We start from the raw sequence: 57671 nt of genomic DNA on the forward strand, positions 1-57671 counted from the left end.
AGACTCAGTGAAATTGAAATCGCAGTGAAGATGCTGTGTACCCGCGGCTAGACGGAAAGACCCCGTGAACCTTTACTACAGCTTGGCACTGAACATTGACCCTACATGTGTAGGATAGGTGGGAGGCTTTGAAGCACAGACGCTAGTTTGTGTGGAGCCGACCTTGAAATACCACCCTTGTAGTGTTGATGTTCTAACTTAGGTCCCTTATCGGGATTGAGGACAGTGCCTGGTGGGTAGTTTGACTGGGGCGGTCTCCTCCCAAAGAGTAACGGAGGAGCACGAAGGTTGGCTAAGTACGGTCGGACATCGTACGGTTAGTGTAATGGTAGAAGCCAGCTTAACTGCGAGACAGACACGTCGAGCAGGTACGAAAGTAGGTCATAGTGATCCGGTGGTTCTGAATGGAAGGGCCATCGCTCAACGGATAAAAGGTACTCCGGGGATAACAGGCTGATACCGCCCAAGAGTTCATATCGACGGCGGTGTTTGGCACCTCGATGTCGGCTCATCACATCCTGGGGCTGAAGTCGGTCCCAAGGGTATGGCTGTTCGCCATTTAAAGTGGTACGCGAGCTGGGTTTAGAACGTCGTGAGACAGTTCGGTCCCTATCTGCCGTGGGCGTTTGAGAATTGAGAGGGGCTGCTCCTAGTACGAGAGGACCGGAGTGGACGAACCGCTGGTGTTCGGGTTGTGATGCCAATTGCATTGCCCGGTAGCTACGTTCGGAATCGATAACCGCTGAAAGCATCTAAGCGGGAAGCGAGCCTCGAGATGAGTTCTCACTTTAACTTTAAGTTAACTGAAGGGCCGTTGAAGACTACAACGTTGATAGGCTGGGTGTGGAAGCATGGTGACATGTTAAGCTAACCAGTACTAATTACCCGTGAGGCTTAACCATACAACGCCAAAGTGGTTTTGCACGTTAGAAGTTAGTGTTGCTAAAGTAGCGTTTTACGAATTATCAGAATTTTCCGAATTTAAGAATTAAACAAGGTGAGCGACGACGCGGTATCGCGAAATTGATTCACCTTGCGCAAATGGAATGCTCGTGCGATGCACGATGTCATTAAACATTTGCACTAAGAATTTGCTTGGTGAACATAGCGTTTTGGAACCACCTGACCCCATGCCGAACTCAGAAGTGAAACGAAACAGCGTCGATGATAGTGTGGCAGCTGCCATGTGAAAGTAGAACATCGCCAAGCACCTAATAAAAGAAAGCCCGATTCGAAAGAGTCGGGCTTTTTTGCGTTTTGGGTTTATAGGTTTTGATAAGCGCAGCGCCATCCGATGTTTTTATACCAATTGGTATTAATTGCCCGCGGGAGGTTTGCCTTGCCAATAGCTTAAAATCTTCTGCTGTATGCATATCTGAATTAAAATGAATATAGATACCGCTATTAGATCAAACTTTTAAAGCAATTGGTATAATCTTTATGCGGAATGATATAAGACGTTTGCATAGCGTCATGTGAGCAAGTGATTTAATGATACATGTGCAATACCCTCTGATTATCGTTATGATTAAATACAGACTAATCAAATAAGGGTTATTGTGTCACTTTACTTAATATACTTGCTTGTCATATTTGCTTTGTTTGGTACTTCCGCTAGCTACTTCTTGCGCTTTTTGTATTATTACTGGGTTAAGCGGCAAATTGAAGTAAAGTTTATATGGTATGCAGGTGGCTGCGCCCTATTGGTTGTTATTATTTCAGGTATAGGGCGCTGGTTTCTCAGTGAGTAGATTAAGGCTTATAAGTTTGGCATTGTTGCTTGATACACAGAGGCGTTATTGGTAGTACAGCTTTACATGTATCAGATGATGAAGTGCTCTCGTTATTCATTCTTTCTTGCTCTGTTATCTTTGTCACTATATCGTCAAGTTTTTGCTTATTTACTCGTTTTGTCGAGTAAATAATGTATTGGCTTGGCCCCTCACACGAAGGGCGTTCACCAACAGCAAGTACTTTGCATTGATAACTGGCATCACAGGCTTTATCAGCGATTAGTGCATCTAGAATCTCATCATTGGACTTTTTAGTAGAGTCTTGGGTGGTCCACGTTATCTGGCAGCCTCCAAGTAATACTCCAACTAGTGCGATTAAGATGAAAGACAATTGCTGTTTCATAATTGCTCTTAAAATGTTTCTTGAGATGTATTGGTTAGTTTAACACATTTATTTTCAACACATTGCGCACTAGGTCGAGTTAGGTGCTGGCAAATACTCACTAAGCGATTTTGAGCATTATAACTACTTTCATAGTGTGTTATTTTACTGGCGAGCTTTTTCACTGCTTCTGAGTCGGCCGATTTATTTGAATACACAATATAGCTACTCGGTCCGCCACATGCACGACTACCCACCGCTTCAACTTGGCATTGCATTGTTGTGTCACAAGTTACATCTTGCGTCAGCGCTTTCAATTGACTGTGTAATTGTTTGATATCTTCTGCTGATACTTTGTCTAGTATGGGTTGAGGTAGTTTTTCAGCCTTTACCCCAGGGCTATGCAACTCTTTATTCGCCGGCGCTGCTGCTAAGGGCTGAGCTTTATTTTCCTCTTTACTAGGCTGTGTTTGGCTACTATTTTGTGAACTGACTTGATTACATCCCGCCAAACAAATACTCAGTATGAGTGCTTGAGATAGTTTAAACATGGCTACTCCTTTTTTTAAGTTAGTTTGCCCGTTAAGTTACAATGTTACAAGTGTTAACCGTTTGCGTATCTTAATTGCACACAAATACTTTGGACTCATGAGAGGCCGCCTTTGGTTAGTTTTTCAGGGTTTAATAGCTTAGTTAACTCGTCTTCGCTCAGTGTTGTATGTTCTTTGGCGACTTCAATAATGGGCTTGTTTTGTTGATAAGCGAGTTTTGCTATTTTTGCTGCTGCTTCATACCCTATGATAGGGTTGAGTGCTGTGACGAGAATAGGGTTTTTGGATAATGTAGCCTGTAGGTTATCGTTGTTTACTTTGAAGGTCGATATGGCTTTATCGGCAAGGAGATGGCTTGTATTTGCTAGTATTTTGATGCTTTCTAAAATGTTGTAAGCGATAACAGGCAGCATGACGTTAAGTTCAAAGTTTCCAGATTGGCCTGCCACAGTAATGGTTGTATCGTTACCAATAACTTGAGCGCATGCCATCGCTGCAGCTTCAGGTATAACAGGGTTAACTTTCTCAGGCATAATGGAGGAACCAGGTTGTAACGCTTCTAACTCAATTTCACAAAGCCCTGCTAATGGGCCAGAGTTCATCCATCGTAAGTCATTTGATATTTTCATTATGGCAACTGCGAGCGTTTTCAACGACCCAGATAAGTTCACCACGCTGTCTTGACTGCCAATACTAAAAAAGAAGTTGTCCGACGGTGTAAATTGAATACCAATACGCTTACTGAGGTTTTTGTTAAACGATTCAGCAAACGCAGGATCTGCGTTGATACCGGTTCCAACGGCTGTACCACCTTGAGCGAGTGCGCATAAGCTTGCAAGTTGCGTTTGAATATGCCCCGCGGCATGATCTACTTGTGCTTGCCAGCCACTGAGTGTTTGAGAAAGCCTAACAGGCATCGCGTCCATTAGGTGCGTCCTGCCTGTTTTTATGCAGTCTTCGACAGTAGCACTTTTATTACTTATTGCTTGTGATAAGTGTTTTAAAGCTGGCAGCAATTGAGTGGTAAGCTCGATGACACAGCTTACATGAATTGCTGTGGGGATCACATCATTAGAGCTTTGCCCCATATTCACGTCATCATTGGGGTGTATTGCTTGTGCACTATTTTGACTTGCTAAGGTAGCAATTACCTCATTTACATTCATATTGGTACTGGTGCCTGAACCCGTTTGGAATACATCTATGGGAAACTGATCAGGGAATGCGCCATCAATAATCTGTTGTGCAGCATTAATAATGGCGTCAGCTTTGTCTGAAGGTAGGTGCTTTAAATTGGCATTCGTGTGTGCGGCACTTTGTTTGATGTATGCAAGCGCACGAATGAATGGAGCTGGCAAGGTTAAATCACTGATCGGAAAGTTATTTATGGCACGTTGAGTTTGCGCTTTATAGAGGGCATTTGCAGGTACTTTTAACGCCCCCATACTGTCTTTTTCGATTCGAGTTTTTGACATGAATTGCTCCTTAGCTAGATTGCCTGTTATGCACTTGAAGATAACACGTTAAAAGGTAGACTGGTGCTTTGTATAGTTAAACTTTATGAATATATCTAATGTGTTAGGGGCTTTTTAGGTAGCTTGGTAGATATGGTGTGTGTATTGAAGGGTTTGCTAACTATGTAAAGTAAGTTACATAGTTAGCCACTAAGATGGATAAGACTTAGTGAAAAGAATAGGCATCATTAGTTGTACCCAAGTATAAATACTTGTGCAGTGTTTGGCGCATCTTCTTGCTCACTGGGCGTTAAAATATCTTGTACTTCTTTTCGGTAGTCATCACTTTGCACGAATAAGTTATCGTCATGCTCTGCAATAAGGCCTGACTCGCAAATTGGCATGTGTGTGATGGTAGAAATAAACATTATTAGGTCCTCGTGTGGTTGTATGACAATATAAATATAGCAGATGTTGTGCCATCGTGAAGAAATCTAATAAATACAAAGTATTAATCTTTTTTCATAAGTATTGTTGCGTGAATTATGTGTTTGATTGCTTCAACTTAGCGCAGCCATGAACAAAATAAGTGCAAGGAGTCAATGTGGATAAACCTTTCTCTCAAGCCTGTGAAAACAACAAAGCACCAATCTTATCGGTTATCGAGCCATATTTACGACATTATGACTACGTGCTTGAAGTGGGTTCAGGAACGGGACAGCATGCGGTATATTTTTCTGAGCAGCTGCCCCATTTGCGTTGGCAAACAAGTGATAGGGAGCAAAATCATGGAGGGATCTGCAGTTGGATTGAACAGAGCTGTGCGCAAAATGTGCTTGAACCTATACGATTAGATCTGAATCATCCATGGCCTGTGGAGCAAGTGCCTGTTATTTATACGGCCAACACGTTGCATATTGTAAGTAAGGTGCTGGTGGATAAGTTTTTTCAAAGTGTCAAAGCACATTTGGCAAACGGTGGCTTGCTGTGTATTTATGGTCCATTTAATTACCAAGGGCACTTTACAAGTGATAGCAATGCGCAGTTTGATGCATTTCTAAAAGCTAATGACTCAGACAGTGGTATTCGCGATTTTGAATGGATAAATTCGCTCGCACAACAGGCGGGTCTGAGTTTATTAAAAGATCAGGCTATGCCTGCAAATAACCGGTTATTGTTGTTTAAAAGGTAAAACCTGCGCACATTGGTCTTTATATTGCTCAATATGTACTTTTTCTCGTTGGATAAAGTCAGCAATGGCGGGGCCAAATACTGGGTGTGCAATATGATGCATAGAATAAGTCGTAACAGGCTGAAACCCCCGAGTCAGTTTATGTTCGCCTTGGGCGCCTGCATCAAACTTGTTGAGGTTGTACTTGATAGCGTATTCAATTCCTTGATAATAGCAAAGTTCAAAATGCAGAGATTGATACGCCTCAAGGGCGCCCCAATAGCGGCCGTACAAGGTATGATCATCGCATAAGTAAAAGCTAGCAGCGACTAATTTCTGATCATCAAACGCGGCACATAAGCGTACGATGTGTGGCATTGTATTAAGTACCTCTTTAAAGAATGTTAAATTCAAATACCCTTGATGGCCAGAGCGTTTGATATAGGTACTTTGATAGCACTGGAAAAAGCGCGCTAATACGAGGTTGTCAATCTGATCCGCCGTGAGCCAACGAATGGTCAGTTTATAGCGTTGTGCTTGTTGGCGCTCTTTTTTAATCATTTTACGCCGCCGAGATGTTAGCGCGTTTAGAAAGTCAGTAAAGTCTTTATATTTGTTGTTAAACCAATGAAACTGTACACCATGGCGAGTTATAAAGTCGCGGCTTGGTGATATGTTATCCGTGAAAAAATTAATATGTGCCCCTGACCATGAGTAAGCTGCACAAGTCTCCTTTAAAGTGACGCAGATATATTCAGTAAGCTCAGCCGTTAAGTTTTTGCACAAAATACGCTGACCGGTAACAGGCGTAAACGGTACACCGCACAGCCATTTAGGATAATAATTTAGGCCATAGCGTTGATATGCCTCTGCCCATGACCAGTCAAAGACATATTCACCATATGAGTGGCCTTTTAGATACCCTGGCAAAATAGCGATTAACTGTTGAGTGTGATAAATCAGTAAGTGGTGGGGTTGCCAACCACAACTGCTATGTACACATTGGCTTTGCTCGAAAGCTTTTAACCATGGATAACTGCAGAATAAATTGTCTGTGCAGAGTTGCGCCCAATCATGAGGCGATACGTCCTCAATAGAATTAACAAACTTATGGTTGAACATGGTTTGGCATTGCATCATTTATAAAGCTACTTAGGTGGTTGGCAAAATCACCGTATGCAGGATTGAAGGTTAGGCGCTGTAATGGTACAGCATGGCTCATGTTACTTTGTGTGCGCTCGCCAAGCAGTGGTGCTGAGTGTTGTTTGCACTCTAGGTATTTTGCGGGATTTTCAAGATATCCTCCACAGCTGCGATATATGCCTTTCCAGCCGTAATATGGATGTGATGGAGGCTGTAAGATACCAATATGCGACATATCGATGACCTTGTTACAGCTTGCATGCTCACAGTAAGGAGTCAGCACTTTGTAACCATCAGGTAATTGGGCCGTGGCTGAATTTGGGTTGCCATAATAGTACAGCACTTGCTTTTTAGGGGAGGGATTGGTGCTCGCAAAGCGCTTTAACATCGCAATGCTTGCATTGCTGTCAATGGTGCTGTCAACCTCACTAAAGGCTGTAAATAGAGGTAGGTCGTCAGGCAGAGACGCTGTTTTTAACCCCTGCATCGCTGCATCTGCTAAAGCGGCTGCTTGCCAAGGAAACGACTCATATTTTGCAAAATCATAGTCAGCATCTTCATCTAGCCAGTTGAGAAAGGGAATTCTTGCGATCCATTTAGCTAACCAAGCATGTTTGTTATGGGGTTCGGTAGCTGGGGAAATGAGCGCCATAGCGCGTAAGTTTTCTGGATCAGACTGTGCAACATGAGAAACAGCTAAGGCCGCACCTGTTGAGTAGCCTACAACTGCGAACTGCTCAAAATCTTCGGCTGTGCGTGTTATTGCGTAGTTGATCAACGCCTGCCAATGGCTCAGTTTAACAAGTTGCAAATCGCTGGGAGCAGTCGCATGGCCTGGTAACAGTACCGCACGTACGTTGTAGCCTTGTTGATAAAACGTATCGGCCAGAAAGTGAAAAGTGAAGGGCGAGTCTGTTAAGCCATGAATAAGCAAAATAGCACGCTCTCGGTTTGCTTGTCTGAGTTCAAACGGCGCAATGAGGTCTAACACTGTAAGCTGTTCTTTGCTATAGCCAAGAGTTTTGGCTGTTGGTGTTAACACCGGACAAGATTGTTTGGCGCGTTTGTTGCGGCTGTTGATGATCGCTTTTGTCTTGGCTACATACTCACTAAATGGCGCACTGTGTTTTACAGGCCATGTCACTGGGCCTTGATTTATCGCAAAGCGATACAGGCCATTTTGCTGCGCTTTAATGAGGTTTTGCCAATCTTGTGCTATCTGCAAACAGTTTAGCGCCGACTTGGCTGTAGCGGCGAGGGTTTGGTTTGCAAGCATATTGGCACCCAGCAAGAGTACAAGAAAAAGCAGTTTCATAGTATTAACAGTAATGTGCTAAACATAGGGCTAGCTTATCCCGCTCTAGCGGTTTTGCAAGGTGTCTGTTAAAGCCAATTGCAATGGCGTGCGCTTTGTCTTCTGGCATCACGTCTGCCGTTAGGGCGATAATGGGGAGCTCATCAATACCTTTGAACTGACGTATGACGGCTGTCGCTTGATAGCCATCCATAATCGGCATTTGACAATCCATTAGCACAAGGTCGAACTGTCTATTTTTTACAGCTTCAACGGCCTCTTGACCATTGGCGACAATGGTATGCTGAATATCAAAAGAATTGAGCATGGCTTTGATCACAACTTGGTTAACAGGGTTATCTTCTGCTACGAGCACATGTAAGCAATGTATTTGTGATATATCTATCTGCTCTAGCTGTTTATTTTGAGCGCTAGAGTTCAATAGTTTCATCTCGAGGGTAAATGTGCTGCCTTGACCTACGTCACTTTTAAGGCGTAGTTTTGCGCCCATAAGTTCAGCCAGCTCTTTGGCGATGGCCAAGCCTAGGCCTGTACCGCCATATTTACGGGAAGTGGAATTATCTGCTTGGCTAAATGCATTGAAAATAGTGTGTTGTTTATTCGCTTCAATGCCAATACCAGTGTCTATCACATTAAACAGTAAGTGTACTTGTTTGGTGCCATACTCTGCGGTGATGTCCAAAGTGACCCCGCCACGCTGGGTGAACTTGATTGCGTTGCTGCATAAATTTATCAAAACTTGCTCAATACGCATTTCATCCCCTAGTACCCAGGTGGGGCCTGGTAAGTTATGAGTGATTTGCCATGAGATACCTTTTTGCTGGGCGCTAGATGAGAACATGGTGTCAATTCTGTTAAGCAGCTCCTGCAAGTCAAAAGGGTGTTTGTCTATTTGAAGGCGGTTTGATTCTATCTTTGCAATATCAAGAATATCGTTAATTAGGTTTAGCAAGGTTTTAGATGCCGAACCTATCTTTTTTATATAGTCTTTTAATTCAAGGTTATTGTGGGTGGCACTGGCGAGTGAAGCAAATCCGATCACCGCGTTGAGTGGCGTGCGAATTTCATGGCTCATGTTTGCTAAAAATCTACTTTTTGCTTGATTGGCTCGGTCTGACTGCGCTTTGGCTTTGGCTAAAGAGCGCGTGCGTTGTTCAACTAAAGCATTTAGTGCGTGATGTTGATAATTGAATAGCAAGAGTATGTATATGATGAGTGCTGTGATACTTAATTGCAGGATCAGTAACATCAGAGTGAGCTTTTGATTAAGTCGAGAAGCATACTCATCTTTTACTGATAGCTCCATGCGCCACTTTTGGCCTGCAACAAATAACGTAATAATCTTTTTTTCTTGCTCATTGATTAATTGCTCCGGGCCAAAATTCTGATAAAAAACATCATTGTTACTGACATCGTAAAAAGCAATATTAAATAGTTTCGCCTGTGCTTGCTTTAGTGCTTCAGTCAGTAAGGTTTCAACTTGTATCACAGCTGTAGCATACCCTTTTATGGCGTATTCAGTGTTGGTAGCGCTTGGATCAAAAACAGGTGAAAATAATAAGTAAGCAGGCGCGGGGCGGCTGTCCTGTATTAAATATATGATATCACTGGCTTGAGGTTCTGTTGTTTGACTCGCATTAATCATTGCTTGTTTTCTATTGTTTTTCGAGTACACATTAAACCCAAGCGCCCCTTTGTTACCATTGAGTGGGGTGATATATTTCACAACGACGAGTGGGTCCAAAGGAGTAATTGGCTCGCCCTTTACCTTGATGCCATCTCCATACAGCTGGGTTAGCTGAGTATTTAGTTGATCGCGTTGCTTTGCACTAATACGTACATTCCAAGACAGAGCACGTAAAAAGGAGTACTGGTTTCTCAGTTTACTAGCGATAGCGTCGAACTCTTGTCTTGAAAAGTGCTCACGAGCTTGCAGCTGGTTTGCTAGAGCTTGTATTGCCAACATGCTTTGATTCACATAGCGATACACGATATTTTCAAGAATTTGCATTTCACGCTGCGCATTCATGCTGGCGCTTTTTACATTACTTTGATTGTACAAGAAAGTAGTCAGTGCAACCGACATACATAGTACAATACAGGCTGAAAATGTGCTGGCTACATTATTTAATGGTTTGGAATCTGCCAGCCATGGTTGCAATGCGATTAGCAGGGCAGGCGTAGCAATTAATACGCCTAAAGAATCACCTAGCCACCAAGCGAGCATATTGTGCCAATGATTAGCAAAGCTGTACTCAGGGTGATAGAAGCTCAGTGCAAACACCCCGATGTTGGCAGAGACTAAATTAATGATTACACCGACGAGACTAATGAAGTAGGCGATTTGGAGGCGGCTTTTTAAGTGCAGTGGGTGACCGAGCCAAGCTCTTAGAAGATAACCTCCAAGCAGTGCTTGTAATATTACGCCGAAGGCTATCATGCTGACTGCAATTGTGTTCGGTACAGAGAGTTCGGTGAAGCTCCAACCATGAGCGGTTGTCCAATTAAACGCGATAGATGCAACGGCTAACCCTGGTACAAATCGCCACCCCCAAAAAAATACCCCGACCAAGGCCACGCCAGCAGGAAGCCATATCGGTAACACCTGATCTTGAAAAGCGAACACAGTCAATAACTTGCCAAATACAAAATAGCTCAACATGAGGATGATGTAACTGAGCTGTGATTGCCATTGATGCTTAAAGTTCATAAGTCATAGTTGTATTGAATTTTGATTGTAGCCACTAAGTATAGCTGGCGGAGATGAGAGGGTAGCTATTCGCACATGCTACTTTGTATTCTGCCAGTTACGTGTGTTCGAATAATGTAACTCTATGAGATAATGTGGATTATTTATTAAAAGAAGTAAAGTGTCGATTGTTATTTGCAAGATAAGAAGCGCATAGGATAGAAAGTGCAGATATAAAAAAACCGCTTTAAAAAGCGGTTTTTTTATAAGTAATGGCGGAGAAGGAGGGATTCGAACCCTCGATAGGGCTACAAACCCTATACTCCCTTAGCAGGGGAGCGCCTTCAGCCACTCGGCCACCTCTCCGGCGCAAAACTGTAAAATATGGCGGAGAGATAGGGATTTGAACCCTAGATACGCTATTAACGTATGCCGGTTTTCAAGACCGGTGCTTTCAACCACTCAGCCATCTCTCCATGGGCAAAGATAATACTCAGCGAATTTGTTGCTGTAAACCGTTTTTAAACTGTTTGGCCAAAAATTAAACTAAATTTGTGAAATTAATTAATCATTGCCTAAAAATGAAGTAAATTGAGGTATTTGAAATGCACATGAGTAAAAATTAAAGTGCTGCGGTTGGGAGTTACAGCACTTTAAACATAAACTTATTTATAAAGCGTTACATGACTTAACGCCAGCAATTTACCTAGTCGGCTTAACAATGACATCCAGTCAAAAGTAACTTTTGCTGGTTCGATAGTGACGGTGTTTGCTTGCGTGTTGCTGCACGCAGCAGCTGAATTAAGCATGTTGACTCCTGCTTTATAGGTTGAATGAAAAACAAGGCTATTTTGCGCGCAAGCTGAGCAAAAATAAAACGATAAAAATTGTTTTTTCGGATAAAAAAAACTAATCCAATAGTTGTTTTTGCATGTGTTCTCTTGTAATTTTATTCAAGTTACAAAATGAAATGTATAACAAAAATTTTATTGCCATCATTGTCTTAGTGTGTTTTTGGGTTTTTGCTTGAAAGTGGGTTTGAATAATTATTCAAGTTAATTAATTTTGTTTCTAGTGAGGTTTTATGCTGGTGGTTGTTAAACCCGGCGATAGTCAATGTAAACAAGCGCATATTCACTGGTTGCAAAGGCAAAATGAAGTAAAAAAACTGCATTGTTATTGGTTTTACACAACGCCAAACTTCAACGATGACCTGAATAAATTGCGCCGGCTTGTTGCTAGGCATTGTTTATTGGTGGTTATAGGGGGGGATGGTACTATTCATTTAGCAGCTAACGCTTTGGTAGGATCGAGTTGTGAGCTTGCTATTTTACCTGCGGGCACAGGTAATGATTTCGCTCGTCAATTTAATCGCACAACCATGCAGTGGCGAGAAAGCGTTTTTTCTCATCGCAAAAGTCAGATTGATGTTGGGTTTATTAATCAGCGTTATTTTATCAATGTAATGGGGCTTGGTTACAGTGCGCATGTAGTTAACGCCGTAAATAAAAGCAGTAAACGACACCCGTTAAGTTATATTTGGGCAGCACTCAAAGCGCTTTTTTCCTACCAAGGTGTATTTGTGCGTGTTGCGGGCTCCAAGGTTAATAAAAAAGTGATGATGTTGTTATTTGCAAATGGTCAATACTTTGCAGCTGGCATAAAGTGCGCGCCTAACGCGACGCTGCACGATGGGTGTCTACAAGTTGTCAGTGTATCGCCCGACTCGCATTGGGCACGAGTAAAGACCTTTTTAATGATGCTATGTGCTAAACATGAGAAAATTAGTTGTGTCTCTGTCAGTTGTGGCCGCCACTTTGACATAGTGACGCCCGATCTCGACATCGAAGCGGATGGAGAGTTGGTTGGCAAAACTCCAGCGGTTATTGGCATTCGCCAAAAAGCGCTTACGTTACGGGGTTGAGATTGCAAGCTAATTAAAAAAGCCGATATAAATCGGCTGTTAGGTAGGGAGATAGATATTTGTTAATGCTTTAGGTTAAAGAGCTGATAACCTGAAAATGCTGGTATTTGCTGTTGTAGTTGAGACTCTGTTTTGGCAATAACGGAAAACTGTCCACATAGTGCATTAGCTTGTTGCTCTATATTCTGAGCTTGCATATGTACCTTGTCTTCAATTTGCTGGCCCATGTCTTTCATTCGTTGCTCGAACGCCGCCATATCACCACCGGAATTGCTCATTTGCGAGCCAATGGCCATTAGAATACTACCAATTGATTCCATCATGGCACCTTCTACTGCTGTTTCGATCCTCTCTTCAAACTGTTGTTCAAAATTACTGCCAAACTCATTGAAAGTTTTTTCTCCCATAACAAAAGCGCCTTGCTGATAAAAAGTTTCGCTGACCTCACTCTCTACGTCTTTAAGTAAAGAGCTCAAAGAGCCAAACTCTTTTAGTTCGAATGCATTAGCAACCTCTTCAAGTGCCACACCCGCTATTTTAATGCCATCAAGCGCTATATTGGCCACTTGTGGAAGTTTTGCTCTGAGTTCATCTGCGTAGTTTGCAACAGCGGTTTGCTGCTCTGTATTTAAGGCTATTACAGCACCATCAATGAATACTTGTCCGTTGTCAGTAATGCGCAGCTTACTATTATTGTTGCTGTTAGTGATGAAGAGTTCATCAGGTGTGATACGAACATCATTTTGAAAGTCTACTTCACACTGCTCTGAACTAAATTGTACATGTGTGTTGTCCGCCTGTGAGTGTGCAAAAGATGCTGAGCTCAATGTCATTGCTGCTAATAATGCGATTTTTTTCATTTGATAAACCCTTAACGAGAATAGATATACCTATGACTATTCAAGTCTGATGCCAATAATTAAAATATATAAATATCAATTGGTTAATGTTTTTCTCTCACATTGGTTTGAAATTAACGTTTAGTTTTTTGACCATAATTTAGCTAGTTTGACTAAAACAAGAACAGTGATAAAAATTTTTTATTAAAACGATAAAAAACTCTCACTTTTCAGATTTGTTTTTTCCAGCTAAATACTCATTTAGGTGAACAGATCACATTAAGGTGCTTATGTATTCACCGAGTAACTATTATTAACACTTATTGGAGTGGGTTGTGGGTAAGACATTTTCTTATGATGCGCTTGACGATGATTTTGTAGATGACGAATACGAGAACCTCGGTCGTAATCAGCATGATAAGCAAAAGCGAAAGGTAAAGAAAAAGCTCGATGACTATCTTGAACAAAAGCGCTTGCGCAAAAATTTAGGTGAAGATGATTTCGATTATCTTGATTAGTTAAAAAGGAGGCCTCGGCCTCCTTTTTAATGCCTACTTATTTGAGTGCTAATTCAATATGTTTAACGAGCTTTACGGGCTTTGTGGTTGGCGAAAAGCGCTTTTGTGGTACACCATCGCGACCAATAAGAAACTTAGTAAAGTTCCATTTTATTCGTTTGCCGAAAACCCCCGGTAAAGTGTTTTGCAGATAAGTGAATAGCGGATGTGCATGTGGTCCATTGACCTCTACTTTTTCCATCATCGTAAAGTCAACGCCGAAATTAATCAGGCATCCTTGTTGGATCTGTACAGCATCACCTGGCTCTTGCCCGCCAAATTGATTGCATGGAAACCCCAGAATGACTAAGCCTTGCGCTTGGTACTGTTGGTGCAGTGCCTGAAGCCCTTCATACTGTGGTGTGAAGCCACACTCGCTGGCTGTATTAACGATCAGCACAACTTTATTTCTGAGTTGCTCTAAGTCGAATGGCTGTCCCTGCAATGTGGTTGCGGTGAACTGATAAAGGTTGGACATGTTCGATTTCCTTTGTGTCTATTCAATATTTGATTTGTTAGGGAGTAGCAAAGCTGTCGATTAAAAACTCAATGAGTAAGCGCACTCGATAAGGCATCAGATCTCTACGCGGATAAACAAGCCAAGTGGCCCCATCATTTACCTGAAATGACTCTAATACGTACTCTAGCTTACCCTGATCAACATAAGGTTGAGCAATGTCCTTGGCTAAATGGGCGACTCCCAATCCTGCCAAACATGCGTTGATAAGTGCAAAAGAGTTGTTGCTGCGCCAGTTTCCTGCGACTTTAATTTCTTCTATTTGATCACAGATGTTAAAGCGCCAGCGCCCTTGCGATGCTGATAAGCAGTTATGTTGACATAATTCGTATGGGTGACGAATGTTACCGTGGATGTTTTGATAGCCTTTACTGACCACCCATGTCATGGGGCGTGGGCACAATTTGCGAGCGATTAAATTAGAGTCTTGAAGTAAGCCAAAGCGTATTGCGAGGTCAAATCCCTCTTCGACTAAATCAACATTGCGATTATTGAAGTCAATATCCACACTGACCTCAGGGTAAACTTTGATAAACTCAGCGATTCGAGGAGTCACATGATTGGCGACAAACTCGCCAGCGGCTGCAATCTTGATCTGCCCTTTAGGGGTGTTTTGTACACCTTGGACATGGTTGGTTGCATCAATCAACTCTTGTTGTATCACCTTTAACTTAGTGGCATATTGCCGCCCGGCATCGGTTAAGTTTTGTGAGCGTGTTGTTCGCTGGATGAGTGTTGTACCTAAGCGCTTTTCTAGTTGTTGGATCTGGCGACTTACATACGATGTTGATGTTTCGAGTTTTTCGGCCGCTTTACTAAAGCTACCTTGCTCTACGACAGCAAGAAACACCTCAAGACCTTGCCAAATAACCATAGGTTCACCAATTTTTAGACAATAATCTAATTATAATGGATTTATTATTGCTATGAGGCAAAAGTTATTTGTGTGTCTAGTGTGTTTGTTATGGCTGCGTTTGACTACACTAGTATTCTTAAACGACAGGCGGGTATTAACCTGCCCTATGACTGCGATGAGCAATTTATGGAGCGAAACATGCTAAATTTCAGCTTTGTTAACCCAACGCAAATACACTTTGGCGAAGGGCAAATATCTAGTTTAACTTCCAGCATCCCTCAAGATGCTAAAGTACTGGTTGTGTATGGTGGTGGTAGCATTAAAAAAAATGGTGTGTATGAGCAAGTAAGTAACGCGCTTAATGCTCACACTTGGGGTGAGTTTGCTGGCATTGAGCCTAACCCGAGTTATCAAACTTGTATGCAAGCGGTTGCTATGGTACGAGAACAAGGGTACGACTATATCCTCGCAGTGGGAGGCGGCTCGGTTATTGATGGTTGCAAATTTATTGCCGCAGCGGCGTTGTTTGATGGAGAACCGTGGGACATTCTGGGCAAAGGCGCAGAGGTCAAATCTGCTTTACCATTAGGTGTGGTTTTAACCTTGCCAGCCACAGGTTCTGAGTCAAATAGTTTTAGTGTTATCTCGAATAAAGACACAAACGATAAGTTGCCATTTGCGACTACCTTAGTTCAGCCACAGTTTGCGGTACTCGATCCAGATGTTATGAAGACTCTGCCTGAGCGCCAGCTTGCCAATGGGGTGGTTGATGCGTTCGTGCATACGATGGAACAATATTTGACTTACCCCGTTAATGCAAAAGTGCAAGACCGCTTTGCTGAAGGGTTATTGCTCACTCTAATGGAAGAAGGGCCGAGCGTGTTTGGTCAGGATGTCTCTTATGAGGTACGAGCTAACGTCATGTGGTCGGCCACGATGGCCCTCAATGGTTTAATTGGTGCAGGTGTCCCACAGGATTGGGGAACACATATGATTGGACACGAACTCACTGCGGTTTATGGGCTAGATCATGCTCAAACGCTTGCGATTGTTTTGCCTCGTATGATGGAAGAGCAAAAAGAGCCCAAGCGAGACAAACTACTACAATATGCGCAACGCGTACTGGGGCTGGATACTTCGGATCCTGACGCGGCTATCGAGCAAGCGATTGCAAAAACCGAAGCCTTTTTTCACAGTGTTAATATGCCAACGCGTCTAAGAGATTATGGTCTTGGTGAAGAAGTGGCAGATAAAATTGTTGCTCAACTTGAGCGTCACGGCATGACAGCATTAGGGGAACACCAATCCGTAACACTTGATAAAAGTCGTAATATCCTGTTGCGAAGCGTGTGATAAAAATAGCTTGACGTGTTCAGTGTCACGTCAAGCAACTTGCTTATCAACAGCATCGCCCTTACTCGTCAATTCAAGTTGTTAAATTTGTCATTATTTTATACTCAGCCGGCTGTTTTTCCTGTCTTTCAAGAAGATATTTGTTAAGGTTGACAGCATAGAAAGCAAATTTAATCGTATAGGTTGGAGAACATAATGACAAAGGTGTGGGATGGATTCATTCGAGGCTTTCATTGGCTTTTGGTGATTGCGATTGCTGTGCTTTACGTAAGTGGTGAAGAAGGTTGGCTTGATGTTCATTTTGTTGCAGGCTACTTGCTGTTAGCGTTGATGTTCACACGTTTAATTTGGGGTGTGATTGGTAGTGATACCGCAAAGTTATCTGCGCTTATACATTCGCCAAAAGCTGCAATTTTATCGCTACGCAGTAATGAGCCGAGTGCGGGCCATAATCCCGCAGGGAGTTACATGGTGCTGCTCTTTTTTGTGCTAATTTTAGTGCAGCTATTCAGTGGCCTTATGAGTACTGATGATATTTTAGTAGAGGGGCCTTTAGTTGCATATGTTCCATCATCTTGGAGTGAAGTAGCCTCTAGCTTACATCATGACAATATCGATATTTTGTTGTTTGCAATAGCATTGCATGTTGTTGCAATAGTCGTTTATCGCTTACGCGGCAAAAACTTAGCTAAAACACTTTTGACCGGAAAAGAAAGCAATGTGTTACAACAGCCTAGAATGGTCTCTGGCAAGTGGGCTTATTTGATTTTTATAGTTTTATCTGTGGGCATACTGAGTGTCTGGGGGGGCGAGCCACTCAGTTCACTGTTTAGTTAAAAGTAAAGGCCTAAACTCTAACCGAGTTAGGCCTTTTAACTTTTAGTCTTTGAAAGATTTATGACAATCTTTACAACCTTTCGCCCAGTTTTTGAATGCTGGCCCAATTACAGCTTTATCACCAGAGCGAGCAGCCACAGCAAGCTCTTGTGCGTATTGCGCGAACATTTTTGCTTTTTTATCGAATGTCTCTTTGTCTGACCATATTGCAGGCAATGCGTCGGTGTCACCCTTATCTGAGCCCGCAATGAACGCTTCCCAAGGCATCGTAGATAATTGCGCAGCGCTATTTGCTCTTTTCTCAAAGCGCTTTGCATCGAAAGGAATTTTCCCTTTGAGCATATCCCCCATGTCACCAATCTGATATCGAATTAGCTGAAATGCGGCTTTACGGTATTCAATGGCATCTTCACTCGACTCAAACAAAGTATTCGCGTTTGCATTGAAGGTCATCAAGGCCACTGCTGCAATTATTATCTTTTTCATTTACTTACTCCATTAAATATCATATTAGGAACATTAGTGTTGCGGAAAACACTCTAGGAAGCAAGAGTAATGAGGTGAGCTCGTATGTGTCGCTTTTTGAAGGCGGTTTAACACACAGCTTTATGACAAAATTTATATGCGTTTACTTTTTTTTACATTAAATTTTTCTTACTAAACATGCGCTTATGTATTTTTGGTGTCACTTTGTGAATTTACTCCTACTTTTATGTCTCTTCTGTGTTGCTTGTGTCTACATGTTTACATTATATTAATTGTCCACTCGAATTTAAAAATAATAGCAACACATAGTAAACAATAAGTCCTAGGGGAAAACATGTCTAATATGATTAAGAAGACTGCAATAGCAGCGGCGGTAGGTGGTGTTATCCTATCAGCTAGTGTATCTGCACAAACAGCGCAGTTAGTGAACAAATATTCTAGCTTTCAAGCAGATAGAATTAACGTTAGTGATGTTCAAAAGCAAAAACCAGTTTCATACTTAGTTGTTTTAAAAGCAACTTCTTCAGCTGATTTATTCGCACAAGGTACTTACCAAGCTGGTGATGCAAGAGCGACTATTGCGCAAATCGAACGTATTCAAAACGCTGTTAGTCTTGAGTTAAGTAATTTAGACATTAATGCAAAAGTGATTGGTCGCACTAAGGTACTAGCGCCAACATTGATCATTGAAGCATCTGAAAAAACAGTAGAAAAGCTAAAGAATGATCCTCGCGTATCTAAAGTATTACCTATGTTCGAATCTGATCTGCACATTGAAGAGTCTTCAGATTACGTTAAAGCGACACCTGTGAGAACAGGTGGTGTTGCGACAGGTATGGGGCAAAAGGTTGCTGTTCTAGATACCGGTATTGACTACACGCACGCTATTTTTGATGGTGCAGGCACTGTGGAAGCATATGAGGCTGCGCAAGCAGATCCGACAAGTGTTTCATGGCCACAAGGTCAGGTTAAAGGCGGTTATGATTACATGCGTGATGATGCTGACCCAATTGAAAATGATCCTTCAATTGGTCCAGCAGAAGGTGACCCAACTAGCCATGGTACGTCAGTATCTCACTCGGTTACAGGCATAGCACCTGATGTTGAACTATACGTTTACTCTGTTTGTGGTGGTGGTTGTCCAGGTGCAGCACAAGCGGCAGCACTAGAAGCTGCTATGGATCCTAATGGCGACGGTGATATCAGCGACCGCGTTGATGTAATTAACATGTCACTTGGTGGCGAGTACGGTGATACTTATACACTTAGTGGTACTCAGTTCCTAATTCAACGTGCTGTTGACCTAGGTGTTAACATGGTAATCTCTGCAGGTAACGATGGCGATAACCCATTCCGCATTGGTGGTCCAAGTACTACACCGAATGCATTATCTGTTGGCGCAATGACGCACCCAACTATCCCTGAACCAATTGCTTCAGGTACAGTAGCTGGCTCTGAAACAGTTATTCAAGGCGCAAGTTTTGGCCCTCAAGGCGCATTTGAGATGACTAGTGATATGGCACCTCTAGTGTACCCTGATGTAAACCAAAACGGTTGTGACGCATTTGCGGATGATGTGGACTTTACAGGTAAAGCGGTATTGATCGACCGTGGTGCATGTGCATTCGTTACTAAAGTACTTAACGCGCAAGCTAAAGGTGCGGCGTTTGTATTTATTGCAAACAACAATAATGATGGCTCACCAGCGCCAATGGGTGGTAGTTCTGACGCTGTAACTATCCGTTCAGTAGGTATTAACTTTGAAGCTGGTGCTGCGTTGAAAGAGCAACTAGCTGCTGGTGCTGCAACGTATAGCGTTAAAGTTGAAATGAAAAACTTAGTTGGTGCAGTTGCAGATTTCTCTTCTCGTGGTCCTTCTATGGACGGCTTACTGAAGCCAGAAATTACCGCACCTGGTACTAATATCATGGTGGCTGCTACAGGTACTCAAAATGGTCTAGCACCTGCAACTGGTACTTCATTCTCTGGTCCAATGACTGCAGGTGCTGTTGCACTAGTTAGAGAAGCTTTACCTGAGCGTAATGCGTACGAAATTAAAGCTACGCTAATGAACTCTGCCAACCTAAACGTTACAAATGAAGCAGTAACGGTTAACCCTGATAGCGAGTTAGCGCCTATCAGTATGATTGGTGCTGGTTTAGTTGATGTTGAAAAAGCAGTAAACCTACCTGTTGCTGCTTGGGTACATCAAGAGAAATATGACACAAACCAAGCAGCATTATCATTCGGTTTAGTTCATGTTGAAGGTACTGCTGAATATACTAAAACTGTAACGCTGAAAAACTTCTCTGCGCAGGAAAGAACTTATAACCTACGTACTGAAGCGCGTTATACAAATGATGCTGATACGGGGGCAATTAGCTGGAATATCCCAGAGTCGGTTACAGTTCCTGCTGGTCAGACAGTTGAGTTTGACGTAACACTTACTATTGATGCATCTAAACTACCGGAATGGAAGCTAGGTAACCCGCTTGACGCTGATGACTTAGCAGCATTTAGCCCAGCATTAACACTTGCTGAATTCGATGGTGCTTTAGTATTCGATGACCCTGCTACAGAAGGCGATCATGACCTACACTTAGTATACCACGTGTTACCTAAAGCACATGAGGGCATCAAAGTAGGCTATGAGCTGGTTGATGGTAAGGTAATGGTAACTGTTGAGAACAACGGTTCTGCTGAATTTACCCCAATGACTGAACAACTTGTTGCACAGCGTGATGCAATGTCAAAAGAAGAGAAGTCATCAAACCTAGTTGCGACGACATTCAATGTTTATGAGAATGAAAGCTGTAACTCTGGTTTATGGTTCACTAACTCACTTGTACTTCGTGATAGCTTAGCGCATCAGCGTCAAGTTGGTGGTTATGAAACTCGTTTAGATGTTGATGGTGATGGTGTTCAAGACTACCTACTAGCACAATATAGTGATGTTGGCCGTAGTGCTGCGATCCCTGGCCGTACGCGTACAGCCGTTGCACCTTTAGTTGATGGAGCTCCAAATTGGGGTCAAGCTTGGGTAACACCATTCGCTCACGAAGGTGGTTCTAACACTGTAACCTTTACCGGTTGTGCTGAAATGATTGGCTTGTCATCTGACAATCTAGGTCAAGAGATTGCGTTTGAGTCTCGTATTGGTTTTGGCTACGATTTAGGTATGTACTTCCCTGAATATGATGATGAGCTTTCTGGCACAGCTAAATTCGCTACATCAAGTGCTAAGCTGGTAACAGCATCGGGTGAAGCTGTTGCTAAGCTAGCTCCGGGTGCAAAAGCATATGTAAGCGCTGATGCGCCATTTGCCCTTGCAAGCGCGGATCTTTCAGGTGTTGTGGCTCCAATGACGGATGCTGTATTGAATAACCCAATGCCATTCGATGCACCAGTTCTTAATGGTGTAGAAGTGAGTGTTGCCGAAAATACAGAAACAGGCACTGTTATCGCTACACTAGCTGCTGAAGAAGTTGAAAATACCCTAGATATTTCTGAGTTCTATCTTAAATCTTCTACTCATGCAGGTCTATCTGTGAACGCTGCAGGTGAGATTGTTGTTGCTAACGGTGAGCTTCTAGATTTTGAAGCTGGTAATAACGAAGCGAAATTGGTTGTTACAGCAATCGATGTAATGGGTAATATCTCAGAGCCGGCTGAAGTGGTTGTAAATATCACTAACGTGGTAGACACAGAAGCTGAGCAGCCGCCAGTTGTTGACGTAACACCTGAGCCGAAGAAAAGCTCTTCAGGTTCATTAGCATGGTTAGCGTTACTAGCTGCACCATTTGCTGCACTACGTCGTCGCAAGCAAAAATAAGCCTTATGCTTGAACTAAAAACGCCAGTCTTTTGACTGGCGTTTTTGTTTTTAAATTTTTTATATTACCAGAGTATTTTATCTATCACATTTGGCTCTTCACCAATGAGTGTCTTGACGACTTGGTTGTGCTCATCAAGTAAGATCAGCCGCGGGATACCTGCATTTGCGTATTGGCTGTAAATCTCACGTTCAGGGTCTGCAATTAATGCAAACGGTAATTGATATTCATCATTAAATTTAGCTAAAGATTCGTTGTTTTCATTGCGACCAATTGCGATGATCTGTAAATTCTTGTCATTGATCAAAGGAGAAGCCTTTAACTCGTTCATGGCTCTTTGCGAATCACTGCACCATGTAGCAAATAAAATGATGAGTTTACGCTTGTTAGCTAGTGCGACTTTTTCGCCATTGATCGCAGTAAACGTATTATGCTTAAAGCGCTCTCCTTTGGTGATATAAGTTTCGTAGTTTTTGGGTGGGGCACTGTCTGCGTAAACTGTACTGCAGCCCGTCATAGTAGCGAGCAAAGCGGTGGTAAGTATGAAGTGGTTAACCTTTTTTATCATTATTATCTTCCTTTTAAGTGACTGATTTGGTTATACAGAATACCCTATTTTTAAGTAGGTACGAGAGAAATTATGTGGTTATATAGCGGGCTATTTCTGTCCGCTTTGAGCTCTGCAACTCTACTACCTGGTTCATCAGAAGTTTTATTGTCTGGGTTAGCGCTAACACAAAACGCAAACCTACTCATGTTATGGCTGATAGCCACTTTAGGAAATGTGCTGGGCAGTTGCATTAACTATTGGCTTGGACGACATGTGATGCACTTTAAAGATAGCCGCTGGTTTCCGGTGACGCAGCGTCAGATAGAAAAAGCGAACGCTCAGTACGCACGCTTTGGCAGCTACAGCTTGCTGTTTGCTTGGGTGCCGATTATTGGTGATCCTCTGACGGTCTTTGCCGGTATATTTAAAATGAGGAAAGGGCTTTTTTTGTTACTTGTCTCGTTAGGAAAAGGTTTGCGTTATGCCATGGTTATTGCTTTGGCTGTGGGGATTGAGCAGCTTTTTTAGCTGCTCAGCGATGCCAGTCTAAGGTTAATGATACAGAGTCTGCAAATCTTAAAGCATGTGGCTTATCCACTTTAACCTTTGCGTAGGTAACCGTCGGGTGGCGATGACACTGTGTAAGAATGTCGCTAACCAGCTTTTCTAGAAGCAAGAAGTGACCATCTTCAACTAATTTTATGACTGCCTTTGTGACAGTTTTGTAATTGAGTGCGTGATCAACTTCATCATGGGTCACGCAAGCGGTGTCTGCAGGGTAGTGGATCTCAATGTTTACTACCACATCTTGCTTTTTTTCACGCTCTTCAGGGTTAAAGCCAATATAGGTGCGCAACCTTAGGTTTGTGATGTTAATTATGGCATTTTGCATAGGCTATCCTTAGTTTTTTACCAATTGCAGAAACTCATTACGGGTTTTGGGGTCTTCTCTAAAGTTACCCAACATAACAGAGGTACGCATTTTGGAGTTTTGCTTTTCTACACCACGCATCATCATACACATGTGTTTTGCTTCCACGATGACGCCAACACCTTTTGCACCCGTCACTTGCTCGACTGCCTGCGCGATTTGATGCGTGAGCTGCTCTTGAATTTGGAATCGGCGCGCGTACATGTCTACAATGCGCGCGAACTTTGATAGGCCTAATACTTTCCCGTTCGGGATATATGCAATATGACAACGGCCAACAAATGGTAGTAGGTGGTGCTCACACATTGAGTACAACTCTATATCTTGTATTAAAACCATGTCATCTGCATCTGAAGTGAATACTGCATTGTTGGTAATTTCTTCAAGCGTCTCTCGGTAGCCCTTGGTTAAGTACTCCATCGCTTTGGCTGCTCGCTTAGGAGTTTCAAGTAGCCCCTCACGGTTTTCATCTTCTCCTACTGCGGCAATAATTTGTTTGTAACTGTTTTTTAAGTTGTCGTGCATAATAGTCTCTGTTTATTTAAGGTGGCGACCGCCATCGACTGGAATTGTGCGTCCAGTGATGTAGTCGCTGCTCATTAGTAGCTCAACGCTATTTATTATTTCTTTGCAGCCTGGCTCGATACCCATTAAAGATTTTTTTAATGTTTTAGCTTTATACTCTGGCGTGTCATGTTGGTTAAAAATGATCAAGCTTGGTGCAATGGAGTTGACTTTGATATCTGGTGCAAACTTACTTGCAAAAGAGCGAGTTAGGTTGTCAAGAGCGGCTTTGCTGGCAGCATAAGCAATATGCTTTGGGCTTCCTGTTTCAACCACATAATCTGTTAAATGGATAATGTCACTTACAGCCGAATACGCTAAAAGTAAGTCTGCGAGTGCTAAATTAAGCTGATAAGGCACTTTGGCATGAATGCGCATCATGCTATCAAAAAGGCTATCAAAGTCAGGGTTATTTGCTTCACAATCCCAACTTGATGCGTTGTGAATAACTGCGCGTAATGCTGAGTAATGCGAACGCAAAGTCGTCTCTAATTGCTCGATAGCGTGTGCGTCGCTAAAATCTATGTTTATGCAGTGCACACCGCTTTGCTCCAACTCATCAATCACATTGTGTCGGGTACGGTATGTTACTACGACAGGCTGTTTTGCTGCTACGAAATGCTGTGCCATAGCCAATCCGATGCGCTGCCCAGCGCCAGTGATCAAAATCGGTGCGGTCATGTAGACGTCTTATCCTCTGAAAAATATCAATAAGTTAACTATAACGTAATTTTTACGTCATGTTGTGATTTGTCGATCACATGAACGCTATAGATATTTGTTTGATGGTAAATTTTGCATAAATAACCAAGACCCCAATGAATGAATTTGAGTGCTAGCTTTAGCAAAGCGCAACGATACATAGTGATGTAGCGTTACGAAATAGTGAGATTTCCGATGTGTTGTTCAGCGCTCCTGATTTAAAAACAGTGCTCTAATATTTAGAGAGTTGGCATGATTTTATTTAAGTGTTTACCAAGGAAGCTAGATATTGTAGCTAGGCTGAAATAAAAAACACACTGCCATGTTAGCTGCAGTGTGTTGTCCTTAGTACGAAAAACCTGATAACTGCCTAAGTGTTATAAAGCGTCGTAAACCGTAGGGATCGCTTGTCTCTTGTGCTGAGTACGCTCATAAATTGCAATCAATTTTTCTTCAACGCTCGGGGCGACATCTCTGCCTTCCAAAAAGTCATCAATTTGGTCATAACTTAGTCCGAGCGCTTCCTCGTCAGTTAAACCAGGTCTGTCGCACTCTAAATCGGCTGTTGGCGCTTTAGTTACTAGCTCAACAGGCGCATTTAAATGCGCAGCTAAACTGCGAACCTGGCGTTTGGATAAACCAAACAAAGGCGCTAAGTCACAGGCTCCATCTCCAAACTTGGTATAAAAGCCGGTGATATTCTCGGCGCTGTGATCTGTGCCAACAACGAGGCCGTGAGTCAGCCCTGCAATTTCATATTGAGCCACCATACGTTGGCGGGCTTTTACGTTGCCTTTCACAAAATCGACGGAAGTTGGCGCGGGGATCGACAATTGAGATGAGTGCATTGCGTGCATTGCTTGTTCATGCATCGCATCGACTGCAGGTTTAATATTAACCGTAATGCGTTGCGAGGGTTTGATAAAATCTAAAGCAAGTTGTGCTTCTTCTTCATCTGCTTGCACGCCATATGGTAAACGCATTGCAATAAACTGATATCGGTCAGTATCGTGCTCCGCATTAAGTTCATCTACTGCTAGTTGGCAAAGTCTACCGCATGTTGAAGAGTCAACACCGCCACTTATGCCTAAAACTAGGGTTTGGCAGTGTGCTGAAACTAAGCGTTGTTTAATAAAATTAATTCTACGAGTGATCTCATATGCCACATCTATTTGTGGCTGTACTTGCATTTCTGCCAGTATCGCTTGGCGCATTTTGTGCTCCTCATTGCCAATGCTGTTTGGGATTATTATGTTGTGATTGGCTTTTAATTTAAAGCCCCAAGTGTTGTTTGATGTCTGCGAGTTCTTTTTTAAGTAGCTCTATTTCTAATAGTAATGCGTCTAACTCTGGCGTTTCTAGCTCTTTGTGAGGGGGCGCTGTGTTCGTGGCCAAGTGTTCCGTATTTTGAAACAAGTGTACATAGCGACTTTCACGTTTGCCAGGTTCACGAGCAAGCTTCTTTACGAAGCCTTCAGTTTGTAGTTTTTCTAACGCCTGCTCTACTTCACTTACATGAGTAAAGTTAGCCAACCTCGCACTGCGAGTACGTAATTCACCCGGCGTCTGCGCGCCTCTTAACAATAGCAGGCAAACAATGGCTCTTTGTTGCTCGCTAAATTGCATACGGCTAAATTCGGTGTTGCAAAATCGATGGGCATATTTATCGACTCGTCCAGATAGTCCTTCATCGATTGTAACAATATGCTTTGATTTTAGCGTCTCGACGGCGTCTATCACCTGCGATTCTGTTAGGCTCATGACTGGGTCACGATTGGACTTTTGATTACAGGCGTTTGTTAGTGCGTTGAGCGACAATGGGTAATGCTCGGCAGTGGTTGTTTGTTTTTCTAGTAGACAGCCAACGATACGCTGCTCAACTTCACTTAATTCCATATCTATGCTCACGATGTTTTTTTATCACTGTACGCTATTGGTACTGTTTTGTTTAGCTTCATTTTGCCAATGCCTTAGCTTTTCCTCAAGTTCATTTACTTTTATCGGTTTAGAGACATAATCGTCCATGCCCGCTGCAAGACACTTTTGTCTGTCTCCTTGCATCGCGTTAGCTGTAAGTGCAATTATCGGAGTGTGCTTATGTTGCTCTCCAACACCACCACTGCGAATTAAATGGGTTGCTTGATAGCCGTCAAGCTCGGGCATAAGGCAGTCCATTAAAATAACATCGTAAGGACGTTTTCTCTCTTTTAAGTGCTCAGTGGCTTGTAACCCATCTTCTTTACATTGAGCGTTAATACCGAATCGGCTTAAAAGTTTCAGTGCAACAGTTTGGTTTACTTTATTGTCTTCTACTAATAACACGTCTAGGTTGCTAATATCTGAGGTTATATCATCATCGCTAGGGTGCTCATATGTCTCAATTTGGCAAAGCTTGAGCATATCTGTGGGGGTTAAAGGTCTTAGCAGCGTTAGGCTTGGCTGCAATGGTAAAAACTCAGTATCGGTTATTAGCCGATTGCTTAGTACCGCAAAGTTTGCTTTTGATGATTGCTGTAAATGATGTAGTTTCTCTCGTTGTGCGTGTGATGCGGTTGCTAATTGCTCAGCAGCGATAATCAACGCAGGATGAGTTAATTGGTTATTATCAATATACTCTAACGTATTTGCGATTGATTCAGTATGGAGCAATGACATTCCCCAGATGTCAAACAGATAGTGTTTTTTTGACTCTGTCATGAGTAATGGGTCTACAATGATCAAGGCGTCACAGTTAAATGTTTTGGGTGATACTGGTTGAGGTTCATGCAGTTCGATATAAAAGCTGAACGTGCTACCTACGTCAACTTTACTGTAAGCGTTAAGATTGCCCCCTAAAAGCTCGCACAGTTGACGTGCAATAGTGAGTCCTAATCCTGTCCCACCAAACTTGCGCGTAGTTGAAATATCAGCTTGGGTAAAAGAATCAAAAATTTTACTCAGTTGAGACTTACTAATACCCACTCCAGTATCTTCAATATTGCACCATAGGCGAGTATGTTGTGCTTGTTCTTCTGTGTAACAAGTCAGTGTAACCGTGCCATTCTCAGTGAACTTAATCGCGTTGCTCAACAGGTTGTTAAGTACTTGTTTTAGTCGGTGAGGGTCTGTTTTGGCGCACTCTACTTTGAGGTTATGCGTATCAAGAATTAGCCTTGTCTGTTGCTCTTGTGCTTTGGGGGCGAAGTTACTGATACTGTCGCTTATCACTTGGACTAAATCGCATTCAATAATATCCACTTGCAGCTTGCCCGCCTCAATTTTAGAAAAGTCTAAAATGTCATTAATAATGGTAAGTAAGGATTCTGCTGAGTTTTTTGCCAGTTGTAGGTGATGTGTTTGTGATGGTGATAGTTGGGAGTGGGTTACTACCTCTAACATACCTAGCACGCCATTTAACGGAGTGCGTATTTCATGACTCATGCTAGCTAAAAATTCAGATTTCATTTTCGCTGATTGTTGGGCAAGTTGCTTTTCCATCACAGCTTGCTGGCGTGCTTGTTGTTGTTCTCTACTCGCAAATAAGCTGCCTAAAGTTGCCGCAACAGCGCGTATAAGTTTTTCATCTGTATTGTCCCATGCAACATGAGGGTGCCTGTATTCAGCGCATAAAAAGCCAATTGCATGTCCCTTGTATGCAATGCTACATCCAAATATAGCGTTCACTTCATAGGGGCTCAAATAAGTATCTCTGAGCTCTTGCGTACAGGGGTGGGTGTGTGCAAAGTTCGCCGAGATTATTTGCTGTTTGAAAATTGCTGCGAAAAGTTCGGGCAATTGTTTTTTTCGCCAAGGGGGAAAGTATTGCAAGTCTTCTTCACGCGTATTACTAAAAGCCGTAGGTATAAGCAAAGAACCATCGGCATTGAGCAGCCAAATACTCGCTCTTTGCGCTGCTAACCCTTCGCATACTATTTTGATTGCGATTCGTTGCGCAGGCTCGAGCTTTAAGTTTAATACCGCCTCATGGCTGCTTAAACGCGCGAGTAGTTCATTGTTTTTGGCAACTTTATTGTGCTCAATCTCAAGGCATTTTCGGTCATGGATATTCTGCACTGAGCCATAGAGCTGGCTAGTATACTTCCCATGCCTAACCGCTCTTCCTTTGACCAGCAGCCAACGTTCATTGCCTTGAGCTGTTTTTATTAACATTTCTTGCTCAAAATCTATGCCTTTCTTTATTGCGCTATCAAAAGTGTCTTGCATTAACCGACGTTGCGCACCAGCAACAAAAAACTCGGTTGTCGCAATCCACGATGGTTTGTAGTTGGTTGGCACCTCAAAGATTTCTTTAGTGACTTCAGACCAAGAAATATTTCGCGTTTTTAAGTTGATGGTCCACGCTCCAACTTCAGCTAAGGCCCCCATGCTGCTTAATGAATGAGCGTTGTCTTGTAATTGCTCTAACAGTCGATTAAAAAATATGAATGCAGTAATGAATAGTAAAATGATGGTGGCCAAAGCGAGGCGAAATGGCCAAATTGTTGCACTTTTTGGTTGCCAACCACCTCTAGGGTAGACATACAGTTTCCATTGCCCTGCTGCCACTGCAATATTAAAAGTCAGCGGATCTTCGAGCACGATGCTACTGTCTCCGTAAAAAAACTCACCTTGTTTATTTTTACTGTTGCGTCCTTGTACGGCGACATCGTAGTGATTTTTTAAGTCCTCTAATCGGGCTTTTGCAAAGAGCGCTTTAATGTCTATAACGACAGAGAGTAACCCCCAGAAATTAGCGTTTTTATCCGTTACTGGTACGCGTGCGATCAGGGCTTTTCCGCCTTGTAATAGCTCTAACGGGCCTGCAAGTATGATTTCCCCCGAATCTCTAGCTTCAATTGCTTCAATACTTTGTGTTGGGTGGGTTAAGTAGTTAAGGCCAAGAGCTTTCTCGTTGCCTTTGAGAGGATATATAAATTGCAAAAGCATATCGGGGGCAGCACCGATATTTCTAAGTACGCCGCTGGAGCGAAATAAAGGATCAGCAATGCGCTCAAAAGTTGCTTGCGTGAGCTGCTCTTCTTGCGCAACTGCAATGGCGAGCCCTCTGACCAATTGTATATTCGTTGCCAGAATACCTTCAATCTGCGTACGATAGACATTAACTGTTTCGTAAGTTCTACTTTTTTCTTCTTGTACTAGCTTGTTGTAATTAACAGTATCAACGTACCAGCCAAAGGCAACAATCGCACCAAGTAATAGCCAAAAGCTAATTTTGATGGACTGCGTCTTCCTTGGTGCATTCGACAGATTTGCAAACATTACTTATCGAGAGTTATTGAACGTCTGATAACTATAGACCACTGCGTATTTTATAAACAGCCAGATAGGAGAATAAAATAGTGATTATTGTAACTATTGAGTTTTATAAATGCTTGGTAGTTATGGCAAGTTTTGTTGATTTTAACTACTGTAAATGGGCAATAAGCTAAATGTCATAAATGGCTGTTTAAACTAAGAACTCATCAATATAAAGAGAAAAGGATATGCTTAAGTTACTCAAGTGGATACTAGCGGTTACCATAGTTATTGTAGTTGCGCTTACGGCAACGTTATATGGTGTACTTTCGTTAAGTTTGCCCCAACTTGATGGGAAACAAGTCAGTAAAGGGGTGGCTTCTGAGGTCGCTATAAATCGCGACGAGTTGGGGCAGGCAGTTATTCATGCTGATAATCGTCAAGATGCTGCATATGGTCTGGGGTATGCACATGGTCAAGACCGATTTTTTCAAATGGATTTATTACGGCGAAGTGCCGCGGGTGAGCTAAGCGAGTTATTTGGTGACGCTGCCGTACAGCTTGACGAACGAATGCGTTTTCATCAATTCAGAAAGCGCAGTGAACTTATTGTGAAGGCGCTCCCTGAGCGCCATAGGCTGGTCTTACAAGCTTACGCGCTAGGAGTCAACGAAGGCAGGTTGCAAGCAGGGTTTGATAGCTTTGAATACTTGTTAACGGGAGCCCCACAATTAGCTTGGCGGTCTGAAGATAGTATTCTGGTTATTTTTGCGATGTATTTAGACTTGCAAGCCGCTACCTTCCAGCGTGATCAGGCGCTGATTCAGCTTGAAAGTCTATTTACAGAGAAGATGAGGCGGTTTCTAACCCAGCCAAGCCAATATCAGGCTGCCTTAGATGGCTCGAAACTACCACCATCACCTATTTTACCTCCTGAGCTGAATGAAACAGGGCAGCACGCACAGGTAACAGATATTATTTCCCTACCACACTTTGGTAGTAACAATTGGGCGGTTACAGGGCAACTCACCCAGACAGGAAAAGGCATGTTATCTGATGACATGCACTTGGGGTTGAATGTGCCTGCCATTTGGTATCGTGCGCAGCTTAACTACAAAGAGAATGGCAAGGCTGTTCAGGTAACCGGTGTATCCTTACCTGGGGCTCCCTCTATTGTGGTGGGGAGTAATGACAATATAGCTTGGGGTTTTACCAACGGCTATTTGGATACAGCTGACTGGATAGAGTTGGATGAACAGGCAAAAACGTGGGTTGTGACTGAGCAAATCGCACTGCCTAAAGGGGCTATGCATCAGTACCAACTGACAATGAGTGAGTTCGGTCCAGTTAAGTATTTTAATGGCAAAAATTACGCTCTGAGCTGGGTGGCACATCAACCCTATGCTGTTAACTTGAATTTATTAGCATTAGAGCAGGCCGACTCGGTAGCTGATGCGATGCGTTTAGCGCCTGCGGTTGGTATTCCAGTACAAAACCTGATGGTGGTAGATGCGCAAGGTAGCGCAGGTTGGCAGCCTATTGGGGCGCTCCCTGCGCGAACAAACCCTTCAGAAGTTGCAATCAAAAAGAAGGAGTATTCACCGTTGTGGCAACAGAATGAAGTCAGTAGACCGAGAGTACTCAACCCTGAAAAACACAGGCTTTGGAGTGCCAACGCTCGGGTGGTGTCTGCTGTTGAACATCAGCGTTTTGGAGATGGTGGATATGCGCTTGGGGCAAGAGCGCAGCAGATCAGAGATAGATTACATGAAAAGTCGCAATTTTCAGAACCCGATTTCAATCAACTACAACAAGACAATGAAGCGCGATTTCTTGCGCCATGGCATACACATCTAACGCAATTACTAAGTGCTACAACGCAGCTTCAAGCTCGCTACAACAACGATTTAAAACATTTAGAAAATTGGCAGGGGTGTGCATGCGCATCATCAGTTGGTTATACGCTTGTTCAGCGCTTTAGAGAAGCACTGATCAATGAGGTATTCGCACCAATAGAAGATGAAATGTTGTTGCATGACAGCTCGTTAAAATATATTAAAAATTACCTTGAACCCGGGCTTTGGCAATTGCTAAATAGCCAGCCGGAAAGTTGGTTAAATGGCCACAAGGACTGGCGTAGCTTACAATTGAGTGCATACGAGCAAGCTAAACAGCGACTTTCTCAACAGCATGGTACTGATCTGGCTGCTTGGCGCTGGGGAGAAGTGAATGCTTTATACGTGCAGCATCCGTTTAGCCAGCAGCTCCCGATATTAGGTGGTATGCTAGATATGCCAAAAGTCAGTGGATTTGGCGATACCTTCATGCCAGCAGTGCAACAACCTGACTTTGGGGCATCGCAGCGCTTTATTGCACAGCCCGGTGCTTTAGACAACGCGATTATGACGGTTGCTGGTGGACAAAGTGGCCATCCACTTTCGCCATTTTATCGGGCTGGCTTTGAGGCCTATGCGCAGGGCGAGGCGACCCCTTTATTACCGGGTGCAATAATGCATCAAATTAGGATATTGCCAGAACCCGATTAGAGCTTAATGAACAAGGGGCGCGACAGAAATGGTATTCCTGCCCTTATGCTTACTTTTATAAAGGGCGATATCTGCTTGCTTTAGCACCTCTTCAAAATCGCTTTGGGCTTGCCATAGGGCAAGCCCAAAGCTCATTGTGACTTGCAAAGAGCCTTGGGCAAACGTCATTGCTTCGATAGCTTGTCGTATTATCTCAAGATGCTTTTGTGCTTGTGATTGTGAGCAGTTAGGAAACACAAGCAAGAACTCTTCACCTCCCCAGCGTACCGCTATGTCTGCACTATTGATGTGCTGACTGAGGCATAAAGCCACGCGTTCGATAACCTCATCACCTTGCTCATGGCCATAGACATCATTCACTTGTTTAAAGTGATCGATGTCGGCCATCACAACGCAAATAGGGTGCTGGTGGTTAATGCAACTTTTGTAAGCTTGTTGTATTAAGCCTTGCGCGTAACGGCGATTAAACAAGTGAGTCAGTGAGTCATGCGCTGCTAACACCTCTAATTCGTGTTGTTGATTGACGGTTATTTCTCTTATTAATCCGATGGTATAAATCATCGGGATACCGCAAATGATAACGTTTGCAAAGTGTAAGTATGGCGCCATTTTTTGGTAATCAATTGGCTGCAAAGGTAAGTTAAACCCAATGTAGGTATAGGCAAAAATAACAATAATGGCAGTACACCAAATGATGGCTTGTTTTAACTTAAGTTGGGTGTCAAGAAGTAGTAAGCACGACGCGGTCCAAAGGTAGAACTGAAAACCATAATCAGTGCCAATGACAGCACATACTAGCACAGAATGAATCGTCACCTCTAAACTAAAAACCCGCAACGCCAGTGATTGCTGGTTTCGCTCTAATAATTTAATACCAAACCACCAAGTAGCGACGCTTAACACGTTGAAAGCGCCAAGCAGCGGCACTTCTATGTACCAAAAAGCATAGATAAGACAGGCGTGCAAGGCCATGCAATACCACGCAACCTGAGTAAGCAAGCGACTTTTTAACTGCTCTATTTTATTAGGTTGTTGATGGGGGTGCTGCAATTATGCCTCCTTGAGTGATAGATATTTTAGGTACCTTTTGCAGGCTACACTGGCTGAGCAGGCGCTTCAAAATGAAAACTGAATTATGAGTATAGAAGACTCTGAGAATTTTTTATGTCGTGGAATTAATAACACTTTTGGGGGCGGCTATTGAAATTTATATAGCTATGACGATGTTTTTATTTTGATAGTGTTCACTGGCACTCGCTTAATCACAGTGTTAATGTAAACTTTTCAAAGGCCTATGAATTCTTAATGTAAGTCGTTTTTGCAAACAGAGTTTGTTACTTAAGTTGTTGTTATCTTGGAGGGAGTATGTCGATAGAAAAAGCACGCATTACGCTGTGTAATATCAACAAAAAAGATTATCCACAAATAAAAACCTTGATGGATGAGGCATATCCCGACTTAGGTGGTGCTTGGCCAAGTCATACGATATTTAGACTAATTGACCAGTTTCCTGAAGGTCAAATAGGTATTTTAGATGAAGGTCGTTTAGTTGGACTTGCGCTCAGTGTGCAGGTTGATTATCAACGTTTCTCGAATCCACATACCTACGATGAAATAGTGGATGCCCACAACCGAGTGTTTAGCGATAGCAATGGTGATGCGCTATATGGACTAGACGTCGTCATAGCGAAAAGCCACCGTGGAATGCGATTAGGGCGTCGCTTATATGATGCGAGAAAAGAGCTGTGTCGACAGTATAACTTACGGGCAATCTTAGCGGGGGGGCGTATTCCTCGTTACAGTAATCATTGTGATGAAATGACCCCAATGGAATATATCGATAAAGTCGATCATAAAGAAATCTATGACCCTATTTTAAGTTTTCAGCTGGCTAACGACTTCCAAGTAAAGCGCTTATTGAAACAGTACCTACCTGAGGATGAGGATTCAGAAGGGTACGCAACATTATTAGAGTGGAACAACATTTTGTTCGAACCGACCGACACGGTTATTGAAGCAAAAAAAACCATTGTTCGCGTTGGCGCTGTGCAGTGGCAAATGCGAGAAGTAGAGTCGGTTGAAGAGTTGATGCGCCAAGTAGAGTACTTTGTTGATACGGTGTCTGAGTATCAAAGCGACTTTATTATTTTTCCGGAATTTTTTAATGCACCTTTAATGGGGCTGCAGGAGCATCGTAATCAAACAGAAGCAATTCGCTATTTAGCCGAATATACAGAGCAGTTTAGAGATGCTATGTCGACTATGGCAATTGAATATAATGCCAATATTGTTACAGGCTCCATGCCGTTAATGGAAGATGAAAAAATATATAATGTGAGCTACTTGTGTCATCGTAGTGGCAAAATAGACGAGCAGCGTAAGGTTCACATTACCCCGCACGAAGCTTATGATTGGGTGATTGAAGGGGGAGATGAAATTGGTGTTTTTGAAACGGATGCTGGCAGGGTCGGTATTCAAATTTGCTATGATGTAGAATTTCCTGAACTCAGTCGTATTATGGCACAGCGTGGTCTCGATATTCTATTTGTGCCATTTTGGACTGATACCAAAAACAGTTATTTGCGCGTGCGACACTGTGCTCAAGCAAGAGCGGTTGAGAATGAGTGCTACGTGGTGATCGCAGGCAGTGTAGGCAACCTTCCACAGGTAGACTCGCTCGATGTACAATACGCGCAATCTGCAGTTTTGACCCCCTCAGACTTTGCCTTTCCTCACGATGCGGCATTGAATGAAGCAACCCCAAATACCGAAATGTTGCTATTTAGTGATTTAGACCTTGATAAGTTAAAGTTGCTACACAGTGAAGGAACGGTACGTAACTTAAAAGATCGCCGAACCGATTTGTATCAAGTAACACTTAAGACAAAAAACTAGCTCAGCATGACTAATGCAGCGGCAACACCGATGAGTAGCAAACCGATGTTGTCGCTCGCTTTAATAGGTTGTTTAAGCCAAAGCACGGCGATCAACATGGTAAAAAATACCTCGATTTGGCCGAGTGTTTTGACATAGGCAACATGCTGTAAGCTCATAGCGCTAAACCACCCAACAGAGCCCACAAAACTGGTAAAGCTGATGGCGCCTGTTAATGAACGTTTTTGCCAAAGTGCTTGCCATGTCTGTCTTTCTTTAATAGTTAGATATAAGCTCAAAATCACGGTTTGTGTGAACAAAACCAACAGTAACACCCACGCGGCACTATGCAAAAAGGGTAATCCAGTTGCCAAGCTGGCTTCTCTTACCCACAAAGACGTTAGAGCAAATGCGCTACCGCAGGCAATGCCAAGTAACGCCGTTTTAGGCGCAAATCGCTTTACACTAAAACCACTGAGCATCAGTACGGCAATGGCGCCGATAGCAACACCAAACCAACCAGTCACAGATAAAGATGAACCAAAAAGTGCCATACCTAATATGGCGGCCATCAGCGCTTCACTTTTTGCTAAGCCTGCGCCTATTGCATAGTTGTTTTGCTTAAATAAAACTACCATGAGCCCGGTGGCAACAATTTGCATCATGCTGGCGCTGAGTACATAGGCCATCAATGAGCCATTTAAGGTTAAGGTGGGTACAGTTTGATATTGATATAAACACAGTAAATAAATTGCGGCTAATGGCACTGCCAGTAAAAATCGTGCGAGCGTAACGCCGGCAACACTTGCCGATTGACTTAATTGGCTTTGCAGCGCATTTCGCCATGCTTGCGAAAATGCAGCCAATACCGTGAAGGTTATCCAACCCATTGTATATCCATGTTGTTTTTTCTGAGTTTAACAATGCAGCGGCATATCTGCTAACCTGTTTTTCTCATAATGAGCGCTTGAACAGTTAAAATGAGGTGCTCTATTGCAGTACGCTTATCACCTGTTATTTAAATACTTTATTTGATGACACACCATTTAGTCGCCTTTAGATTTGAGGCGGCTTTTTTATTTGGCTCATGCTAAGGTAGGGTTTTAAGAACAAAAATCACGCAAGGACTTGGTATGACAACTATTTTAATTTGTGCGTTAATTGCTGTAATTTTACCATATTTGGCCAAAGCCCCGGTCGCTATTGCCATGAACCGCCTTGGCGGATACGACAATCAACACCCAAGGGCTCAGCAAGCTCAATTAACTGGTCTTGGTGCAAGGGCGCTGGCAGCGCATCAAAATAGTTTTGAATCATTAGCGGTATTTGCAGTGGCGGTTGCTGTGGTACTTGGCACAAATACGATTGGCTCAACGGTGCAGTATCTTGCAATTGCTCACATTGTGGCGCGTGTTTTATACTGTGTTTTTTATTATCTCAATTTGCACCTGTTACGCTCATTAGTTTGGGCGGTGGGTTTAGGGTGTGCGATAGCTATGATTGCTGTCAGTTTATAATGCAAAGGCCAGTAACATAAAGTGGTTACTGGCCTCAAAATTACTCGCCTAATTAGGTGGGTGGTTTTTAATGTGCGACCTTAATGCGCTCATGCTTTACTTTTTTCTTAGTGGCTTCAGAGTACTCTCCTAACGCATAATCGAGTTGTACGACGTGACGCTGCGAAGTATCTGATGCACTGGTATATTGCCATTGACGCAGTGCGGTAATGGCACTTTGTTCAAACACCGCTTGGGGTTGTGCGTCGATCACTTCAATGTTGTTCGTATGACCACGCCCATCAATAGTAAATTGTAAGGTGACATACCCAGAAATACCTGCGTTCGCAGCCTCTGCAGGGTACTTGGGCTCTATGCGCATAACTGGATGCGGTTTTCCTTCATGTTTATGTGCTTGTACTTCATTGGGCTTTGCAAGCGCCATAGCACTGAGTGATCCACACGCTAGGGCGACGACTAAACATTTGGCACCCATGGATGCCCCCGATAACTTTTGTAAATGTAGTAATCTTTGTTTCATAGTGCTCTTATCTCCGTAGTAGCTATATGCTAAGGCGCTATTGCGGGCATTCTGTGCGCAACTTATCAGTGCTTTTGCATACATTAACTGTTGATGTGTTGATTTTTCTTGTAGTACTTTTTCGTCACATGCCAGTTCTTGGGCGCGACGAAAACTTTGGTAGCCCAGCCACATAATCGGATTAAACCAGCAAGCAATGCATAAAAGGATAAGCGCCATATTTGCAACGTTGTCGAAGCGGCGAATATGGGTATTTTCGTGCTCGAGTAATAGCTTGAAGGTTTCGTGGTCAAACTGTTTGTCGTAGTCATTGGGCAACACAACAATCGGCTTCCATAAACCTATCACCATGGGGGTGCTTAATTGTGAGCTGACAAAAAGCGGCTGATCAAAAAAGGTGTTTTTAACGGCTTTAATATTTAGATCACGGCTAAATTTGTAATGCTGCCACCAAAGCATTAGCAGCAGTAGCATAACGATGGCGCTATACAAAGCGGTTGCACTAAATTGCCAAACTGCTGTGTGTTGCTGCAATTGTGGCGTTACCAGAAAATAGCTGATCGCATCATTGGTAATCGGCTTTAACTCACTGGGTAAGTTTAACGCGATAATACTCAGGGGAATTATCCACCATAAGCTGTAAATTAATCGCGCGCCTAACTGGGCGGTGGCATGCTTTTGCAACAGTACTAAAATGATCATGATGGCGCTTAACACCATTTGCATATTGGGATTTAACAGCCACTCTAAATATGGATATAGCATGTTACTTTCCTTGTTTTTGTTCCCACTGTTTGATGATCTGTTTTAACTCATCAATGTCTTGCTGAGACAGCTGCTCTGTTTTGGCAAAGCCGCTTACGAGCGGGGCTATTCGACCTCTAAAAAAGCGCTCTATAAAACTTTGGCTTTCTTTTAACGTGTATGCCTCGCGGCCAATGGTCGGGGAGTAAATGTACTCGCGCCCTTGTTTTTCAAAACTCACCGCTTGCTTTTTAACAAGGCGACTGACCAGTGTTTTAATGGTTTTTTCATGCCATTGTGTATCGCTACTTAAACGCTGAATAATATCGCTGGCTTTAGCAGGGTGGCCTTGCCAGAGCGCTTCCATCACCGCAAATTCAGCTTTTGAAAGTTCAATCATAATTACTGCCTACAAATGTAATCCTTAGGTTTAAGATTACACCTGTAGTCAATTCTGTCAAGTGTGTTTTTAATCTAGTTTAAGCGAAGTTACATTGATAGGTTGGTATTCATCTTCGGGCAAGGTGTTGGGTAGGGTGAAGTGTGCAATGCGTACGCGATAAAGATCTATTACTTTGTAGCCACAGTACTTTGCCATTTTACGAATTTGCCTATTGAGCCCTTGTTTAAGCACAATCTTAAAGCGCGTGGCATCTAATAAGCTCACTTGGCAGGGTAAGGTTATTTGCCCATCAACAGGCACACCCGATGCCATTTTTTGGCAAAATTCAGCGTCTAGCGGTCGGTCAACTTTAACCCAATATTCTTTTTCAACATGGTGATCTGGATGGATAAGACGTTGGCACAATTCACCATCGTTTGTAAGTAGTAACAAACCTCTTGAGTCTTTATCTAAGCGACCAATCGGATACACTCGCTGTGATGTTGGCAAGTGATGCAGGAGGCTACTGGGGTCGTCAGGCTTTAATTTACAATCTATGCCAACAGGCTTGTGGTAGGCATAGAGTACTTTGGCCGCAGGTCCACACACTTTTTTACCCAACACGAGTATCTCGTCTTGTTCACTGACATGATCAATATGATTGGCGGGGCGGCCATTCACTATGACGTCACCTGAGTCAATCAGGCGAGATGCTTGTCGGCGGGAGCATACTCCTGCATGGCTAAGGTATTTTGCGAGGCGCATTGGTTGGATCATTTGAAGAAATTCATCAAAAAATGAATGGACGAAATCATAATACACTTGAAACCCTATGTATTCATAAAAAATAATGGATGTATCAGCACGAAGTTTTAAGATAAGATATTTTACCTTTTTTAGGGATAAACAAGGTGCTATGAAAAAAGCCATATTTACACTCGCGATTGGCGATAATCCAATGTACCAAGCTGCTATCTTGAGCTTTCAGCACTATGCAAAAAGGGTCGATGCCGACTTAATTGTGTCTGAAACTTTGCATTACCCCATCAAAATTAGCGAACCTAAATATGGTGCTAATCCTGCGTGGGCTGAAAAGCTTAGAATTGGTGAGCTACTGAAAGAATACGATAGGGTGCTTTACTTGGACGCAGATATTTTAGTATCACCTGACGCGGAAGATATTTTTAAAAAATATCAAGACTTAGACACTCTATATATGCTCAACGAAGGCGCAGTATGCGATCGCACACAAGAGCGTACACTGATTGAAGACCTATGTGGAAAAGTTGCTTGGCCGAGTGAAAAAGAGGCAAGTATTTATTACAATGTTGGCGTGATCCTCGCCTCTAAGCCTTGTAGATTATTTGAGTACGCAGATTTAGATGAGCTGCAATCTGTATGCAATGAAATTCGCTTTTATGAACAAACATTATTTAATTATCAGCTATTTAAGCACCAGCTAAAGCATGAGGCGCTGCCAAGCAGATTTAACAGAATGGATATGTTTGGTAAAGAAGGGTATTTAGACGCCGACTTTATTCATTATGCAGGCCGAGGATATGCTAAAAACAATCGCCGTCGTGATGTGCAGTTTTTAAGAGATTTTGCAAAGTTATATCAGGGGATTGTACCTCGGCAAGACATTGAGCGTTTGCAGGGCGTTGCGTGGAACAACTTCTTAGAGGTGGTATATAAAAAGTACCCACTACCTAATTGGCTTGTTAAACTATGCAGTCAGCGATTTGTGCCACATTAGTGATCGAACAGGGTTAATTTTATGAGAAATTAACCCTTTTTTGTTATTAGATTGCCGTTAAAACACTTTGAATCGCTTGCTTAAAGTCCCTACCATGAGCAATCCCTTGTGGTTTTAATCTTGAATCGGCCAGTGCACAATCATGTGGACGAGCAGCACTTTGACTTGGTTCATCAAAAGGTTCTAGCAGCGATTTAGGGTAGCCTAAAATATCGGCCATAATGCAGGCCATATCATACTTACTCATTGCTTGATTATCGGAAATATGAAAAATTCCGCCCAAGTTTTCAGGGCACTTTAGTAAGTCTCTTAATGTAAATGCAATATCCTCTACATGGGTTGGATAACGCACCGCCCAGTTATCATGCTTTGTGGTTTCAGTCGCACTTATTTGGGTTGCGATCACTGATACCGCAGATTCAGCCAACTCAGACACATCGCCATACAAAACGGGCACACGTACCACACTGTGACGTGATGAATGTGCAAGTACTGCTTGCTCAGCTTGTTGTTTACTTTGCCCATACAGATTTAGTGGGTTTGTTTGCGCTGACTCTAGATATGGCGGCGCTTTGCCGTCAAACACATAATCAGTGCTGATAAAAATGAGCGCTATATCGCGCAGTGCGCATTGTTTGGCAAGAAACTCGCTGGCTGCAACATTAAGCGCAATGGTTTGCTCTGGCGCATTTTCACATACATCGGGTTTGCGTTCGGCTGCAGCATGAATTAAAGCATCAGGCTGGTGTAGCTCTAAAAAGTCAATCACCGCGTTTTGGTTGCCTAAGTCAAGTTGATATAGCGGGGCGGTTGCTCGGCTAAAACCGGTACCAACGACTTCAAAATCATTGACTAGGGTTGAGTAAAGTGTGCGACCAAGTAGTCCGGTTGCTCCGGTGAGCATTATTTTTTGCATAGCGGCTGGTTCCTTAAGCATCCAAAAAGGGCAAACAAACAACCCTTAGCTTAGCAAGATTAACTTATTGAAAAAACAAAATTATGTGTTCGATTACTCGGCTTTTCGCTGCCACCTTTTGGTCAAAAAGAGAATGGTTGGGCTTTTTGGGTGGCAAGCAGTCTGTATTCGATACTGCTATAGCTCACTGCCGTTATTCTATTTTGCTATCCGCTTTCACACGTACGTTAAAATGTATCGTTTATGCAAATACATCGCGGCAACTTTTAACGCCAGTAATATTACTTAAAAACACTGTAATTGTTTGATATCACTAATTTCTATATCCGCTAAACCTTGATAGCGATAGGCGCAGCTTTGATTGTTTAACCACACGCTATGGCAGCCTGCGTTATTAGCCCCTTGCACATCAGTATCTAAGCTATCACCAATATGTAGTAACTGATCATGGCGTATATTTAATTGATTTACCGCGTTATGAAATAAATCACCATAAGGCTTTGACCTGCCGTCTTTGCCTGCTTGCAACACTAACGAGAATATACCTGCAAGATTAAATTGTTCGACGTCCACATTGCCATTGGTGATAGCGATAAGGGTATAGCGACGTTTTAGGTCGGTAAGCAATTCGATCACCGATGGACAGACACTAATTTGACTACGAGCATTGGCAAACGCGGCATAAGCATTGTGGGTATGTTCAAGCGCGTCATCATGGTTTAATCCACACTCTAAAAACCCTAAGTAAAGTGCGCGTTGACGCCATAGTGTTACGTCATGCTGTAGTTCAGGGTTGTCTTTGAGCGCTTTGTTGCGGCATGCCATCCAAAAGTGATTATCTTGATGAGGCCAGCCAGGCAAGTTTTTTAGGTAGTCGGCCTGAGCCCTCAATGCAGACGCTATGATAGGGTGGTTGTTATACAGGGTATCGTCTAAGTCAAAACTGAGGACTTTTATTTTGCCTATGGCACGGTTGAATTTCATGATAACTCGTCTATTTACTTAATTATGCACATTGTAGCAAAGCATTAATCTTCTTTAGAGGGGCGCTTTTTGGCTCTTGGGTGTGCTTGGTCGTACACTTTAGCGAGATGTTGAAAGTCTAAATGTGTGTACACTTGTGTTGCAGACAGGCTGGTATGGCCTAACATTTCTTGTATGGCACGTAAGTCGCCGCTTGACTCGAGCATATGGCTGGCAAACGAATGGCGTAGTTTATGTGGGTGGATAGGTGTACTGATACCTTGTTTTATACCCCATTCTTTCATCCGTTCTCGTACATGGCGAATGGAGATCCTTTGCTTGCGTTTGCTTAAAAACACAGCCATCTCACCTTCACTAGAGAATTGAGATCTTAATAACAACCACCGTTCTAACGCTTGTAGTGCCTTGCCCCCCACGGGGATAATTCGCTCTTTATTGCCTTTACCTAACACTCGGATCTCGCCGTCGCGTATATCGCCAATATTAACATTAACGAGCTCGCTAATTCGCAAACCACTTGAGTACATAAGCTCCATCATTGCCTTGTCTCTTATGGCTAAAATATCATCATCGTTAATTGATAGCAGTTGTGCCATTTGATCGACATCGAGGTTTTTAGGCAGCGGTTTATCAAATTTTGGACCTCTGATAGTGTCCCCTGGGTTGGTAAATGCGCTATTTGGCGAGTGCTTGGCTTTGAGGTATTTATATAAGCTACGAATACAACTGAGTTTTAGGTTGATACTGCGCGGGTTATATTGTTTACCACGTAGGTGCATACTATAGCGACGAATTTGTTCACTACTGACCGCCAGCCAATCAGTGGCGTTGGGGGCAAAGTAGTGGGCAGCTTGTAGCAGTTGAGTACGGTATTGGCTTAAGGTATGTGCTGAGTATTGTTTTTCATGGCGTAGATAAGCCATAAACGTATCGATGGGCTGAAGCCACTGTGCGTTTAATGCGTTATCATCAGCCATTTTTTAGGCCAAGGCGCTTAAGCGCACCTGTAATGTAGTGACAAACTCTTGCATGAATAACGTGTCATTAGTGGGAGCAAAATGCTCAGCATGGTTGCTGGCAAAGGCCAAAATGGCATCGGGTGCAGCGTTGTCGCCGAGTAAATATAATGCCACAGACTGAATAGACTCCTCTTGAGACCAAATAATGCGTTGCTCTTGTTGTGACAATCGACCTAGGTATACACCGTTTTGTAAACGTGCTTGTTTTAATTCGGCGAACTTATTTTCATAAGGGAGTAGTTTACAGCTAACAATGTTAGGTTGTTGGCATAGCGTTTGGGCAAGTTTTTGAGCCAGCTCGTCTATGCTGTTGCAGCACCAGAGTTGCCTCTGGCACTCGCTGAGCAATCTAAAAATTTGTTCATTTTCGGTTGCACTACGAGTCATGGCTGCTATTTGCTGTTTTAGCTGGGTATTGTGTTCTCGTAATAAACGTTGCTGCTGTAGTGCTAGGTTGGGTAATCCGACACTCTGGCCGTGTAAGTCTAAATCGAGCAAAACATAAGGGTGTTTGAGTAAAAAATCGGGATGATGACTTAAATAATCACAAATTAACTGTTCATCAATGTTGTTTATGTTACTCATATCTACACCTTTTGTATTTTACAAAGAGATTTGCCCATCAAAAACATGCTCTGCAGGGCCAGTCATTTTTACGCTGTGACCTTCCCCTTGCCAGCGAACTTGCAAGCTACCGCCGGGTAAATCTACGCGCACGGTATTTGCTAGTTTCTTTTGTGCGATACCAATAGCAACAGCGGCACAGGCTCCGCTGCCGCAAGCTAAGGTTTCTTGCGCACCGCGCTCCCAGACTCGCAGTTTAATGTGCTCTTCATTAATAATTTGCATAAAGCCCACATTAGCTCGCTCAGGAAAGCGCTCATGGTTTTCTAGAATAGGGCCCAATGTTTCAACTTCAGCAGTGTTGATATCATCCACTTCAATCACACAATGCGGGTTCCCCATAGAGACGACACCACAAAATACGGTGTGCTCTTGAGCGCGCATGATATAAGTGAGCTCGGGTTTACTGGCTTTAAATGGAATACTACTTGGCGCAAAATGTGGGTGACCCATATTGACGGTAACTTGGCCATCTTTTTCAGAGTACAGCGTAATGTTACCAGACTTAGTTGATACGCACACTTTGTGGCGGTTGGTTAGCCCCTTCATACGCACAAATCGCGCGAAGCAACGTGCGCCATTACCACATTGTTCAACCTCGGTACCATCGGCATTAAAAATACGGTAATGAAAGTCAAGGTCGGGTGAGTAAGGTGCTTCAACCATTAATAGTTGGTCAAAGCCCACGCCAAAGTTTCTATCTGCAAGCTTTTTTATTTGATCTCGAGACAAAAATACATTTTGAGTGACGTTGTCCACCACCATAAAGTCATTGCCTAAGCCATGCATTTTAGAAAAATTTACAAACATAATGTTCTAATACAACTCCTAATGAGTTTACTTTGCCACGCTTGGGGCACCGCTGTCATTAATTATAATTAGGGTAATAGGTGCTCACCTTGCCACAAAGAGCTTAAAGTCTCTCTTTGTCTAACAACATAACAAGTGTCGCCATCCACCATTAATTCCGCCACTCTTGGGCGAGAATTATAGTTTGAACTCATGGTAAAACCGTATGCCCCCGCGCTGCGCTGCACGAGTAAATCACCCTCTTGAATTGCCAATGGGCGGTTTTTACCGAGAAAATCGCCAGTTTCACAAACCGGACCCACCACATCATATGCATGGGTGGGGGTATTATCGTCACGAGGATTTACAGGGATAATATTTTGCCACGCTTGGTACAAAGAAGGTCTGAGCATGTCGTTCATTCCCGCATCAACAATGGCAAAATGTTTGTCATCAGAGCTTTTTAAATACTCCACTTTAGTGACCAAAATGCCGGCATTGGCGGCAATGGCGCGACCTGGCTCAAACACCAGTTCTAAGTGAGGATAATTCGTTAATCTTGCTTTTACTTGCGCTGCATAGGCACTGGGGTGTGGTGGTTTTTCGCTGTCGTAGGGCACACCCAAACCGCCACCAATATCCAAATGCTGTAGTTCTATACCGGCAGTTTTCAGCTGTTCAACAAGGTCAATAACCTTGTCCAGTGCCGCCAAAAAGGGCTCAACTTCAGTTAATTGTGAACCGATATGAAAATCAACACCGACTACTTCAATGCCTGGCAGCGCATAAGCAAGTTGGTAAACGTCAAAGGCGTGTTTAATGTTGATACCAAACTTGTTTTCTTTCAGCCCAGTGGAAATATAAGGATGGGTTTTTGCATCAATATCTGGATTTACACGAATAGACACGCGTGCGATTTCACCCATATTGCTGGCGACTTCGCTAATGCGTTTGAGCTCAGCTGTTGACTCTACGTTAAAGCATTTGATGTTATGAGTCAGTGCAAATGCAATTTCATCGGCCGTTTTTGCCACACCTGAAAACACCACTTTACTGGTATCACCGCCAGCCTCTATTACCCGAGCAAGTTCGCCTTTAGATACAATATCAAAGCCTGCTCCTAATCGAGCGAGCACATTGAGTACGGCAATATTAGAGTTGGCCTTAACGGCATAACAGACCAAGTGAGGGTGTCCTTGTGCTGCATCGGTAAATGCGTGGTAATGACGCTCTAGAGTTTTTCGAGAGTAAATATAACAAGGTGTACCATGTTGCTTGGCAATATCGGCTACGCTGACTTGCTCAGCAAATAGCTGGTTGTGTTGATATTGAAAAAAGTCCATCTAACCGTCCTGCTGATTTGTTTGCGCTTGGGGCTGTTGCTGTGGTTTTGTTTGCGACTTATCTAACTCTTGATTAGTCTGTTTTGAGTTTGGCTTTTCGGGTAAATAAAGCGGTCCACTTTGTCCACAGCCAGCTAATATAAGCGTAGTGAATATTACGAGAAAAAATAAGCTAGATTGAGAGAGTGTCGCTTTCATTAGATTAATGCTGTTAGTGCCTTTATAATCGCAGAGTAACAGAATTCGCAAAAAAAGCAGCTATTGCAGGTAAGTATTTTCATGCTTGAATAGCTAACACTTTGTACAAATGAGGGATACCGTATGACTGATTCCGAGTACCATGAATTGGCTGATGCCTTAATGCTTACGATTGAAGAACAAATTGACGACTGTGATGCCGATTTAGATTATGAATCTGCAGCAGGTATCTTAGAGATTATTTTTGCTGATAAAAGCAAAATCGTGATCAACAAACAAGCACCTTTACATCAAGTTTGGGTGGCAACAAAGTTTAATGGCCACCACTTTGAGCTTCATGGCGACAAATGGATTGATAACCGCTCTGGGGCAGAGTTTTGGCAGTTTATGTGTGATGCCGCTACTCGCCAAGCTGGCACTGCCATTGAATGGCAGCACAGCTAATGTTGCCGTTTGTAGAATACGCCGCAAAAGGCGAACATAAAGCGAGTATCATTTGGCTGCATGGTTTAGGTGACTCTGGAGAGGGGTTTTTGCCTATCGCGCCTGAGCTAAAGTTACCTGACGAGTTAGGCGTGCGGTTTGTTTTTCCTCATGCGCCAGAACAACCGGTCACAATTAATGGTGGCATGGTGATGCGCGCTTGGTACGATATTAAATCTTTGGATTTAGAAAACCGAGCTGATGAAGATGGTGTAAGAGCGTCAGCCAAAGCGGTAGAAGCATTGATCCAAGCTGAATTAGACAAAGGCATCGCGCCTGAACGCATTATATTGGCGGGCTTTTCTCAAGGCGGCGTGATAGCGCTGCATTTAGCACCACGTTTGGCGTATAAAATAGGTGGCGTTATGGCATTATCTACCTATATGTGTGCACCACAAAAGCTGGCGGATGAAGCCAAACAAGCAACGCTTAACATCTTTATGGCGCATGGCAGCCACGACCCTGTCGTTGCTATGTCGGCGGGAAAACTTGCTTATGAGACCTTGCGAGAACAAGGTTATCAGGTAAGCTGGCAAGACTACCCAATGGAACATCAGGTGTGTTACGAAGAACTCGTTGCGATACGCACATGGTTAATTGCGACACTGTCTTAAATTAGGAGCTGCAACAATGACACAAAGGATCGTTATTAAAACGTCGGTAAATAAAGCGCCAACGGCGCATGCTCCAGTGAGTTACCAATGGCATTGGCGGCGTATATTTATGGCTTTTAGTGTGGTGTTATTGTTTACAACCGCTCTGATATATGGGCTGATGAACTCTGTCAATGCTGATGAAATTCAAGCTACTGACAGTGGCTCTATCCAGAGTGGCTCTATCCAGAGTAAAGCAGTTGCAGTGGCTCATAATGAGACTGAGCATCAACATGAGCAGGCCGTTACACCCAAAGAGTCAGCGCCAGAAGAGCCTGCCATTAATGTGGCAGAAGCCAGCGCAGATAACCTCGCGCCTGTTACGCTTAACGAAGAAGCGCGCCTTCCAAGCTCAGTGCAAAACCAGGTCGACATGCAATCAGACATGCCACCTGAAGTTGTCGAGCAAGTAGATGATCAGCAAAGTGAGCTGGCAAGCGAAAATACCTTTGCTGAGCATGCCGCTATTACGAATGTGGCTTTGGGCGCACAAATTGATAGTAATTTAGTGTCGCGGGCCGTATTGACGACGGGTGTTGTGGACCGAGAGCCAGTTGACGTGCTCAAAGAAAACCTTGAGCTTAGCCAGTTTACAGATAAGTTATTTTTCTTTACCGAGATTAATAACCTGCAAGGGCAGACCGTGCAGCATTTATGGTTTCATCAAGATCAACTAATGGCCGAAATCCCATTGACGATTAGTGCCGTTCGTTTTCGTACTTACTCAAGCAAAAATATCATGCCAAGCCAAACTGGGCCGTGGCGAGTGGAGGTGGTGACTGAGGAAGGTCAGCTACTTGCACAAAAATCTTTTCGAATTATTTCAGAGGCCGAATAACAGGCCACTATAGGTTAATCATGACTCAACAACATACTTTACGTATCGCCACCAGAAAAAGTGCCTTAGCATTGTGGCAAGCTGAATTTGTAAAAGCGCAATTGGAGCACTTCCACCCTGAACTAAACGTTGAACTGGTGCCCATGTCTACGCAAGGAGATATCATTTTAGACACGCCTTTAGCTAAAATTGGTGGTAAAGGGCTGTTTGTTAAAGAGTTAGAGCAAGCAATGTTGGATGGACGCGCGGATATAGCGGTACATTCAATGAAAGATGTTCCCGTGGAGTTTCCACAAGGCCTTGAGCTGTACACCATTTGTGAGCGTGAAGACCCACGTGATGCATTTGTGTCAAATAGCTATAAAGCACTGGATGAATTACCTCAAGGTGCGGTCGTTGGAACTTCTAGTTTGCGTCGTCAGTGCCAAATTAAGGCGTTGCGCCCAGATTTAGATATTCGAGATCTGCGTGGCAATGTGAATACGCGCTTAGCCAAGCTAGATAATGGCGATTATGATGCCATTATACTTGCAGCAGCAGGGTTGATCAGATTAGAGATGCCAGAGCGTATTGCAAGTTTTATCTCGCCAGAGCAATCGTTACCCGCTAACGGCCAAGGTGCGGTTGGCATCGAGTGTCGCAGTGATGACGAATTGACTAAGCGATTATTGGCACCACTTGAGCATCAGCAAACACGCATTCGCGTGCTCGCAGAGCGCGCGATGAACCGCCGTCTTGAAGGTGGCTGCCAGGTGCCTATTGGCGCTTATGCTGAAGTAGAAGCGGAGCAGGTCAATTTGCGCGGTTTGGTGGGTGCACTGGATGGTAGCCAGATTTTACACGCACAGGTAACAGGCCCTAGTGAGCAGGCTGAGCAGCTTGGTATTGAGCTGGCTGAGCAGTTATTAGCGCAAGGTGCCGATACCATCCTTGCTGAGGTTTATAAAAGCAGCAAATGATGCGTATCGCCATTACTCGTCCTGAGGGAAAAGGGTTAGAGCTTGCAAACTTGCTGGACCAGCAAGGTATTTTCAATGTGCATACACCTGTTTTGCGCATTGAACCCTGCCCATTATCAGCGAGTCAGTTAGCGCCAATTCAAGATGCTGACATTATTGTTTTTATCTCGCAAGATTCGGTAAAACAATTAGCTGAGCAAGTCAGTTTACTGCCTGCCTCGGCGCAGCTTTTTGCGGTGGGTGAGCAAACCGCAAATGCCGTGCAACGTTATTATTCTCGCAAGGCGGTTGCACCAAACCAGCAAGACTCCGAAGGTTTATTAGCCTTATCGCAGCTACAACAATTAGACTCTAAGCAGGTTGTATTGGTTAAAGGCCATGGCGGGCGTACGTTATTGGCTAAAACTTTTAAGCAGCGAGGAGCAATTTTAAATGTCTGTGCGGTCTATAAACGGGTGGCTCAGCAAGACACTTCTGATAAGTGGTTAGACCACTGGCGCAGTAAAGAAATTGACGGTATAGTCGTAACGAGTAATGCAACGTTAGATGCGATATTTAATACTCAGCAAGAAGAGCTTTTAAACTGGCTGAAAAGCAAAAGCAGGCATTTTTTTCTAGTCAGTGAACGTAGCGCGCGCTATTTGCACAACACCTATGAGGTGGGGCAACAGCGCATAAGTATTGCGAATGGGCCAGATGATCTGGCGATATTTAACAGCATAGTGCCCAACCAACAGCAGCAAGGTAGCCAAATGAGTGAGCAAGAAACACAATCTGAATCTGTAACGTCCAATCCTGAGGCGCCGGTAACTCAACCCGTGTTTAAACAAAAAATTAGCAAACTTGCGGTCCTAGCGTTGCTGGTTTCTGTCACCGGAGGGGTTGCAACTGCGGGACTCATTATTCATGGTAAGCAGATCAGCGATAAAACTTATGCGGCTTTGGCACAATTACGACAAGACAATGCACAGCTGAGTGAACAGCTCAAACAGGCAAAGTCGCAACTGGCTTTGCTACAAGGAAATTTGCAGCAGCAAAATAGTGAACTTGAAGAGCGCCTCACGTTACAAACACAAGCTGTTGACGCACAACTGAATGCTGCGTTATCGCAGGCAAAACAACAGATAAGTGGTGCTTTAAGTAGTGAGGTGACCTACTTGCAACGCATGGCTGAGTTTAAAGCCAATGCAGAGCAGGACTATCAAGGTGCAATTGCCGTATTAAAACGGCTGTATGACGTTGTACAAAGCGAGAATAATAATACTGCGTTGTTAAGTGCAATAGCGACGGATATTGCCACACTACAGGCGCAGCCTACGCCTGCGGTTGAAGCACTATACCTGCAAGTGCATGGGATGTTGCAACAAGTTGATAGCTTGGCTTTGAAAACTTTGCAATTACCAGAGCCAAAAGCGCACCATGACGAGCCGCTGTCGAGTGAGATCAGTGATTTTCAGAGTAATCTGCAAAAAACTTGGCATAAACTAGTCGATGATTTTATTAAAGTGAGAACGAGAGAAGTCGCGGTGATTGATCCCTTACTTGACGCCGAACAACAACAGTTATTACGTGCTCAGTTGAGGAGTCATTTATCTCAAGCACAATCGGCACTGATGGATAAACAAGCGAGTATATTTTTTAATGCACTGGGATCAGCACAGCTCACGGTTGAGCAGTTTTACGACTTACAAGATAGGGCGGTGCAAGTGATGCAGGACCAGTTAATTGAATTGCAAAAGGTGCCGCTTAAATTTAATGCCCAAGTCGAGCTAAAAACAACCGCGGCTGTAAAGGAGTGGTTGAAATGATCAAAGCGCTGCTGGTATTGGCAGTGGTCGCTGCAGCCATGGCTGCAGGGCACTTGCTGATCGATGAAAAAGGTTACGTGCTGATAGCATTTAATGAGACGACTATTGAGGGAACCATTGTCGCCTTTGTGATAATGCTGTTGTTAACAGTATTGGCTGGGTGGATTGTGCTTAAGTTGTTAAGTGTTGTGTGGCATTTCTACCGTTCAACTACTGGTCACTTTAGTAATAAAAGGCGTATCAAGTCTGAGTTGGCGCTTAACGATGCCGTATGGGGCATGTTGAATGACGATGCACACATGATCAAAAGTGCATTTGCCAAAAACGATGCGCCTGCGCAGTGGCAAGATCATCAACAAGCAATGCTTGCAAAGGCGGCGCTGCAGTCAGGCGAGCAAGCGCAAGCACTACAGTATTTACAGGCGATGTCTGATGATGCTCAGGCACAAGTTCCTAAGCTGTGGCTCAATGCAAACCAATCGGAGCAGGCATTGGCTTTATTGTCGCAGCCAATGCAGCAGAAAAAGCCCACCCCGGCAGCTGTGAGTAGCTATTTAGATGGTTTATTGCATGAACAGCAGTTGGCAGAAATTGTTGCAACGCTATCGAGTAAATACAAGCAACTTGATTTGGCAACTAAGCAATGGCATGACTTCTTTAAACGCTTTTTTGATAGCGCTAAACAACAGGCGAGTGACTACTTTTCTCAGTTGCCTAAAACGGTGCAGGCGCATGCTCAGCTTGCTTATTTGCAAAGTATGGCAGGGCAAAGCCGTTTAGAAAATGTTCATGATGCGCTGATTAAACTGCTTAAAAAAGGCCAATTTAGTCAGTTATCTCAGGTCTTGGCCCATGCAAAAGGGGTGGATGTCAAACTCACACAAGCGATTCAAATGCGTTTGAAAAAACAGCCTGAGCACAGCGAGTTGTTATTCTGTTTAGCCTGTATGGCCAATGCTGAAGGTGACTTTGAATTGGCTGCAAAAATATTTGCCAGTTTGCCGGAACAAGATTGGCAACGATATTGGATTGAACCTGCGCTATATAGTTTTGAGCAAACGGGGCAATTTCAAAGGGCCTATCAATTGGCCCGCCATAAATGGTAAAGATATGAAGCCAGCAATAAGCTGGCTTTTTTGTACATGCATAAATAATCAGCAATACTAAATGTGGACATGTGTCCTTGATCTTTATAGATGGGGGCGTATGATCCCAAAAATTTTATCTGCAGCCGAGTGACCTATGATCAATAAAACTTTACCTTTGCTTGATTTACACCGCCACCTTGACGGAAACGTACGTGCGAGTACCATTTTGGAGCTTGGCCAACAATTTAATTTAGCGCTACCCGCTCAAGATTTAGAAGGGTTGCGAGAGCATGTGCAGGTAATTGATAACGCTCCTGATTTGATGGCATTTTTAGCCAAACTGGATTGGGGTGTAAAGGTATTAGGCGATTATGATGCGTGTCGTCGAATTGCAATGGAAAATGTGGCCGATGCAGTGGCACAAAATATTGATTATACCGAGCTGCGTTTTAGTCCTTATTACATGGCGCAAAGTCATTACTTACACCCGCAAGGAGTGACAGAAGCGGTGATTGATGGTGTGAAAGCCGCAACCCAAGGGCGAGACATTCAAGTTAATTTGATAGGTATTATGTCTCGCACGTTTGGTGTTGATAAATGTCAGTATGAGCTAGAGGCATTATTGGCATGTAAAGACGGTTTAGTTGCTGTTGATTTAGCGGGTGATGAAATCGGTTACCCCGGTGAATTATTTGTAGAGCACTTCAAGCAAGTTCGAGATGCCTATTTGGGTGTTACTATTCATGCTGGTGAGGCACGCGGCTCACAAAGTATTTGGCAAGCCATTAATGAGCTGGGTGCAACACGAATTGGTCATGGTGTAAAAGCCATTGAAGACCCTAAACTGATGGATTATTTGCGAGATAATCGTATCGGTATTGAATCGTGTTTAACCAGTAATATTTTGACTAGTACCATCAGTGATATCGAAACACATCCGTTAAAGCAGTTTTTGACTCATGGCATATTGGCGTGTATCAACACTGATGATCCAGCCGTACAGGGCATTGAATTAGATTATGAATATCAAGTAGCGGCACCAAAAGCGGGGTTAACGAAAGCTGATATGGAGCTTGCGCAACGTAATGCATTAGAGATTGCGTTTTTAAGTGACAGTGATAAGCAAGCCTTACGCGCAAAATACTAATAATGCCAATTGACCAAAACGCGCCAATTGGCGCGTTTTTGTCACCTTAGCTAACGACAGCTGAGTTATTTAATAAATGCGAAAGCATCTGCGTACATGTGTTCGCGCTCGGCGCCATGATTGATAAAGTCATCACGCACAATACCTATCATGTCAAAACGACCCGCCATATAAATGCTATAAGGTTCAAGTGACACAATGTCTTTCATCACCGCTTTATGCACATAACCAGTATGGCCACTCCAAGTTGCAGAGGCATTTTCTACAACCGGAATAAATTGAAAATTCTTATGGCCGGCTGCCCATGCTTCCATTTCTTGTTTGGCATACAACGCGGATTCTTCTTTTACGCCCCAATACAGTAACACTGGCTGGGTAAAGCCGATTTCAGCTAAGTGATCAGCCATTGATTTGACATAAGAAAACCCAGTACCGCCGGCCAATAAAATAATGGGGCGTTGGCTATCAACTCGCAATTGAGAGATGCCAAGACCAGCTTCAATTAATACGCTTTGCTTGTTTAAGTGTGCCTGCTTTAGGTGCTCTAATGCTTGCATCGCGTAAGAGTCGGCACCCGAGGCGCCAATGTGTAATTCTAATTCGTTTTGCATTGACGGGCGGCTAGCGATTGAAAAAGCACGCTTGTCTTTCTCGCCCAAAACGAGCTGGAGATATTGTCCGGCTTCAAATGACACAGCAGCATCAGGTTTCAGTGTAACCTTGTGAACAAATTCTGTAAGTGGACTGATATTGACCACTTCAGCGTTAACTAATTGCATATTTTACCTTTCGCACGGCGGCTATAAATATAAAAGTTTATAAAATGTGTCGGCACTTTATCACAGCACCTTTTGAGATCCTATTGCTTGGCCCCAATTCCAAGACTGTCCCAAATTTCATCAACGCGTTGTTTGGTGGCCTCATCCATGACTATCGGCTCTCCCCACTCTCGATCGGTTTCGCCCGGCCACTTATTCGTGGCGTCCAGTCCCATTTTTGAACCAAGGCCAGAAACAGGAGACGCAAAATCCAAATAATCTATTGGTGTATTATCGATCAATGTGGTGTCTCTGGAGGGGTCCATACGTGTCGTAATCGCCCAAATGACATCATTCCAATCTCGGGCATTAACGTCATCATCACAGACAATGACAAACTTAGTGTACATAAACTGCCTGAGGAAAGACCAAACCCCCATCATGACTCGTTTGGCATGGCCTGGATATTGTTTTTTCATCGTCACCACCGCCATACGGTACGAACAGCCTTCTGGTGGTAAATAAAAATCAACAATTTCTGGAAACTGTTTTTGTAAAATGGGCACGAACACCTCGTTTAATGCCACTCCAAGGATGGCAGGTTCATCAGGTGGACGGCCAGTGTAAGTACTGTGATATATGGGGTCTTTACGGTGTGTTATGTGAGTGACCGTCATCACTGGAAAGTCATCGACTTCATTGTAGTAACCAGTGTGATCTCCATAGGGACCCTCAGGTGCCAGTTCGTCAGGCATGATGTGCCCTTCTAAGACTATTTCTGCATTGGCGGGCACTTGTAAGTCGTTTGAGATGGACTTTACAACTTCTGTTTTGGCACCACGTAACAGTCCTGCAAAGGCATATTCACTGAGTGTATCTGGCACTGGCGTAACAGCACCTAAAATTGTCGCCGGATCGGCACCTAATGCAACCGACACCGGGTAAGGCTCGCCAGGGTGCTCTTTACACCACTCTTGAAAATCCAGCGCACCGCCGCGGTGAGACAGCCAGCGCATAATGATTTTGTTCTTACCTAGTAACTGCTGACGATAGATCCCTAAGTTTTGTCTTTTTTTGTATGGACCACGAGTAACGGTTAAACCCCATGTGATCAGTGGTGCTGCGTCACCGGGCCAACAATGTTGAATCGGTAGCTGAGTTAAATCGACTTCATCCCCACTGAGTATGACTTGTTGGCAGGGTGCTTTACGAACCTCTTTGGCGGGCATATTGAGCACTTGCTTATAAGCCGGTAGTTGTCCTAGTGCTTCTTTAATGCCTTTGGGGGGCTCTGGCTCTTTTAAAAACGCCAGTAACTTACCCACTTCACGTAAAGCACTGACATCGTCTTGGCCCATGCCCATAGCAACACGCTTTGGCGTACCAAATAGGTTAGCTAAAACAGGGATTGTAAAGCCCACTGGATTTTCAAACAACAGCGCAGGTCCCCCTGCTCTGAGTGTTCTATCGGCAATTTCCGTCATTTCTAATTTAGTTGAAATGGGCTGTGAGATACGAACCAATTCACCTTGTGCTTCAAGGCGCGTTATAAAATCTCGCAAGTCTTTATATTTCATTTGATTACTAGGCATCTGAATTTGTGTTCAAGTATAACAAGATGACTTTGAAATGGCAGTATTCTGCGCTTTATTTGATGTTGTGCAATACTTAACGCTTTTTAGTATTTTAAAACGAGTAGCTTTGCTCTATAGTCGAATTCAAGCCTTTATATGTATGGTGGCTCGATTGAAAATAATAAGAATAATAGCGTTGTGTTTGTCTTTTTTGTGCGGTAACTCAGCAGCGCTGACAACGCAAGACTCGGTGTTTTTGCAACATAGTGCGGCAATGATGGTGATTAACCCTGAGTCGGGAAACATTATTGCAGCGAATGACGCCGCAGCTGAATTTTATGGTTATACGGTTGATGTGCTGCAGAGCATGCGCATTCAAGATATCAATCAGCTAAATGCTGAACAAGTAGCTCAAGAGCGCGAACAAGCGCTTGCAGAGGGCCGAAATTACTTTATTTTTAGACACCAACTCGCAGATGGTTCACTGCGCACAGTAAGTGTCTACTCCAGCCCGTTTATTGACCAAAATGGTCAGTCTCAATTGTTATCTGTGATCCATGACATCAGTGCTCAGCGTGAGCTGCAAGATGCACTTTGGTACTATCAAAATAATTTAGAAGAGCAAGTTGCTGAACAAACCAAAGAGATCCAGCAAATGAGCAGTATGCGTATGTTGCTGCTGGCTGTGATCATTGTCATTTTGTTGTCATCGATGATGGTACTTGTTGTGTTGTTGCTGCGTTTACGAAGAGCTAAGCGGCGCTCAGAAGCACAAGGTGCTAGGCTCGAGGCTATTTTTGACAGCATTGTTGATTTATTGGTCTTTACTGATAAAGACGGCATCATCCTATCGACGAATCAACGCGTTCAAGATGTGTTTGGGGTAGCGCATTGCATGCTTAATCAACCCATCGAAGAGGTACTGGATGAGGGTATTTGTACCAAGCAAAGTACCTGTCATCAAATGCAATGTGAAGTACATATAGCAAATCACAGCACCACATTTAGTGTCACGAAAAACCCTGTTTTAGACCTTCACAAGCAACTTGTTGGGTATATCTATGTGCTGCAAGACATTACAGAGCGTTTAGCACAAGAAAAAGATCAGCGCTTGGCACGTACGGTGTTTGATACCACCAGTGAAGGCGTGTTGGTTTCGGACAAGAATAATCGCATCCAAATGGTCAATCGGGCATTTACCGAGATAACGGGGTTTAGCGCTGATGAAGTTATGGGGCAATCGCCCGCGATGTTTAACTCCGGTCATCATGGCAATGCGTATTTTAATAAGCTGTATCAAACTCTCAATGAGCGTGGGCATTGGGAAGGTGAAATCTGGAATCGTCGTAAGAGTGGTGATGTTTATCCTAGTTGGTTGCAAGTATCAGCGGTGTTTGACAAGCAAGGTGACATAGAAATGTATGTGGCATTGTTTAATGACATCACATCGCGTAAGCATCATGAGCAAATGATGTGGCAGCAAGCTAACTTTGATACCTTAACGGGTTTGGCGAATCGTCATCATTATCATGAAAAATTTGATCAAGCATTAGCTAATGCAAAAGAGCAGCAAACTCGCTTAGCTATCTGCTTTATTGATTTAGACCGTTTTAAGGCGATCAACGACACTTTAGGGCACCATATTGGCGACTTACTGCTAATCGAAGCCGCGCAGCGGATCCAAGACTGCACCAGAAGTTCAGATACTGTTGCTCGGTTGGGAGGAGACGAATTCGCGATACTTCTAACAGACATAAAAAGTATTCGGGATGTTGAAGGCATCGCCAATAAGATTTTGCATCAACTGAGTAGTCAATTTGTGCTCGAAGGGCATGAAGCCTTTGTTTCTGGTAGTATGGGGATCACTTTCTATCCTGATGATGGTGACGATCGCAAGGTGTTATTGCGAAATGCCGACAGCGCTATGTATAAAGCGAAAGAGCATGGTAGGAATTGTTTTCAATTTTACACCAGTGTCATGCACGAAAATGCAAAAGCACGTAGTCAACTCGAAGGAGCTTTACATAAATCTCTTATTAATAAAGAGTTATCAGTGGTATACCAACCAATCCATGATGCCAAAGGGCAGCGGCTAGGATGTGAAGCGTTATTACGCTGGCATAGTGAGGCGTTAGGTCAGGTGCCTCCAGATGAGTTTATTCCAGTTAGTGAAGAGCTTGGTTTAATTTTAGCTATGGGAGAGTGGGTGTTATATCAGGCATGCTCCCAGGCAAAAAGTTGGTGTGATAGGTTAGATGGCGCTTTTTTTGTCACGGTCAACGTATCAAGCACACAATTTAAGCGTCAGGATGTGTCTATGTTGGTTGCTAAGGTATTGCGAGAAACAGGCCTGTTAGCGCATTGTCTTACCCTCGAGATCACGGAAAATGTACTTGCTGATAATTCAGAACATATTTTACGCCAGTTGAGCGCTTTGCGTGATATGGGAGTAGAGTTGGCGATTGATGATTTTGGTACGGGTTATTCATCTTTGAGTTATCTAAAGCGTTTCCCTTTATCAAAACTAAAA

52 protein-coding genes, 2 tRNA genes and 2 rRNA genes (2 of these 56 only partly in view) are annotated in these 57671 nt (G+C 43.3%); 21 read left to right on the forward strand and 35 right to left on the reverse strand.

The window, feature by feature from the left end; genetic code table 11:
- Window positions 1-902 (forward strand): 23S ribosomal RNA (locus tag GDK41_RS00160) (it extends 1983 nt beyond the left edge of the window).
- 192 nt (window positions 903-1094) lie between these two features.
- Window positions 1095-1209: ribosomal RNA gene (gene rrf, locus GDK41_RS00165) — 5S ribosomal RNA — on the forward strand.
- Window positions 1210-1752: 543 nt separating this feature from the next.
- Here rrf and GDK41_RS00175 read toward each other — a convergent pair.
- The 4 genes from GDK41_RS00175 to GDK41_RS00190 form a co-directional block, all read right to left on the reverse strand.
- Complete coding sequence (locus GDK41_RS00175) at window positions 1753-2136, reverse strand: hypothetical protein (protein WP_152084531.1); 384 nt, start codon at window positions 2134-2136, stop codon at window positions 1753-1755.
- A gap of 8 nt (window positions 2137-2144) precedes the next feature.
- Window positions 2145-2666, reverse strand: coding sequence for a hypothetical protein (locus GDK41_RS00180; RefSeq protein WP_152084532.1), 522 nt, complete (start codon window positions 2664-2666; stop codon window positions 2145-2147).
- A 95-nt stretch (window positions 2667-2761) separates the two neighbouring features.
- Entirely contained in the window at window positions 2762-4141 is a 1380-nt protein-coding gene (locus tag GDK41_RS00185) for a class II fumarate hydratase (RefSeq protein WP_152084533.1), read from the reverse strand.
- 227 nt (window positions 4142-4368) lie between these two features.
- Entirely contained in the window at window positions 4369-4548 is a 180-nt protein-coding gene (locus GDK41_RS00190) for a hypothetical protein (RefSeq protein ID WP_152084534.1), read from the reverse strand.
- Window positions 4549-4724: 176 nt separating this feature from the next.
- Here GDK41_RS00190 and GDK41_RS00195 point away from each other — a divergent pair, with 176 nt between their 5' ends.
- Window positions 4725-5312, forward strand: coding sequence for a DUF938 domain-containing protein (locus tag GDK41_RS00195; protein ID WP_152084535.1), 588 nt, complete (start codon window positions 4725-4727; stop codon window positions 5310-5312).
- On the opposite strand, the gene GDK41_RS00200 is transcribed toward GDK41_RS00195, so the two are convergent.
- The 6 genes from GDK41_RS00200 to GDK41_RS20165 form a co-directional block, all read right to left on the reverse strand.
- On the reverse strand, window positions 5292-6431 hold the full coding sequence (locus tag GDK41_RS00200) for a GNAT family N-acetyltransferase (protein ID WP_232056490.1): 1140 nt from the start codon (window positions 6429-6431) through the stop codon (window positions 5292-5294). The two genes, GDK41_RS00195 and GDK41_RS00200, sit on opposite strands and share 21 nt — an antisense overlap.
- Complete coding sequence (locus GDK41_RS00205) at window positions 6400-7710, reverse strand: alpha/beta hydrolase (RefSeq protein ID WP_172971522.1); 1311 nt, start codon at window positions 7708-7710, stop codon at window positions 6400-6402. Before GDK41_RS00205 ends, GDK41_RS00200 begins: the two co-directional genes overlap by 32 nt.
- Before the next feature lie 43 nt (window positions 7711-7753).
- Window positions 7754-10459: a CHASE domain-containing protein gene (locus tag GDK41_RS00210; protein ID WP_152084537.1), complete on the reverse strand. Its 2706-nt coding sequence runs from the start codon at window positions 10457-10459 to the stop codon at window positions 7754-7756.
- A 252-nt stretch (window positions 10460-10711) separates the two neighbouring features.
- Window positions 10712-10804, reverse strand: a tRNA-Ser gene (locus GDK41_RS00215).
- 19 nt (window positions 10805-10823) lie between these two features.
- Window positions 10824-10914, reverse strand: a tRNA-Ser gene (locus GDK41_RS00220).
- Window positions 10915-11103: 189 nt separating this feature from the next.
- Window positions 11104-11247 carry a hypothetical protein gene (locus GDK41_RS20165; protein ID WP_172971523.1) on the reverse strand — a complete coding sequence of 48 codons (144 nt, stop codon included), beginning with the start codon at window positions 11245-11247 and terminating at the stop codon, window positions 11104-11106.
- A gap of 275 nt (window positions 11248-11522) precedes the next feature.
- Between GDK41_RS20165 and GDK41_RS00225 the strand changes: the two genes are divergently transcribed.
- Window positions 11523-12362: a diacylglycerol/lipid kinase family protein gene (locus GDK41_RS00225; RefSeq protein WP_152084538.1), complete on the forward strand. Its 840-nt coding sequence runs from the start codon at window positions 11523-11525 to the stop codon at window positions 12360-12362.
- 62 nt (window positions 12363-12424) lie between these two features.
- Here the strand turns inward: GDK41_RS00225 and GDK41_RS00230 are convergent, their stop codons facing one another.
- On the reverse strand, window positions 12425-13222 hold the full coding sequence (locus tag GDK41_RS00230; protein WP_152084539.1) for a YggN family protein: 798 nt from the start codon (window positions 13220-13222) through the stop codon (window positions 12425-12427).
- A gap of 314 nt (window positions 13223-13536) precedes the next feature.
- Between GDK41_RS00230 and GDK41_RS00235 the strand changes: the two genes are divergently transcribed.
- Window positions 13537-13719 carry a PA3496 family putative envelope integrity protein gene (locus tag GDK41_RS00235; RefSeq protein WP_070983449.1) on the forward strand — a complete coding sequence of 61 codons (183 nt, stop codon included), beginning with the start codon at window positions 13537-13539 and terminating at the stop codon, window positions 13717-13719.
- A 37-nt stretch (window positions 13720-13756) separates the two neighbouring features.
- On the opposite strand, the gene GDK41_RS00240 is transcribed toward GDK41_RS00235, so the two are convergent.
- Both GDK41_RS00240 and GDK41_RS00245 read right to left on the reverse strand, forming a co-directional pair.
- Complete coding sequence (locus GDK41_RS00240; protein ID WP_152084540.1) at window positions 13757-14236, reverse strand: glutathione peroxidase; 480 nt, start codon at window positions 14234-14236, stop codon at window positions 13757-13759.
- Window positions 14237-14273: 37 nt separating this feature from the next.
- Window positions 14274-15149: a LysR family transcriptional regulator gene (locus tag GDK41_RS00245; protein ID WP_232056491.1), complete on the reverse strand. Its 876-nt coding sequence runs from the start codon at window positions 15147-15149 to the stop codon at window positions 14274-14276.
- A 180-nt stretch (window positions 15150-15329) separates the two neighbouring features.
- Between GDK41_RS00245 and GDK41_RS00250 the strand changes: the two genes are divergently transcribed.
- Complete coding sequence (locus GDK41_RS00250; RefSeq protein ID WP_152087462.1) at window positions 15330-16484, forward strand: iron-containing alcohol dehydrogenase; 1155 nt, start codon at window positions 15330-15332, stop codon at window positions 16482-16484.
- A gap of 195 nt (window positions 16485-16679) precedes the next feature.
- Window positions 16680-17321, forward strand: coding sequence for a cytochrome b/b6 domain-containing protein (locus GDK41_RS00255; RefSeq protein WP_152084541.1), 642 nt, complete (start codon window positions 16680-16682; stop codon window positions 17319-17321).
- Window positions 17322-17363: 42 nt separating this feature from the next.
- Here the strand turns inward: GDK41_RS00255 and GDK41_RS00260 are convergent, their stop codons facing one another.
- A complete protein-coding gene (locus GDK41_RS00260) occupies window positions 17364-17774 on the reverse strand; it encodes a c-type cytochrome (protein WP_442960201.1) in 411 nt (136 codons plus the stop codon).
- Between the two features lie 367 nt (window positions 17775-18141).
- Here GDK41_RS00260 and GDK41_RS00265 point away from each other — a divergent pair, with 367 nt between their 5' ends.
- Window positions 18142-21639: a S8 family serine peptidase gene (locus tag GDK41_RS00265; RefSeq protein ID WP_152084543.1), complete on the forward strand. Its 3498-nt coding sequence runs from the start codon at window positions 18142-18144 to the stop codon at window positions 21637-21639.
- Between the two features lie 64 nt (window positions 21640-21703).
- Here GDK41_RS00265 and GDK41_RS00270 read toward each other — a convergent pair whose 3' ends face one another.
- Complete coding sequence (locus GDK41_RS00270) at window positions 21704-22207, reverse strand: TlpA family protein disulfide reductase (RefSeq protein ID WP_152084544.1); 504 nt, start codon at window positions 22205-22207, stop codon at window positions 21704-21706.
- A 72-nt stretch (window positions 22208-22279) separates the two neighbouring features.
- Here GDK41_RS00270 and GDK41_RS00275 point away from each other — a divergent pair, with 72 nt between their 5' ends.
- Entirely contained in the window at window positions 22280-22717 is a 438-nt protein-coding gene (locus GDK41_RS00275; RefSeq protein ID WP_152084545.1) for a YqaA family protein, read from the forward strand.
- Between the two features lie 4 nt (window positions 22718-22721).
- Here the strand turns inward: GDK41_RS00275 and folX are convergent, their stop codons facing one another.
- The 6 genes from folX to GDK41_RS00305 form a co-directional block, all read right to left on the reverse strand.
- On the reverse strand, window positions 22722-23081 hold the full coding sequence (gene folX, locus GDK41_RS00280) for a dihydroneopterin triphosphate 2'-epimerase (RefSeq protein ID WP_152084546.1): 360 nt from the start codon (window positions 23079-23081) through the stop codon (window positions 22722-22724).
- A gap of 9 nt (window positions 23082-23090) precedes the next feature.
- Window positions 23091-23645: a GTP cyclohydrolase I FolE gene (folE, locus tag GDK41_RS00285; protein ID WP_152084547.1), complete on the reverse strand. Its 555-nt coding sequence runs from the start codon at window positions 23643-23645 to the stop codon at window positions 23091-23093.
- A 12-nt stretch (window positions 23646-23657) separates the two neighbouring features.
- Complete coding sequence (gene folM, locus GDK41_RS00290; RefSeq protein ID WP_152084548.1) at window positions 23658-24365, reverse strand: dihydromonapterin reductase; 708 nt, start codon at window positions 24363-24365, stop codon at window positions 23658-23660.
- Between the two features lie 398 nt (window positions 24366-24763).
- Window positions 24764-25600 (reverse strand): ammonia-dependent NAD(+) synthetase, encoded by an 837-nt coding sequence (nadE, locus tag GDK41_RS00295; protein WP_152084549.1) that lies wholly within the window; start codon window positions 25598-25600, stop codon window positions 24764-24766.
- Window positions 25601-25658: 58 nt separating this feature from the next.
- Window positions 25659-26282: a YceH family protein gene (locus tag GDK41_RS00300; RefSeq protein ID WP_152084550.1), complete on the reverse strand. Its 624-nt coding sequence runs from the start codon at window positions 26280-26282 to the stop codon at window positions 25659-25661.
- Window positions 26283-26306: 24 nt separating this feature from the next.
- Window positions 26307-29645, reverse strand: coding sequence for an ATP-binding protein (locus GDK41_RS00305; RefSeq protein ID WP_152084551.1), 3339 nt, complete (start codon window positions 29643-29645; stop codon window positions 26307-26309).
- 224 nt (window positions 29646-29869) lie between these two features.
- On the opposite strand from GDK41_RS00305, the gene GDK41_RS00310 reads away from it, so the two are divergent.
- Window positions 29870-32167 (forward strand): penicillin acylase family protein, encoded by a 2298-nt coding sequence (locus GDK41_RS00310; protein ID WP_152084552.1) that lies wholly within the window; start codon window positions 29870-29872, stop codon window positions 32165-32167.
- Between the two features lie 3 nt (window positions 32168-32170).
- Here GDK41_RS00310 and GDK41_RS00315 read toward each other — a convergent pair whose 3' ends face one another.
- On the reverse strand, window positions 32171-33217 hold the full coding sequence (locus GDK41_RS00315) for a GGDEF domain-containing protein (protein WP_232056492.1): 1047 nt from the start codon (window positions 33215-33217) through the stop codon (window positions 32171-32173).
- 315 nt (window positions 33218-33532) lie between these two features.
- Here GDK41_RS00315 and GDK41_RS00320 point away from each other — a divergent pair, with 315 nt between their 5' ends.
- Window positions 33533-35062, forward strand: coding sequence for a carbon-nitrogen hydrolase family protein (locus GDK41_RS00320; protein WP_152084553.1), 1530 nt, complete (start codon window positions 33533-33535; stop codon window positions 35060-35062).
- Here the strand turns inward: GDK41_RS00320 and GDK41_RS00325 are convergent.
- On the reverse strand, window positions 35059-35931 hold the full coding sequence (locus GDK41_RS00325; RefSeq protein ID WP_152084554.1) for a DMT family transporter: 873 nt from the start codon (window positions 35929-35931) through the stop codon (window positions 35059-35061). The two genes, GDK41_RS00320 and GDK41_RS00325, sit on opposite strands and share 4 nt — an antisense overlap.
- Before the next feature lie 243 nt (window positions 35932-36174).
- On the opposite strand from GDK41_RS00325, the gene GDK41_RS00330 reads away from it, so the two are divergent.
- Window positions 36175-36558, forward strand: coding sequence for an MAPEG family protein (locus GDK41_RS00330; RefSeq protein WP_152084555.1), 384 nt, complete (start codon window positions 36175-36177; stop codon window positions 36556-36558).
- A 67-nt stretch (window positions 36559-36625) separates the two neighbouring features.
- Here the strand turns inward: GDK41_RS00330 and GDK41_RS00335 are convergent, their stop codons facing one another.
- The 3 genes from GDK41_RS00335 to GDK41_RS00345 form a co-directional block, all read right to left on the reverse strand.
- A complete protein-coding gene (locus GDK41_RS00335) occupies window positions 36626-37843 on the reverse strand; it encodes a M56 family metallopeptidase (protein ID WP_152084556.1) in 1218 nt (405 codons plus the stop codon).
- Between the two features lies 1 nt (window position 37844).
- Window positions 37845-38222 (reverse strand): BlaI/MecI/CopY family transcriptional regulator, encoded by a 378-nt coding sequence (locus GDK41_RS00340; protein ID WP_152084557.1) that lies wholly within the window; start codon window positions 38220-38222, stop codon window positions 37845-37847.
- 69 nt (window positions 38223-38291) lie between these two features.
- Window positions 38292-38981, reverse strand: a complete 690-nt coding sequence (locus GDK41_RS00345; protein ID WP_152084558.1) for a pseudouridine synthase — start codon at window positions 38979-38981, stop codon at window positions 38292-38294.
- Window positions 38982-39120: 139 nt separating this feature from the next.
- On the opposite strand from GDK41_RS00345, the gene GDK41_RS00350 reads away from it, so the two are divergent.
- A complete protein-coding gene (locus GDK41_RS00350) occupies window positions 39121-39960 on the forward strand; it encodes a glycosyltransferase (protein WP_152084559.1) in 840 nt (279 codons plus the stop codon).
- A 46-nt stretch (window positions 39961-40006) separates the two neighbouring features.
- Here the strand turns inward: GDK41_RS00350 and GDK41_RS00355 are convergent, their stop codons facing one another.
- The 7 genes from GDK41_RS00355 to lptM form a co-directional block, all read right to left on the reverse strand.
- Entirely contained in the window at window positions 40007-40876 is an 870-nt protein-coding gene (locus GDK41_RS00355; RefSeq protein WP_152084560.1) for a dTDP-4-dehydrorhamnose reductase family protein, read from the reverse strand.
- Between the two features lie 285 nt (window positions 40877-41161).
- The gene (locus GDK41_RS00360; protein ID WP_152084561.1) at window positions 41162-41863 is read right to left on the reverse strand and encodes an HAD-IA family hydrolase; all 702 of its coding nucleotides are present in this window, start codon (window positions 41861-41863) and stop codon (window positions 41162-41164) included.
- A gap of 41 nt (window positions 41864-41904) precedes the next feature.
- Entirely contained in the window at window positions 41905-42837 is a 933-nt protein-coding gene (locus GDK41_RS00365) for a tyrosine recombinase XerC (RefSeq protein WP_152084562.1), read from the reverse strand.
- Window positions 42838-42840: 3 nt separating this feature from the next.
- Window positions 42841-43464, reverse strand: coding sequence for a DUF484 family protein (locus GDK41_RS00370; RefSeq protein WP_152084563.1), 624 nt, complete (start codon window positions 43462-43464; stop codon window positions 42841-42843).
- Window positions 43465-43482: 18 nt separating this feature from the next.
- On the reverse strand, window positions 43483-44313 hold the full coding sequence (gene dapF, locus GDK41_RS00375) for a diaminopimelate epimerase (RefSeq protein ID WP_152084564.1): 831 nt from the start codon (window positions 44311-44313) through the stop codon (window positions 43483-43485).
- Between the two features lie 68 nt (window positions 44314-44381).
- Window positions 44382-45635 carry a diaminopimelate decarboxylase gene (gene lysA / locus GDK41_RS00380; RefSeq protein WP_152084565.1) on the reverse strand — a complete coding sequence of 418 codons (1254 nt, stop codon included), beginning with the start codon at window positions 45633-45635 and terminating at the stop codon, window positions 44382-44384.
- Window positions 45636-45833, reverse strand: a complete 198-nt coding sequence (gene lptM / locus GDK41_RS00385) for an LPS translocon maturation chaperone LptM (RefSeq protein ID WP_152084566.1) — start codon at window positions 45831-45833, stop codon at window positions 45636-45638.
- A 123-nt stretch (window positions 45834-45956) separates the two neighbouring features.
- Between lptM and cyaY the strand changes: the two genes are divergently transcribed.
- From cyaY to add, 7 genes are all read left to right on the forward strand, one after another.
- Window positions 45957-46277 carry an iron donor protein CyaY gene (cyaY, locus tag GDK41_RS00390; RefSeq protein ID WP_152084567.1) on the forward strand — a complete coding sequence of 107 codons (321 nt, stop codon included), beginning with the start codon at window positions 45957-45959 and terminating at the stop codon, window positions 46275-46277.
- Complete coding sequence (locus GDK41_RS00395) at window positions 46277-46930, forward strand: alpha/beta hydrolase (protein WP_152087464.1); 654 nt, start codon at window positions 46277-46279, stop codon at window positions 46928-46930. Before cyaY ends, GDK41_RS00395 begins: the two co-directional genes overlap by 1 nt.
- 16 nt (window positions 46931-46946) lie before the next feature.
- Window positions 46947-47807, forward strand: coding sequence for a DUF2914 domain-containing protein (locus GDK41_RS00400; RefSeq protein ID WP_152084568.1), 861 nt, complete (start codon window positions 46947-46949; stop codon window positions 47805-47807).
- 20 nt (window positions 47808-47827) lie between these two features.
- Entirely contained in the window at window positions 47828-48766 is a 939-nt protein-coding gene (gene hemC, locus GDK41_RS00405) for a hydroxymethylbilane synthase (protein WP_152084569.1), read from the forward strand.
- The gene (locus GDK41_RS00410; RefSeq protein WP_152084570.1) at window positions 48763-50574 is read left to right on the forward strand and encodes a uroporphyrinogen-III C-methyltransferase; all 1812 of its coding nucleotides are present in this window, start codon (window positions 48763-48765) and stop codon (window positions 50572-50574) included. The genes hemC and GDK41_RS00410 overlap by 4 nt, the downstream gene beginning before the upstream one ends.
- Window positions 50571-51680: a heme biosynthesis HemY N-terminal domain-containing protein gene (locus tag GDK41_RS00415; RefSeq protein WP_152084571.1), complete on the forward strand. Its 1110-nt coding sequence runs from the start codon at window positions 50571-50573 to the stop codon at window positions 51678-51680. The genes GDK41_RS00410 and GDK41_RS00415 overlap by 4 nt, the downstream gene beginning before the upstream one ends.
- Before the next feature lie 136 nt (window positions 51681-51816).
- A complete protein-coding gene (gene add / locus GDK41_RS00420; protein ID WP_152084572.1) occupies window positions 51817-52809 on the forward strand; it encodes an adenosine deaminase in 993 nt (330 codons plus the stop codon).
- A 65-nt stretch (window positions 52810-52874) separates the two neighbouring features.
- Here add and fre read toward each other — a convergent pair whose 3' ends face one another.
- Both fre and ubiD read right to left on the reverse strand, forming a co-directional pair.
- Window positions 52875-53588, reverse strand: coding sequence for an NAD(P)H-flavin reductase (gene fre, locus GDK41_RS00425; protein WP_152084573.1), 714 nt, complete (start codon window positions 53586-53588; stop codon window positions 52875-52877).
- Between the two features lie 80 nt (window positions 53589-53668).
- Window positions 53669-55144: a 4-hydroxy-3-polyprenylbenzoate decarboxylase gene (ubiD, locus tag GDK41_RS00430; protein WP_152084574.1), complete on the reverse strand. Its 1476-nt coding sequence runs from the start codon at window positions 55142-55144 to the stop codon at window positions 53669-53671.
- Between the two features lie 160 nt (window positions 55145-55304).
- Here ubiD and GDK41_RS00435 point away from each other — a divergent pair, with 160 nt between their 5' ends.
- Window positions 55305-57671 carry the 5' portion of a sensor domain-containing protein gene (locus GDK41_RS00435; RefSeq protein ID WP_442960202.1) on the forward strand. 243 nt of this gene lie beyond the right edge of the window, so only the first 2367 of its 2610 coding nucleotides appear in the window; its start codon is at window positions 55305-55307; the stop codon falls past the right edge of the window.

This window comes from Pseudoalteromonas sp. A25, assembly GCF_009176705.1.
Lineage (GTDB): Bacteria > Pseudomonadota > Gammaproteobacteria > Enterobacterales > Alteromonadaceae > Pseudoalteromonas.

What these genes read in the sequence shown, in the direction of transcription:
- GDK41_RS00175 (WP_152084531.1), bottom strand. Translation starts at nt 2,136, where the DNA reads ATGAAACAGCAATTGTCTTTCATCTTAATCGCACTAGTTGGAGTATTA.
- GDK41_RS00180 (WP_152084532.1), bottom strand. Translation starts at nt 2,666, where the DNA reads ATGTTTAAACTATCTCAAGCACTCATACTGAGTATTTGTTTGGCGGGA.
- GDK41_RS00185 (WP_152084533.1), bottom strand. Translation starts at nt 4,141, where the DNA reads ATGTCAAAAACTCGAATCGAAAAAGACAGTATGGGGGCGTTAAAAGTA.
- GDK41_RS00190 (WP_152084534.1), bottom strand. Translation starts at nt 4,548, where the DNA reads ATGTTTATTTCTACCATCACACACATGCCAATTTGCGAGTCAGGCCTT.
- GDK41_RS00200 (WP_232056490.1), bottom strand. Translation starts at nt 6,431, where the DNA reads ATGATGCAATGCCAAACCATGTTCAACCATAAGTTTGTTAATTCTATT.
- GDK41_RS00205 (WP_172971522.1), bottom strand. Translation starts at nt 7,710, where the DNA reads ATGCTTGCAAACCAAACCCTCGCCGCTACAGCCAAGTCGGCGCTAAAC.
- GDK41_RS00210 (WP_152084537.1), bottom strand. Translation starts at nt 10,459, where the DNA reads ATGAACTTTAAGCATCAATGGCAATCACAGCTCAGTTACATCATCCTC.
- GDK41_RS20165 (WP_172971523.1), bottom strand. Translation starts at nt 11,247, where the DNA reads ATGCTTAATTCAGCTGCTGCGTGCAGCAACACGCAAGCAAACACCGTC.
- GDK41_RS00225 (WP_152084538.1), top strand. Translation starts at nt 11,523, where the DNA reads ATGCTGGTGGTTGTTAAACCCGGCGATAGTCAATGTAAACAAGCGCAT.
- GDK41_RS00230 (WP_152084539.1), bottom strand. Translation starts at nt 13,222, where the DNA reads ATGAAAAAAATCGCATTATTAGCAGCAATGACATTGAGCTCAGCATCT.
- GDK41_RS00240 (WP_152084540.1), bottom strand. Translation starts at nt 14,236, where the DNA reads ATGTCCAACCTTTATCAGTTCACCGCAACCACATTGCAGGGACAGCCA.
- GDK41_RS00245 (WP_232056491.1), bottom strand. Translation starts at nt 15,149, where the DNA reads ATGGTTATTTGGCAAGGTCTTGAGGTGTTTCTTGCTGTCGTAGAGCAA.
- GDK41_RS00250 (WP_152087462.1), top strand. Translation starts at nt 15,330, where the DNA reads ATGCTAAATTTCAGCTTTGTTAACCCAACGCAAATACACTTTGGCGAA.
- GDK41_RS00255 (WP_152084541.1), top strand. Translation starts at nt 16,680, where the DNA reads ATGACAAAGGTGTGGGATGGATTCATTCGAGGCTTTCATTGGCTTTTG.
- GDK41_RS00260 (WP_442960201.1), bottom strand. Translation starts at nt 17,774, where the DNA reads ATGACCTTCAATGCAAACGCGAATACTTTGTTTGAGTCGAGTGAAGAT.
- GDK41_RS00265 (WP_152084543.1), top strand. Translation starts at nt 18,142, where the DNA reads ATGTCTAATATGATTAAGAAGACTGCAATAGCAGCGGCGGTAGGTGGT.
- GDK41_RS00270 (WP_152084544.1), bottom strand. Translation starts at nt 22,207, where the DNA reads ATGATAAAAAAGGTTAACCACTTCATACTTACCACCGCTTTGCTCGCT.
- GDK41_RS00275 (WP_152084545.1), top strand. Translation starts at nt 22,280, where the DNA reads ATGTGGTTATATAGCGGGCTATTTCTGTCCGCTTTGAGCTCTGCAACT.
- folX (WP_152084546.1), bottom strand. Translation starts at nt 23,081, where the DNA reads ATGCAAAATGCCATAATTAACATCACAAACCTAAGGTTGCGCACCTAT.
- folE (WP_152084547.1), bottom strand. Translation starts at nt 23,645, where the DNA reads ATGCACGACAACTTAAAAAACAGTTACAAACAAATTATTGCCGCAGTA.
- folM (WP_152084548.1), bottom strand. Translation starts at nt 24,365, where the DNA reads ATGACCGCACCGATTTTGATCACTGGCGCTGGGCAGCGCATCGGATTG.
- nadE (WP_152084549.1), bottom strand. Translation starts at nt 25,600, where the DNA reads ATGCGCCAAGCGATACTGGCAGAAATGCAAGTACAGCCACAAATAGAT.
- GDK41_RS00300 (WP_152084550.1), bottom strand. Translation starts at nt 26,282, where the DNA reads ATGGAATTAAGTGAAGTTGAGCAGCGTATCGTTGGCTGTCTACTAGAA.
- GDK41_RS00305 (WP_152084551.1), bottom strand. Translation starts at nt 29,645, where the DNA reads ATGTTTGCAAATCTGTCGAATGCACCAAGGAAGACGCAGTCCATCAAA.
- GDK41_RS00310 (WP_152084552.1), top strand. Translation starts at nt 29,870, where the DNA reads ATGCTTAAGTTACTCAAGTGGATACTAGCGGTTACCATAGTTATTGTA.
- GDK41_RS00320 (WP_152084553.1), top strand. Translation starts at nt 33,533, where the DNA reads ATGTCGATAGAAAAAGCACGCATTACGCTGTGTAATATCAACAAAAAA.
- GDK41_RS00325 (WP_152084554.1), bottom strand. Translation starts at nt 35,931, where the DNA reads ATGGGTTGGATAACCTTCACGGTATTGGCTGCATTTTCGCAAGCATGG.
- GDK41_RS00330 (WP_152084555.1), top strand. Translation starts at nt 36,175, where the DNA reads ATGACAACTATTTTAATTTGTGCGTTAATTGCTGTAATTTTACCATAT.
- GDK41_RS00335 (WP_152084556.1), bottom strand. Translation starts at nt 37,843, where the DNA reads ATGCTATATCCATATTTAGAGTGGCTGTTAAATCCCAATATGCAAATG.
- GDK41_RS00340 (WP_152084557.1), bottom strand. Translation starts at nt 38,222, where the DNA reads ATGATTGAACTTTCAAAAGCTGAATTTGCGGTGATGGAAGCGCTCTGG.
- GDK41_RS00345 (WP_152084558.1), bottom strand. Translation starts at nt 38,981, where the DNA reads ATGATCCAACCAATGCGCCTCGCAAAATACCTTAGCCATGCAGGAGTA.
- GDK41_RS00350 (WP_152084559.1), top strand. Translation starts at nt 39,121, where the DNA reads ATGAAAAAAGCCATATTTACACTCGCGATTGGCGATAATCCAATGTAC.
- GDK41_RS00355 (WP_152084560.1), bottom strand. Translation starts at nt 40,876, where the DNA reads ATGCAAAAAATAATGCTCACCGGAGCAACCGGACTACTTGGTCGCACA.
- GDK41_RS00365 (WP_152084562.1), bottom strand. Translation starts at nt 42,837, where the DNA reads ATGGCTGATGATAACGCATTAAACGCACAGTGGCTTCAGCCCATCGAT.
- GDK41_RS00370 (WP_152084563.1), bottom strand. Translation starts at nt 43,464, where the DNA reads ATGAGTAACATAAACAACATTGATGAACAGTTAATTTGTGATTATTTA.
- dapF (WP_152084564.1), bottom strand. Translation starts at nt 44,313, where the DNA reads ATGTTTGTAAATTTTTCTAAAATGCATGGCTTAGGCAATGACTTTATG.
- lysA (WP_152084565.1), bottom strand. Translation starts at nt 45,635, where the DNA reads ATGGACTTTTTTCAATATCAACACAACCAGCTATTTGCTGAGCAAGTC.
- lptM (WP_152084566.1), bottom strand. Translation starts at nt 45,833, where the DNA reads ATGAAAGCGACACTCTCTCAATCTAGCTTATTTTTTCTCGTAATATTC.
- cyaY (WP_152084567.1), top strand. Translation starts at nt 45,957, where the DNA reads ATGACTGATTCCGAGTACCATGAATTGGCTGATGCCTTAATGCTTACG.
- GDK41_RS00395 (WP_152087464.1), top strand. Translation starts at nt 46,277, where the DNA reads ATGTTGCCGTTTGTAGAATACGCCGCAAAAGGCGAACATAAAGCGAGT.
- GDK41_RS00400 (WP_152084568.1), top strand. Translation starts at nt 46,947, where the DNA reads ATGACACAAAGGATCGTTATTAAAACGTCGGTAAATAAAGCGCCAACG.
- hemC (WP_152084569.1), top strand. Translation starts at nt 47,828, where the DNA reads ATGACTCAACAACATACTTTACGTATCGCCACCAGAAAAAGTGCCTTA.
- GDK41_RS00410 (WP_152084570.1), top strand. Translation starts at nt 48,763, where the DNA reads ATGATGCGTATCGCCATTACTCGTCCTGAGGGAAAAGGGTTAGAGCTT.
- GDK41_RS00415 (WP_152084571.1), top strand. Translation starts at nt 50,571, where the DNA reads ATGATCAAAGCGCTGCTGGTATTGGCAGTGGTCGCTGCAGCCATGGCT.
- add (WP_152084572.1), top strand. Translation starts at nt 51,817, where the DNA reads ATGATCAATAAAACTTTACCTTTGCTTGATTTACACCGCCACCTTGAC.
- fre (WP_152084573.1), bottom strand. Translation starts at nt 53,588, where the DNA reads ATGCAATTAGTTAACGCTGAAGTGGTCAATATCAGTCCACTTACAGAA.
- ubiD (WP_152084574.1), bottom strand. Translation starts at nt 55,144, where the DNA reads ATGAAATATAAAGACTTGCGAGATTTTATAACGCGCCTTGAAGCACAA.